At 67.0% G+C, this 46,410-nt stretch carries 41 protein-coding genes; 10 read left to right on the top strand and 31 right to left on the bottom strand.

Annotated elements, in window-relative coordinates:
• Nucleotides 1-78: 78 nt before the first annotated feature.
• A complete protein-coding gene (gene folK / locus QMX81_RS08540) occupies nucleotides 79-570 on the bottom strand; it encodes a 2-amino-4-hydroxy-6-hydroxymethyldihydropteridine diphosphokinase (RefSeq protein WP_121039855.1) in 492 nt (163 codons plus the stop codon).
• An 84-nt stretch (nucleotides 571-654) separates the two neighbouring features.
• Here folK and QMX81_RS08535 point away from each other — a divergent pair, with 84 nt between their 5' ends.
• Nucleotides 655-1,389 carry a 20S proteasome subunit A/B gene (locus tag QMX81_RS08535; protein WP_121039858.1) on the top strand — a complete coding sequence of 245 codons (735 nt, stop codon included), beginning with the start codon at nucleotides 655-657 and terminating at the stop codon, nucleotides 1,387-1,389.
• On the opposite strand, the gene QMX81_RS08530 is transcribed toward QMX81_RS08535, so the two are convergent.
• The 4 genes from QMX81_RS08530 to QMX81_RS08515 all read right to left on the bottom strand — a co-directional run bounded on the left by QMX81_RS08530 (nucleotide 1,390) and on the right by QMX81_RS08515 (nucleotide 5,724).
• Entirely contained in the window at nucleotides 1,390-2,904 is a 1,515-nt protein-coding gene (locus QMX81_RS08530) for an ATP-binding protein (protein WP_121039861.1), read from the bottom strand.
• A gap of 4 nt (nucleotides 2,905-2,908) precedes the next feature.
• Nucleotides 2,909-3,349, bottom strand: coding sequence for a response regulator (locus QMX81_RS08525; RefSeq protein ID WP_121039864.1), 441 nt, complete (start codon nucleotides 3,347-3,349; stop codon nucleotides 2,909-2,911).
• Nucleotides 3,346-5,166: an ATP-binding protein gene (locus QMX81_RS08520; RefSeq protein WP_282260553.1), complete on the bottom strand. Its 1,821-nt coding sequence runs from the start codon at nucleotides 5,164-5,166 to the stop codon at nucleotides 3,346-3,348. The genes QMX81_RS08525 and QMX81_RS08520 overlap by 4 nt, the downstream gene beginning before the upstream one ends.
• Nucleotides 5,167-5,349: 183 nt before the next feature.
• A complete protein-coding gene (locus QMX81_RS08515; protein WP_121039870.1) occupies nucleotides 5,350-5,724 on the bottom strand; it encodes a BON domain-containing protein in 375 nt (124 codons plus the stop codon).
• A 170-nt stretch (nucleotides 5,725-5,894) separates the two neighbouring features.
• On the opposite strand from QMX81_RS08515, the gene QMX81_RS08510 reads away from it, so the two are divergent.
• On the top strand, nucleotides 5,895-6,935 hold the full coding sequence (locus QMX81_RS08510) for an oxidoreductase (protein WP_282260551.1): 1,041 nt from the start codon (nucleotides 5,895-5,897) through the stop codon (nucleotides 6,933-6,935).
• A gap of 85 nt (nucleotides 6,936-7,020) precedes the next feature.
• Here the strand turns inward: QMX81_RS08510 and gnd are convergent, their stop codons facing one another.
• The 7 genes from gnd to QMX81_RS08475 form a co-directional block, all read right to left on the bottom strand.
• Nucleotides 7,021-7,923 carry a phosphogluconate dehydrogenase (NAD(+)-dependent, decarboxylating) gene (gene gnd / locus QMX81_RS08505; RefSeq protein WP_282260549.1) on the bottom strand — a complete coding sequence of 301 codons (903 nt, stop codon included), beginning with the start codon at nucleotides 7,921-7,923 and terminating at the stop codon, nucleotides 7,021-7,023.
• Between the two features lie 3 nt (nucleotides 7,924-7,926).
• Nucleotides 7,927-9,207, bottom strand: a complete 1,281-nt coding sequence (locus tag QMX81_RS08500) for a hypothetical protein (protein ID WP_282260547.1) — start codon at nucleotides 9,205-9,207, stop codon at nucleotides 7,927-7,929.
• A gap of 21 nt (nucleotides 9,208-9,228) precedes the next feature.
• Nucleotides 9,229-9,855, bottom strand: a complete 627-nt coding sequence (locus QMX81_RS08495) for a DUF2242 domain-containing protein (protein WP_282260546.1) — start codon at nucleotides 9,853-9,855, stop codon at nucleotides 9,229-9,231.
• Nucleotides 9,856-9,984: 129 nt separating this feature from the next.
• Nucleotides 9,985-12,162, bottom strand: coding sequence for a carboxy terminal-processing peptidase (locus QMX81_RS08490; protein WP_121039882.1), 2,178 nt, complete (start codon nucleotides 12,160-12,162; stop codon nucleotides 9,985-9,987).
• A 238-nt stretch (nucleotides 12,163-12,400) separates the two neighbouring features.
• Nucleotides 12,401-13,414 carry a lipoyl synthase gene (lipA, locus tag QMX81_RS08485; protein ID WP_121039885.1) on the bottom strand — a complete coding sequence of 338 codons (1,014 nt, stop codon included), beginning with the start codon at nucleotides 13,412-13,414 and terminating at the stop codon, nucleotides 12,401-12,403.
• 18 nt (nucleotides 13,415-13,432) lie between these two features.
• The gene (gene lipB, locus QMX81_RS08480; RefSeq protein WP_121039888.1) at nucleotides 13,433-14,140 is read right to left on the bottom strand and encodes a lipoyl(octanoyl) transferase LipB; all 708 of its coding nucleotides are present in this window, start codon (nucleotides 14,138-14,140) and stop codon (nucleotides 13,433-13,435) included.
• Nucleotides 14,128-14,406: a DUF493 family protein gene (locus QMX81_RS08475; RefSeq protein ID WP_121041243.1), complete on the bottom strand. Its 279-nt coding sequence runs from the start codon at nucleotides 14,404-14,406 to the stop codon at nucleotides 14,128-14,130. Before QMX81_RS08475 ends, lipB begins: the two co-directional genes overlap by 13 nt.
• A 193-nt stretch (nucleotides 14,407-14,599) precedes the next feature.
• Between QMX81_RS08475 and QMX81_RS08470 the strand changes: the two genes are divergently transcribed.
• Nucleotides 14,600-15,664: a lipid A deacylase LpxR family protein gene (locus QMX81_RS08470; RefSeq protein ID WP_282260538.1), complete on the top strand. Its 1,065-nt coding sequence runs from the start codon at nucleotides 14,600-14,602 to the stop codon at nucleotides 15,662-15,664.
• Nucleotides 15,665-15,723: 59 nt separating this feature from the next.
• Here the strand turns inward: QMX81_RS08470 and QMX81_RS08465 are convergent, their stop codons facing one another.
• The 9 genes from QMX81_RS08465 to QMX81_RS08425 all read right to left on the bottom strand — a co-directional run bounded on the left by QMX81_RS08465 (nucleotide 15,724) and on the right by QMX81_RS08425 (nucleotide 27,356).
• Nucleotides 15,724-16,941, bottom strand: coding sequence for a D-alanyl-D-alanine carboxypeptidase family protein (locus QMX81_RS08465; protein ID WP_152152282.1), 1,218 nt, complete (start codon nucleotides 16,939-16,941; stop codon nucleotides 15,724-15,726).
• A 107-nt stretch (nucleotides 16,942-17,048) separates the two neighbouring features.
• Nucleotides 17,049-18,371, bottom strand: a complete 1,323-nt coding sequence (locus QMX81_RS08460) for a septal ring lytic transglycosylase RlpA family protein (protein ID WP_121039898.1) — start codon at nucleotides 18,369-18,371, stop codon at nucleotides 17,049-17,051.
• The gene (gene mltB / locus QMX81_RS08455) at nucleotides 18,368-19,513 is read right to left on the bottom strand and encodes a lytic murein transglycosylase B (protein ID WP_282260531.1); all 1,146 of its coding nucleotides are present in this window, start codon (nucleotides 19,511-19,513) and stop codon (nucleotides 18,368-18,370) included. The genes QMX81_RS08460 and mltB overlap by 4 nt, the downstream gene beginning before the upstream one ends.
• A 601-nt stretch (nucleotides 19,514-20,114) precedes the next feature.
• Nucleotides 20,115-21,215, bottom strand: coding sequence for a rod shape-determining protein RodA (rodA, locus tag QMX81_RS08450; RefSeq protein ID WP_282260528.1), 1,101 nt, complete (start codon nucleotides 21,213-21,215; stop codon nucleotides 20,115-20,117).
• Nucleotides 21,216-21,381: 166 nt separating this feature from the next.
• On the bottom strand, nucleotides 21,382-22,494 hold the full coding sequence (gene rodA, locus QMX81_RS08445; RefSeq protein ID WP_121039906.1) for a rod shape-determining protein RodA: 1,113 nt from the start codon (nucleotides 22,492-22,494) through the stop codon (nucleotides 21,382-21,384).
• Complete coding sequence (gene mrdA, locus QMX81_RS08440) at nucleotides 22,491-24,551, bottom strand: penicillin-binding protein 2 (protein WP_121039909.1); 2,061 nt, start codon at nucleotides 24,549-24,551, stop codon at nucleotides 22,491-22,493. The genes rodA (QMX81_RS08445) and mrdA overlap by 4 nt, the downstream gene beginning before the upstream one ends.
• A gap of 1 nt (nucleotide 24,552) precedes the next feature.
• A complete protein-coding gene (gene mreD / locus QMX81_RS08435) occupies nucleotides 24,553-25,038 on the bottom strand; it encodes a rod shape-determining protein MreD (RefSeq protein ID WP_019186042.1) in 486 nt (161 codons plus the stop codon).
• Nucleotides 25,035-26,153: a rod shape-determining protein MreC gene (gene mreC, locus QMX81_RS08430; protein ID WP_282260521.1), complete on the bottom strand. Its 1,119-nt coding sequence runs from the start codon at nucleotides 26,151-26,153 to the stop codon at nucleotides 25,035-25,037. The genes mreD and mreC overlap by 4 nt, the downstream gene beginning before the upstream one ends.
• A 156-nt stretch (nucleotides 26,154-26,309) precedes the next feature.
• A complete protein-coding gene (locus QMX81_RS08425; RefSeq protein ID WP_019186044.1) occupies nucleotides 26,310-27,356 on the bottom strand; it encodes a rod shape-determining protein in 1,047 nt (348 codons plus the stop codon).
• Between the two features lie 275 nt (nucleotides 27,357-27,631).
• Between QMX81_RS08425 and QMX81_RS08420 the strand changes: the two genes are divergently transcribed.
• Complete coding sequence (locus QMX81_RS08420; RefSeq protein WP_121039915.1) at nucleotides 27,632-28,570, top strand: carbohydrate kinase family protein; 939 nt, start codon at nucleotides 27,632-27,634, stop codon at nucleotides 28,568-28,570.
• Between the two features lie 320 nt (nucleotides 28,571-28,890).
• On the opposite strand, the gene QMX81_RS08415 is transcribed toward QMX81_RS08420, so the two are convergent.
• From QMX81_RS08415 to QMX81_RS08405, 3 genes are all read right to left on the bottom strand, one after another.
• Nucleotides 28,891-29,511: an HAD family hydrolase gene (locus QMX81_RS08415; protein WP_282260517.1), complete on the bottom strand. Its 621-nt coding sequence runs from the start codon at nucleotides 29,509-29,511 to the stop codon at nucleotides 28,891-28,893.
• On the bottom strand, nucleotides 29,499-30,230 hold the full coding sequence (locus QMX81_RS08410) for a hypothetical protein (protein WP_121039921.1): 732 nt from the start codon (nucleotides 30,228-30,230) through the stop codon (nucleotides 29,499-29,501). Before QMX81_RS08410 ends, QMX81_RS08415 begins: the two co-directional genes overlap by 13 nt.
• A gap of 94 nt (nucleotides 30,231-30,324) precedes the next feature.
• Nucleotides 30,325-31,371, bottom strand: coding sequence for an MBL fold metallo-hydrolase (locus QMX81_RS08405; RefSeq protein WP_282260514.1), 1,047 nt, complete (start codon nucleotides 31,369-31,371; stop codon nucleotides 30,325-30,327).
• Nucleotides 31,372-31,503: 132 nt separating this feature from the next.
• Here QMX81_RS08405 and QMX81_RS08400 point away from each other — a divergent pair, with 132 nt between their 5' ends.
• Nucleotides 31,504-32,124: a TetR/AcrR family transcriptional regulator gene (locus QMX81_RS08400; RefSeq protein WP_282260512.1), complete on the top strand. Its 621-nt coding sequence runs from the start codon at nucleotides 31,504-31,506 to the stop codon at nucleotides 32,122-32,124.
• 138 nt (nucleotides 32,125-32,262) lie between these two features.
• Here QMX81_RS08400 and QMX81_RS08395 read toward each other — a convergent pair whose 3' ends face one another.
• From QMX81_RS08395 to ubiE, 3 genes are all read right to left on the bottom strand, one after another.
• Nucleotides 32,263-34,203, bottom strand: coding sequence for a M1 family metallopeptidase (locus tag QMX81_RS08395; protein ID WP_121039931.1), 1,941 nt, complete (start codon nucleotides 34,201-34,203; stop codon nucleotides 32,263-32,265).
• Nucleotides 34,204-34,285: 82 nt separating this feature from the next.
• Entirely contained in the window at nucleotides 34,286-35,152 is an 867-nt protein-coding gene (locus tag QMX81_RS08390) for a GGDEF domain-containing protein (RefSeq protein WP_121039934.1), read from the bottom strand.
• A 68-nt stretch (nucleotides 35,153-35,220) separates the two neighbouring features.
• Nucleotides 35,221-35,982, bottom strand: coding sequence for a bifunctional demethylmenaquinone methyltransferase/2-methoxy-6-polyprenyl-1,4-benzoquinol methylase UbiE (gene ubiE, locus QMX81_RS08385; protein WP_070471930.1), 762 nt, complete (start codon nucleotides 35,980-35,982; stop codon nucleotides 35,221-35,223).
• Nucleotides 35,983-36,061: 79 nt separating this feature from the next.
• Between ubiE and QMX81_RS08380 the strand changes: the two genes are divergently transcribed.
• The 4 genes from QMX81_RS08380 to QMX81_RS08365 all read left to right on the top strand — a co-directional run bounded on the left by QMX81_RS08380 (nucleotide 36,062) and on the right by QMX81_RS08365 (nucleotide 37,940).
• The gene (locus QMX81_RS08380; RefSeq protein ID WP_121039940.1) at nucleotides 36,062-36,514 is read left to right on the top strand and encodes a nucleoside deaminase; all 453 of its coding nucleotides are present in this window, start codon (nucleotides 36,062-36,064) and stop codon (nucleotides 36,512-36,514) included.
• A gap of 256 nt (nucleotides 36,515-36,770) precedes the next feature.
• Entirely contained in the window at nucleotides 36,771-37,049 is a 279-nt protein-coding gene (locus tag QMX81_RS08375) for a hypothetical protein (protein WP_121039943.1), read from the top strand.
• 62 nt (nucleotides 37,050-37,111) lie between these two features.
• Nucleotides 37,112-37,444, top strand: a complete 333-nt coding sequence (locus tag QMX81_RS08370) for a hypothetical protein (RefSeq protein WP_019186055.1) — start codon at nucleotides 37,112-37,114, stop codon at nucleotides 37,442-37,444.
• Between the two features lie 76 nt (nucleotides 37,445-37,520).
• A complete protein-coding gene (locus QMX81_RS08365; protein WP_121039946.1) occupies nucleotides 37,521-37,940 on the top strand; it encodes a low affinity iron permease family protein in 420 nt (139 codons plus the stop codon).
• A 42-nt stretch (nucleotides 37,941-37,982) separates the two neighbouring features.
• Here the strand turns inward: QMX81_RS08365 and QMX81_RS08360 are convergent, their stop codons facing one another.
• Genes QMX81_RS08360 through smeD form a run of 3 tightly spaced genes read right to left on the bottom strand, consistent with a single transcriptional unit; the run spans nucleotide 37,983 to nucleotide 43,713 of the window.
• Nucleotides 37,983-39,383, bottom strand: coding sequence for an efflux transporter outer membrane subunit (locus tag QMX81_RS08360; RefSeq protein WP_282260500.1), 1,401 nt, complete (start codon nucleotides 39,381-39,383; stop codon nucleotides 37,983-37,985).
• Nucleotides 39,376-42,522 carry a multidrug efflux RND transporter permease subunit SmeE gene (gene smeE / locus QMX81_RS08355; protein WP_121039953.1) on the bottom strand — a complete coding sequence of 1,049 codons (3,147 nt, stop codon included), beginning with the start codon at nucleotides 42,520-42,522 and terminating at the stop codon, nucleotides 39,376-39,378. Before smeE ends, QMX81_RS08360 begins: the two co-directional genes overlap by 8 nt.
• Nucleotides 42,523-42,534: 12 nt before the next feature.
• A complete protein-coding gene (smeD, locus tag QMX81_RS08350; protein ID WP_123730148.1) occupies nucleotides 42,535-43,713 on the bottom strand; it encodes a multidrug efflux RND transporter periplasmic adaptor subunit SmeD in 1,179 nt (392 codons plus the stop codon).
• Between the two features lie 232 nt (nucleotides 43,714-43,945).
• Here smeD and QMX81_RS08345 point away from each other — a divergent pair, with 232 nt between their 5' ends.
• On the top strand, nucleotides 43,946-44,614 hold the full coding sequence (locus tag QMX81_RS08345) for a TetR family transcriptional regulator (protein ID WP_121039959.1): 669 nt from the start codon (nucleotides 43,946-43,948) through the stop codon (nucleotides 44,612-44,614).
• Nucleotides 44,615-44,907: 293 nt separating this feature from the next.
• On the opposite strand, the gene hslU is transcribed toward QMX81_RS08345, so the two are convergent.
• A complete protein-coding gene (hslU, locus tag QMX81_RS08340) occupies nucleotides 44,908-46,281 on the bottom strand; it encodes an ATP-dependent protease ATPase subunit HslU (protein ID WP_282260493.1) in 1,374 nt (457 codons plus the stop codon).
• Nucleotides 46,282-46,410: the final 129 nt, after the last annotated feature.

The raw sequence follows: 46,410 nt of genomic DNA, 5'->3' as shown, positions 1-46,410 counted from the left end.
GCCGGCCGCTGGCCGGCTCCGCATGAACCGAGCGTGGGCGCAGTGCCGGCCAGCAGCCGGCACCCCCCGGTGCATCGATCAGCCGGGCAGCAGGTCCATCGTGTCGAACGGCTCGCCGAACTGCCGATGCGCGCGCCACAGCGCCTCCAGGGTCAGTCCGCTGACCGGATCGCGGAAGTCCGGGGCGATGTCGGCCAGCGGCTTGAGCACGAAGGCGTGCCTGAGCTCCGGGCGCGGGATGCGCAGGTGGCCGGGGCCTTCCACGATCAGGTCGCCGTAGAACACCACATCGATATCCAGGGTGCGGTCGCTGAAGCGCGGGCCGCTGCGGTCGCGGCCGTGGGCATCTTCCAGCGCGTGCAGCCAGTCATCCAGCGTCTGCAGCGGCAGCTCGGTCTCGATCGCCACGGCGTTGTTGAGGAAGTCCGGGCCGTCGAAGCCGACCGCGGCAGTGCGGTAGGCCGGCGATACCGCGATCGCGCCGAAACGCGCGCGCAGCGCCTCCACCGCGGCGTGAAGGTGCTGTTGCGGCTGCAGGTTGCTGCCCAGGCTCAGGAGCGCAGTGGTCATGGTATTCAGCGTACGTGGGGCGATTCCACACGGGGGCAACATGCCCAGCGCATAGAATCGGGGTGCACATCATAGGACACCGACATGACCTATTGCGTCGGCATCGAGGTGGACGAAGGCCTGGTCTTCGCCGCCGACACCCGCACCAACGCGTCGCTGGACGACGTGCGCGTGCACCGCAAGCTGCACGAGTTCGAGTTTGCCGGGGAAGCCGCCTTCGTCATCATGGCCGCGGGCAACCTGGCGACCACCCAGCTGCTGATCTCACGGCTGCGCCGTGATGTGGAGGAACAGCGCCCGGAAAACCTGCGCGCCTACCGGCATCTGTTCGAGGTGGCCGAGTACGTGGGCCGGGTGCTGCTCGACAGCCAGGTCAAATCCAGCACGCATGAGGCGGGCCAGGATGGCATCGTGACCCAGGCCACGCTGATCCTGGGGGGCCAGATCGGCGGCGAGCATCCGGGGCTGTACATGATCTATCCGCTCGGCAATGCGATCGCGGCCTCGCCGGAAACCCCGTTCCTGCAGATCGGCGAGTCCAAGTACGGCAAGCCGATCCTCGACCGCATCCTGCGCCCGCAGACGCGGCTGGAAGACGCTGCGCGCACCGCCATCGTCTCGCTGGATTCCACCATCCGCTCCAACCTGTCGGTCGGGCTGCCGGTGGATCTGGTGCTGATCCGCAAGGATGACCTGCGCATCACCCAGCGCATGCGCCTGGCCGGCGACAGCCCGCTGTACGCGGAAATCCACGGCAACTGGTCCTTCAAGCTCGAACAGGCCGTGGCCAGCCTCCCCCGGTTCCCCTGGGAGGCCTGATCAGGCGGTTTCCAGCGCCTCGGCGACCGAACGGAACACCTGCTGCATTTCCAGCGGCTTGCGCAGCACGTGCACATTGATGCCCGGCGGGAACACTGCCAGCGGCACGGTCACCTCGGCTTCTTCCAGCACCAGCGCCGGCCCGCGATAGCCCAACGTAGCCATCTCGCCCAGCAGGTGGCTGGCCGAGAGCAGCTTGGAACCGGCATCGGCGATCACCAGTGCCGGCATGCTCTCCTGCTGCATCCAGCGCAGCGCGGCCGCACCATCGGAAGCCAGCTGCAGGTGATAGCCCTGGCTGGACAACGCGTTGCCCAGCAGCGACAGCCGCGTCGCCTCACCGTCCACGACCAGGATGGACTGGCCGGTACCGGCGGCGATCGGCCCATCGACCGTAGCGGCGGTGTCGGCGATCTCGCGCATCGGCAGCAACAGATCGAAGCGGGTGCCGACACCCGGCTGGCTGTCGACGTGGATGCTGCCGTGTGCGCCTTCAATGATGCGCTTGCACGAAATCAGGCCCAGGCCGGTGCCGGTGGCCTTGGTGGTGAAGAAGGGATTGAACAGATGCGACAGGGTATCGGCATCCATGCCGATGCCTTCATCGGTCACCGAGATCCGCAACCAGTCCTCGCCATGCGTATCGGCGGCGGATGCCGCGCGCAGGGTCAACCGGCCGCCGTCCGGCATGGCCTGGATGGCATTCAACGCAAGGTTGAGCAGGACCTGCTGCAGCTCGGTGTAGTTGGCATCCACCGCCAGGCCGTCGGCCACCTCCAGGTGCAGGGTGACCTTGGCGGGCAGGTTGCTGCGCAGCAGCAGCTCGACCCCTTCGAACAGGTGGACCAGGCAGATGTGTTCGCTGCTGTTGCGCGAACCGCGCACGAAGGACAGCATCGATTCGGCCATCTCATGCCCGCGCCGGCCACACTCGGCGATGATGTCGGCCAGATGGTGCAGCTGCGGATCGTCGGTGCGTGCCTTCATCAGGTCCGGCATGATCAGCAGCGGCTGCAGGATGTTGCGCAGGTCGTGGCTCAGGCCGGCTGCCAGCAGCGACAGGCTTTCCAGACGCTGCGCGCGCATCAGCTCGGCTTCCACCCGCTGACGGTCGATCGCGCTGCGCGCTTCGCGCACGGCACGCGCCACCGCCGAGGGCAGGCGCGCCGGCTGGTGCTTGATGATGTAATCGTTGGCGCCCTGGTGCAGGGCGGCCACCGCGTTTTCCTCACCCATCGTGCCGGACACGAAGATGAAGGGCACCTCGGGCAACGCGGCGCGCACGATCTGCAGCGCTTCATTGCCGGAAAAGCCGGGCATGCTCAGGTCGGACAGCACGATGTCCGGCGCGGCGCGCTCGAGCGCCTCACGCAGTTCCTGCGCGCTCTCGACCCGCTCGAAGCTGGCCTCCAGGCCAGCGTCGAGCATCTGCTCGCACATCAGTTCGGCGTCTTCCGGCGAATCCTCGATCAGCAGGATCCGCAGGGCACCCAACGCAGGGCCGGTCAGCGGCATGGTCTTACTCGACCTCCGGTGCCTGGTTGATCAAACCCCAGAACTTGCCCAGGGTCTGCACCGCGCCGAAGAACTGGTCCACGTCCACCGGCTTGACCACGTAGGCGTTCACGCCCATGTCCCAGCTGCGCGCCAGATCGCTTTCCTCGCGCGAGGATGACAGGATCACCACCGGCAGCCGCTTGAGCTCCTCGGTGTTGCGGATTTCCTTGAGCACTTCCAGGCCATCCATGCGCGGCATCTTGATATCCAGCAGCAGCACGGCCGGCAGGCCTTCGTCGCGGTTGGCGAAGGCACCACGGCGCAACAGGTAATCCATCGCTTCCACGCCGTCTTCGACGTGCACGATCGGGTTGGCCAGGCGAGCCTCCTTCAATGCGTCGATGGCCATCTCGGCGTCGGCGGGGCTGTCCTCGGCAAGGAGGATGGTACGGAGAGCGGTCATGCGGCGGAGCCCTTGTTGATTGCGTCGAGCGCGGGTGGAAGAACGAAGTGGAACGTGGCGCCCTGATCGACCACCGACTCGGCCCAGATGCGGCCCCCGTGGCGGGTCAGCACCCGGCGGACACTGGCCAGGCCGATGCCCGTGCCGGGGTAGTCACTGGCCTTGTGCAGCCGTTGGAACACCCCGAACAGCTTGCCGGCGTAAGCCATGTCGAAGCCGGCGCCGTTGTCGCGCACGGTGAACAGATGGCTGCCGTCCGGCTGCAGTTTGTAGTCGACCTCGATCCGGGCCGGCTCGCGGTTGGAAGAATACTTGATCGCGTTGCCGAGCAGATTCAGCCAGACCTGCCGCATCATGTTTTCATCGGAAACAATGATCGGCAGCGGCGCGATCTTCCAGTCGATATGGTGCGGCACCCCGCTGCTCTCCGACTCGCTCTGCTGGTTGGCATCGAGCATGGCGCGGGTGTCGGCCACCAGCGACTGCATGTCCACGGCCTGCAGCCGCATCGCCGCCCGGCCCAGGCGCGAATAGACCAGCAGGTCGTCGATCAACGCGGCCATGCGCTTGGCCGAATTGGAAATCACGCCCAGGTAATGCAGGGACTTTTCGTCCGCGCCCTCGCCCAGGTGACGGGTCAACTTGTCCGAGAAGCCGGCCACGTGACGCAGCGGCGCGCGCAGATCGTGCGAGACGGAGTAGCTGAATGCTTCCAGTTCGCGGTTGACCTCGGAGACCTGCTCGACCTTCCCTTCCAGCTGGCGGTTGAGCTCTTCCACCCGCAGCTGCACGGCGCGCTGGACGGTGACATCGCTGACCGTCATCAGCACCACTTCGTCATCCTTGTCCGGCAACGGCATGCGCCGCGCGTTGATCAGCATGATGCGGACCACGTCATCGGCGGTGCGCTGTTCGTGCTCGTAGTCCCACAGCTCGCGGCCGCGCAGCAGCACATCGGTCAGGCGCTGGCGGACCACCGCATCGGCCCAGGCACCGTCGCCGATGCTGTCCAGCGGCAGTCCTTCGGGCGAGGCCTCCTCGTCCAGCCCATACAGTTCGGCGAACGCGGGGTTGTGCATCTGTACCCGCAGGCTGCGGTCGAGCAGCACGATCGGCTCGCGCACGGTATGCAGCACCGAGGCCGCGCGCTCGGCCGCGCGCAGCGAGGCACGTTCGGCAGAGAGGCGGTGGCGGATCTGCCGCTGCAACAGCCACAGCACCAGGCCAAGCAACAGCAACTGCACCACCAGCGCCGACCAGGACACGAACTCGCCCTGGCGCTGCTGTGCGGCAAACAGCGTGGAGCGCTGCTTGAGCAGCTGCTCCTCGGTGGCCTGCAGTTCTTCTACCAGGCTGCGGATCGGGTAGCGCGTGGTCAGGTCGGCCACCAGCTGGCGCTGATCGGCATCGGGCGAGGAACGGGCCAACTGTTTGGCCAGTTCCATCCGGCGCTCGAGCATGGACTGGATGCGACCGATCCGGACCAGCTGATCGGGATTGTCGCGGGTCAGCTCCGCCAACCGCGCCAGCCGCCCGGGAATGTCGTCGGCCTGGGCCAGCCGCTCACGCAGGCCGGGGGCGTCGATGCCCTTGGACATCGTCAACGCCGCGGATTCGACATCGCGGACATCGGCCTGCAACTGGTAGACCGCCACCCCGACATCCTGGGTATGGGTGACCCAGTTCATCGCATCGACGTTGTCATTGGCCAGCTTGCGCAGGGTGAGCCACGGCACCACGATGATGGCTACCGCCGCCAGGGCCAAGGCCGGCAGACGCCAGCGGTCCCAGATTTGATCACTGAACACCAGCGCCATAGTCCCTCGTCAGCTCGATGCCATCGACGACCCGGCCCAGGCGGCAGCGCCGGCCCGCGCAGCCCCATCGGCAATGGCGAAGCGTTGAATATACTCCACCCCTTTGTGAATACGGGGCAGGCGGCCTGCCAAAAAAAAAGCGCGCCCGAAGGCGCGCCCTGTTCAGCGATGTAGCGGTGGGGCTCAGCGTGCGGCGGTCGCAGCCACCTTCAGGTTGGCAGCATCGACGCGCTTGACGCCCTTGATCTGCTGGGTCACGCGTACGGCCTTGTCATGCTCGGCCTGGCTGGCCACGGTACCGGTCAGGGTGACGACGCCATTGACGGTCTCCACCTTCACTTCAGTACCCGGGACGTTCTTGCTGGTCAGCAGGTCGGTCTTGACCTTGGTGGTGATCCAGCTGTCAGTGACCGGCTCGGCCGAGTCGTGCTTGTCGGCGTGGGTCATCGCGGCATGATCGGTGGTCTTCGGCGGATCCTTGGCCATGGCAGTCGAGGTGCCCAGCACCATGCCCAGGGCCAGCGAAGCAGCAAGCAGATTACGGGTCGTGTTGGTCATGTTCGAATTCCTTTGCGGATGTGCAGCCAGTGTCCGTGCACGGCCGTGGACGGGACGTGGGCGCCGCATAACGTTGCCGTGAACCACTCAGGTTGGCGCCCGATCGTTCAGATTTCCGCCGCGCGCGCGCAGCCGTTACGCTGTCCTGCCCCGTTATGTTGGAGCGCACCATGGCCGCCACACTTCAGGTCGCCTTGATCGGCTACGGGCTGGCGGGCAGCGTGTTCCATGCGCCGTTGATCCTGCATACGCCAGGGCTTGCACTGCACAGCATCGTCAGCTCGCAGCGGGATCGCCTGCTGCGCAGCTTCACCGATGTGCGCATCTGCAATGACCCGCAGGCGGTGTTCGATGACCCGGCGGTGGATGCGGTGGTGATCGCCACGCCCAACGATGCGCATGCCCCGCTGGCGCGCGCCGCACTGGCGGCCGGCAAACATGTGCTGGTGGACAAACCGTTCGCACTGTCCGTGGCGGAGGCCGAATCGGTGGTGCAGGCCGCGCACGACGCCGACCGGGTGGTGACGGTGTTCCAGAACCGCCGCCACGATGCCGACTTCCTCACGCTCAAGCAGGTGATCGACAACGGCAGTATCGGCCGCGTCGCCGAATGCCATTCCCACTTCGACCGCTTCCGCCCACAGGTGCGCGAACGCTGGCGCGAAAGCGATGCGCCCGGCAGCGGGCTGTGGATGGATCTGGGGCCGCACCTGCTGGACCAGATGCTGCAGCTGTTCGGCGGGCCCGGCGCGATCAGTGTGGACCTGATGGCGCAGCGCGAGCACGCGCTGGGCAACGACTACTTCCATGCGGTACTGCATTACCCCCGGCATCGCGCGATCCTGCATGCCGGCTCGCTGGTGGCCGCCTCCGGCCCGCGCTTCATCGTGCATGGCGATGCCGGCAGCTATCTGAAGGACGGGCTGGACGTGCAGGAAGATCAGCTGCGGCGCGGCATTGCCCCTGGCGCCCCGGGCTGGGGACTGGATCCGCAGCACGGTCACCTGGTGCGGATCGATGCCGACGGGCACACCCGGCGCAGCACCGTGGACAACGTGCCCGGCGATTACCGGGCGTTCTATGCAGCCTTCCGCGATGCGATGCTGGGCGTGGGCGAAGCGCCGGTCAGCACTGCGCAGGCGCTGCAGCTGATGCGCCTGCTGGAGGCGGGCGCAGAGAGTGCACGCAGCGGGCGGCGGGTGACCCTTTGAGTTGGCCACGCCCGCCCACGTAGATCCCCGCCATGCGTGGATGCGGGCCGGACGATGGGGTTCGGCCGGCCCGCATCGATGGGTCTTACGTGGTCTTGATCGCGTGACCGCCGAACTCGTTGCGCATCGCCGCCAGCAGGCGGTCGCTGAAGGAGTTCTTCTCGCGCGAGCGCAGGCGTTCGAGCAGTGACAGCGTGATCACCGGGGCCGGCACATCCAGATCGATCGCCTCGGCGACGGTCCAACGGCCTTCGCCGGAGTCCTCGACATACGGTGCGATGCCGTCCAGCTGCGGGTTGCGGCCCAGTGCGTCGGCACTGAGATCGAGCAGCCACGAACGCACCACGCTGCCGTGCTGCCAGGCCTTGGCCACCTGCGCCAGATCGAGGTTGAACCCGGTCTTGTGCTGCATCAACGCGAAGCCTTCCGCATAGGCCTGCATCATCCCGTACTCGATGCCGTTGTGGACCATCTTGCAGAAGTGCCCTGCCCCGCTCGGCCCCACATGCGCCCAGCCACGGTCCTCGCCCGGCGCCAGCGTGCGGAAGATCGCCCCGATCCGTTCGACCGCCGCCGTGTCACCGCCGATCATCAGGCTGTAGCCCTCCTGCAGGCCCCACACGCCGCCGCTGGTGCCGCAGTCGATATAGGTCACCTCCTCGCCCTGCAACTGTTCGCTGCGGCGCATGGAATCCTTGTAGTACGAGTTGCCGCCGTCGATCACCACATCGCCTTCGGACAGATGCGGCGAGAGTGACGCCAGGGTCTGGTCGACCACGCCGGCCGGCACCATCAGCCACACCACGCGCGGGACCGGCAGCGCGGCGAGCGTCTCGGCGATCGAGGCACTGACCTGGAACCCACGCGCGGCCGCCGCGCTGCGGGCGGCCTCACCCGGATCGACGCCGATCACGTGGTGGCCGCCCCGGTGCAGCCGCTCGGCCATGTTCGCACCCATGCGGCCCAGCCCGATCATTGCAATATCCATGAATCACCTTTGCTCAGTTGTCGTGTTGTCTTGCAGGAACGCTGGCGGCGGGGCATCGCACTGGCGAAGGCGTGCGTCGATCCAGCGCCGATACAGCGTGGTATGCAGGTTGTGCAGCCCCAGTTCGATCGCGAACGGTGTACGCGGATTGCGATCGAGCAGGCGTGCGATGTGGTACCCGATAGGACGTATACCCCGAGGATGCACGTAAATCAGGAACCCCTGGTAGAACGGATCGTCCAGCAAGGCATCCAGTTCCTTCAGCAGCGGTTGCTGCTCGGCCGGCACCTCGCGCCGCCAGATCGGGTCGCGCTCGATCAGCAGCCGCTCGAACCGGCGCGGCCCCGGGCCCGGCATGCGCTGGGCCAGCGCCCAGATACGCCGGTTGATCTGGTCGTAATAGGCGAATCCCGCGTGCTCGCGCAGCGCGCGTGCCGCCGCATCGCTGACATCGACCACCACGAAGTTCTCGGCCTGGTTGTTGATGTCGTCCAGGTACTTGCGCTCGAACACGTGCTCGATGAAGCCGGGCGTGCCGACGAACGCCTGCCGCCCGCGCAGGGCGGTCTTCTTCGCCTTGCCGTCGGCCAGGAACTCACCGGCGTGCCGGCCGAGCAGGATGCTGTCGGTCTCGTGCAGGGTCAGGAAGGTGCCGATGGAGAGCTCATCGGCCGAGAACTCGCGATCGAACGCCGCATCGCCGTACAGCTCGCGCTGGGTCGCCAGTTGCGCGACCTGGCGGCCGACCCCGCATTCGGCCCGCACGCGCCCTTCATAGAAGGTCTGCAGTGCCGCGCTGTTGGCCTCGGCCGGCTGATAGCCGCGACCGAAGCTGCGGAAGCGCTCCCAGCCCTTGGCCTGCGCGCCGCCGGCACCGAAGCCGATCCAGCCCAGCTGCAGTGCCGAAAAGCGGAAGCCGTCGTTGTCCTGCAGCGCGGTGGTGGCGCGGCGGGTAGCGGCGCCAAGCTGGAAGGCGTACGCGCAGACCGTGGCCGGGTCATCGAACAACGTGGGCAGCCAGGCCTGCCGCTGGTCCGCCGACCACTGGCGCGGCAGCTGCACACGCAGGTCGCCGGCGCTCTGGGCCTGGCGCAGATCGGCACGTTCGCAGACCGGACCACCGTGCACCTTGGGGGCGTCGATGTCGGCTGCAGCGATCTGCCAGCCAAGCTCCTCCAGCACGCCCTGCGCACAGGACGACGCGCTCCACGCGCTGCCCGCCGGGATCAGCCCCAGCAGGACCGCAAGCGCATGGCGGCGCCAGCGCCGCGATCCTGCTGCCATGGCCTGCCTCACCCCGCCCGCTCAGCGCAGGGAGGCCGGGGTATCGCTCACCACCGTGGCAGGCGTGGCCTCCACCGCCGCAGCCGGGGCTGTCGCGGGCGCCGCGGCCGGCGTGGGCTCGGGCACGGCCGCCGCGGGCAGATACTGCTGCAGGCGTTCGAAGAAGCGGCGGTAGAAGGTGGCGTCCTGCACGGTGCTGCTGGCCACTTTCACCAGCGAGTCGTCATTGCTGCCGAACGGCAGCGACACCGAGCCCAGCGCGCCCACGCCGACGCTGGCCGAGGTCGGGCTCTTCTTGAGCGCGTAGCGGTCCTGCACGGCACTGACGAATACCAGCGCCTGGTCGCCGCGCGGCGCAGAGGAGATGCGCAGCACCAGTTGCTCGTGCTCTTCATCCTTGGGCTGGAAGTTCTTGTTGCCCTCCACTGCGTCATCGCCGGCGCGGGCGATCGCGTAGCCCTGGCTGAGCAGGGTACGGCGTGCGGCCTCGCAGGCCTGGGCAGGCGGGCCGGGCACGGTGCGCGAATAGGTATCGCCGGAGTCGAAGGACTCCCGGATCAGCGTGCTGTCAGCGGCGCGGCCGCCACAGGCGGTCAAAGCGGCGAGCCCCGCCAGCAGCGGGATCGAACGTACACGACGAAAGCGCATGGCCGCTCCTGCGGAAATCCAGCCTCCAAGGATAGACCTGTGCACGTTGGCAGGAGGTGGATACGCTCAGGCCGCCCCGAAGGGCGGCCTGTGGAGTTGTCACCGGTTCAGCTGCGGCAGCCGTGGCGGTCAGTCCGCCCAGCGGCCCACACCGGTCGACTGCGGCAGCACCTGGGCCGACAGCGGGCGGTCGGCTTCCAGCAGGTTGACCGCATCGGCCAGGATCGCGGCCGACTCGCGCAGCAGCGGATCCGGACGCTTTTCGGCCGCCTTCTCACGGGCGGCATCCTTGACGATGTCGCGCTCGTTGCCGGTCAGGCCGTCGTCATTGCTGTCATCGGCCAGCGGATCCAGATCCAGACCCAGTTCCTTGCGGATGGCCTGGCGGTCGGTGCGCTGCTTGTCCTGCTTCTCACGCTCGGCGCGGCGCTCGGCCTCGTTGAGCGAGATGTACTTCTTGGCCTTCTCCGCGCGGAACTGCTCGACATCCTCGTTCCACCACTGGAATTCCTTGTCGGCAGCGATGCGCGTGTCGTGGCGGCTTTCCAGCTTGGGCAGCAGCGGGCCGAAGTTGCCGTACTGGGTGTGCGGCACGGCGGCGATGCGGGTCCACGGCAGCGCGTTGTCGTAGGTGCTTTCGCCGTACTCGCTGGCGTCCACGCTGGCCGGGAAGGCCAGATCGGGCACCACACCCTTGTGCTGGGTGCTGCTGCCGCTGACGCGGAAGAACTGGGCAATGGTCAGCTTGACCTGGCCGAAGCGCTGGGTCTCGCCACTCGGCCAACGGTCGAGGTCGACGATGTTCTGCACGGTGCCCTTGCCGAAGGTGGTCTCACCGATCACCAGGCCACGGCCGTAATCCTGGATGGCGCCGGCGAAGATTTCCGAGGCCGAGGCCGAGCCACGGTTGATCAGCACGGCCAGCGGGCCGTCCCACGCCACCACTTCGCTGCGGTCGCTGTTGACGGTGACGCGGCCACCGGACTCGCGCACCTGGACCACCGGGCCCTGTTCGATGAACAGACCGGTCAGTTCGATCGCTTCATCCAGCGAACCACCGCCGTTGTTGCGCAGGTCCAGCACCACGCCATCGAGTTTGTCGGCCTTGAAGCCGGCCAGCAGCTTGGCCACGTCGCGGGTCGCAGAGGCGTAGTCGGCGGCGTTGCGGCGGCGGCCTTCGAAATCCTGGTAGAAGGTCGGCAGCTTGATCACGCCCACCTTGCGCTCGGGCTCCCCATCCTTGGCCGGGATGGTCAGGGTCTCGCCCTTGGCGGCCTGTTCGGCCAGACGCACCTTCTGGCGGGTCAGCACCAGGGTGTGGTGCTTGCCGTCGACGCCCTCTTCGGCCGGAATGAATTCCAGGCGCACCTGGGTATCGCTCTTGCCGCGGATCTTGGCCACCACATCATCGATGCGCCAGCCGATCACGTCTTCCAGCGGACCGGACTTGCCCTGGCCCACGCCGACGATGCGGTCGCCCGGCTTCAGCGTGCCGTTGACGGCGGCCGGACCACCGGCGATGACCTCGCGGATCACCACCATGTCGTCCTGGCGCTGCAGCTGCGCGCCGATGCCTTCCAGCGACAGCGACATCGCCTGGTTGAAGTTCTCGGCGGTGCGCGGAGTGAAGTAATCGGTGTGCGGGTCCACCGCGCTGGTGTAGGCGTTGAGGAAGAACTGGAACACGTCCTCGCCCTTGAGCTCATTGACCGACTTTTCCAGCGTGGCGTAACGCTTGTCCAGCGTCTTGCGGATCTCGGCCGGCTGCTTGCCGGCCAGCTTCAGGCGCAGCCAGTCGTTCTTGACCGACTTGCGCCACAGATCGTCCAGCTCGGCGCTGCTCGCGGCCCACGGCACGTCCTTGCGGTCGTACTCGAACTTCTCATCGGTGCTGAAATCGAAATCCGTCTTGAGCAGCTTGCGCGCATAGCCGACACGCTCACCGACGCGCTGCTTGTAGACCGCGAACACCTGGAACGCCGGCTCCAGCTCGCCGCCGCGGATGGCGGTGGCGATGTTGGCCTCGAACGGGGCGAAGCGGGTGATGTCGGCCTGGGTGAAGAACTGCTTGCTGCTGTCGAGCGACTCCAGGTAGCGCTTGAAGACGTCCTTGGAGGTCGCGGCATCGAGTGCACGCGGCCGGTAGGCGTATCGGCTGTCCGAAAGCAGTCCGTAGACCAGCTTGGAGGTGGTCACCTGGTCGGCCGTGGCCGCCGAAGGCAGCGCGGGCGAATCGGCGTAGGCGGCCAGTGCCATCGGCGCGGTGAGCGCCAGGGCCATCAGGAATGCGGGGGCTTTGAATTTCATGGACTAGCTCGTGGCACCTTGCCAAGGGAGAGACTGCGTGCATTACAGACACCACGACAGTGCCGAAAGTTGCCGCGTTTGTCACCGGGGCCTTCAGCCTACCGAGGCCGTTGGAGAAATTTGTGAATACCGGGCAGAACGGCGGGCAGGCACAGGCCTGCGGCCATCCGCGGTTCAGGGCCGCGGCCGGGGAAAGACGGGAGGGATTGGCAGAACGGGCCCCGAAGGGCCCGCTGGATCAACCGGCGACGCCGGCGTCGGCCGCCTGGCGGTCGGCGTGGTAGGACGAGCGCACCATCGGCCCGGAGGCGACGTGGCTGAAGCCCAGCGCATTGCCGTACTCCTCCAGCGCCTTGTACTCCTCGGGGGTCCAGTAACGCAGCACCGGGTGGTGATGTGCGGTCGGCTGCAGGTACTGGCCGATCGTGATCATGTCCACGTCGTGCTCGCGCAGGTCGCGCAGCGTGGCCTGCACCTGCTCCAGGGTCTCGCCGAGGCCGAGCATGATGCCGGACTTGGTGGCGATCTCCGGGTGCTGGGCCTTGAACTTCTTGAGCAGGGTCAGGGACCACTGGTAGTCCGCGCCCGGGCGCACATTGCGGTACAGATCCGGCACGGTTTCGATGTTGTGGTTGAACACATCCGGCGGGTTGGTCGCCAGGATCTCCAGCGCGCGCTCCATGCGGCCCTTGCCGCGGAAGTCCGGGGTCAGCACTTCGATCTTGGTCTTGGGCGACTTGGCACGGATGGCACCGATGCAGTCGGCGAAGTGCTGGGCACCGCCGTCGCGGAGGTCATCGCGATCCACGCTGGTCACCACCACATACTTCAGGCCCATGTCGGCCACGGTCTGGGACAGGCTGGCCGGTTCATTGGCGTCCGGCGGCTTGGGCCGGCCGTGGGCGACGTCGCAGAACGAGCAACGGCGGGTGCAGACCTCACCGAGGATCATGAAGGTCGCGGTGCCGTGGCTGAAGCACTCGTGGATGTTGGGGCAGCTGGCTTCCTCGCAGACCGTGACCAGGCGGTTCTCACGCAGCTTGGCCTTGAGGTTCTGCACGGCGTTGCCGGAGGGAATCCGCACGCGGATCCACGACGGCTTGCGCAGCACCGGCACGTCGGCGAACTGCACCGGCGAGCGGCCGATCTTGTCACCGCCGATCTGTTTGACGCCCGTCTGCAACGGGGCGGCGGACGGCGTGTCGCCCTGCACAACCTGCAGGGGAATGAGGCGAGCGGTGGTTTCAGTCATGGCCTTGGTCGGCGGCGTTCACGCCGCGTCAGTCAAATCGGGTAGTTCAGCGGCCGGCTCGAGGTCCAGGCCGAACTGGCGGGCCAGATGGCCCAGCAGCACCGGCGTGACGGCCGCCATGCCGGACGGTCCCCCCAAGTCTACCACCGAGGTCACCTGCAGCCCTTGATAGCCACAGGGGTTGATCCGGCGGAACGGTTCCAGGTCCATGGCCACATTGAAGGACAGGCCATGGAAGGTGCAGCCGCGGCGGACGCGGATGCCGAGCGCGGCCACCTTGGCCCCGCCCACGTAGACCCCGGGCGCGCCCTCCAGGCGCTCGGCGCCGATGTTCCAGTCGCCCAGGGTGTCGATGATGGCCTGTTCGATGCGGCACACGTAGTCGCGCACCCCGATGCCCAGCCGCCGCAGCTGCAGCAGCGGATAGATCACCAGCTGGCCGGGGCCGTGGTAGGTCACCTGGCCGCCGCGGTCGACATGAAGAACCGGAATATCGCCGGGAGCGAGCACGTGCTCGTCCTTGCCCGCCTGGCCCAGGGTGAACACCGGGTCGTGCTCGACCACCCACAGTTCATCGCGGGTGGCATCGGTGCGGGCATCAGTGAAGCGCTGCATGGCGTGCCAGACCGGGGCGTAGGGCTGGCGGCCGAGGTCACGCACGATGGCCGGTTGCGGCGCCCGGTCGCCCGGGGCCGCGGCAGTGGCGCAGCTGGCTACAGCGTCCACTTCACTTCCGGGTGGTCGCGCAGCGCGTTGTGGGCGGCATCGTACTGTTCGCGGTTGTCGGCCTTGAACACCAGTCGCACGGATACGTACTTGCCGTTGGACGAGTGTTTCCAGCTGACCCGTTCGGTCAGTACTTCCAGCCCGGCGAGCTCGAGCAGGCGTGGCAGTTCGCGTTCCAGGTCGTTGCCGGCCGCGCCCATGGCGCTGAGTTCGAACTGGCCGGGGAACTGGAAGCCGTGGTCGGGGTTGTCAGACTTGATCTCCATGACCGGGATTATGGGGATGCCCGCGCCCGAACCCAAGCGCTGCTTGATCGTGCGCACAGCGGTACCGAACGGCACGTGAAAAGGCCTGTATCGCCACTGATACGCAGCAGTGCGTGCGCAGCGCTGTTCACGACATCACGCTCTGACTACGCTGTATCGGCTTAAGAAAGCATAAATCCCTGTCTGGTATCCCATGTCCTTCAAGCCTTTTGCGCTACCGGCCGCACTCGCCGGTGTCCTGGCCCTGGCCGCGCCTGCTGCCCACGCCGCCCCCCAATGCGGGCCCGATGCGATGCGCGAACACCCGCCGCAGATCAATGTCCGCGTTGACAACGACCTGTTCGGTGGCAAGGACCAGGATCAGGGCTATACCAACGGGGCCCAGATCACCTTCGTGTCGCCGAATCTGGTGGATTACACCGACGATCCCTGTCTGCCGCGCCTGGCGCGCTGGGTCAACAGCCACCTGGAGCGGCTGCACCCGGGCCAGTACGAGCAGCAGAACATGATCTTCAGCCTGGCCCAGGGCATCTTCACCCCAACCGATTTCACCCGGAAGGACCTGATCGAAGACGACCGGCCGTATGCGGGCGTGCTGATCGGCAGCTTCGGGTACAACGCACGCCGCGGCGACCGGCTGCAGACGACGCAGCTGGCGGTGGGCGTGGTGGGGCCGTGGGCGCTCGGCGAGGAGGTGCAGAACGCGGTGCACGAGCTGCTGGGCGACGAGAAATTCCAGGGCTGGGACAACCAGTTGCACAACGAGCCGGTGGTCATGCTGACGCACGAGCGGATGCGCCGGTGGCCGGCCGATGCCAGCGAGAATCTGGGCGGCTGGGGCTGGGATGCGATCAGCCATTACGGCGGCGCGGTGGGCAACCTGGCCACGCACGTCAATGCCGGTGGTGAAGTGCGCTTCGGCTGGAAGCTGCCGGACGATTTCGGCAGTACGCCGCTGCGCCCCGCCGGTGAGAACACGGCCCCGACGCGCGGTGGCAAGCCGAGCGGATGGTCGTGGCATCTGTTCGCCACGACCGATGCAGCGTGGGTGATCCGCGATATCACGCTGGACGGCAATACGTTCCGCAACAGCCACAGTGTCGACAAGCGGCATGTGGTCGGCCAGGCCGGGTACGGGCTGGCGGTGATGCGTGGGCGCTGGAAGTTCGCGCTGGCGCGCTACCACAGCACGCGCGAGTTCGATGGGCAGCGCGAGGCGCCGGTGTTCGGCAGCTTCACGATCAGCCGGTCGCTGTAACGCCAGAAATGAAAAGACCGGCTTTCGCCGGTCTTTTTTCTTAGTGCGGTCGAATCGGATTACTCCGATTCCCACCACATCCAGAAGCTGTCCCACAGGCGCTTGAAGAAGCCGGCTTCTTCCACGGCGGCCACGGCCACCAGCGGGGCCTGGGCGACGACCTGGTTGTCCAGCATCACCTTCAGGGTACCGACCTGCTGGCCGGCGGTGAACGGGGCTTCGAGGGTCTTGGGCACATCGATGCTCGGCTTGAGATCGTTGTAGCGGCCACGCGGGACGCTGACCAGCATCGGCTGGGCCACGCCCAGCTGCAGCGTGGCGGTCTTGCCCTTCCACACCTTGTGCTCGGCCACGACCTTGCCCGGCTCGTACATGCGGTGGGTTTCGAAGAAGCGGAAGCCCCAGTTGAGCAGCGCCAGGCTGTCATCGGCGCGCTGCTTTTCCGAGCCGCCACCGAGGACCACCGCCACGAGACGCTGGTCGCCGCGCTGGGCCGAGCTCATCAGGCAGTAGCCGGCTTCGGAGGTATGGCCGGTCTTGATGCCGTCCACGCTCTGGTCGCGCCACAGCAGCAGGTTGCGGTTGGGCTGGGTGATGTTGCCGACGGTGAATTCCTTCACCTTGTTGTAGGCGTAGGTTTCCGGGTAGTCACGCACCATCGCGCGACCCAGCAGCGCCAGGTCGTAGGCGGTGGTGTGGTGGCCCGGGGCGCTCAGGCCATGGGCGTTGACGAAGTGGGAATCCTTCATGCCGATCTTGGCGGCATAGCTGTTCATCAGCGAGGCGAAGGCCTCTTCGCTGCCGGCCACGTGTTCGGCCAAGGCGATCGCGGCATCGTTGCCGGACTGGATCGCCATGCCCTTTTCCATGTCTTCCAGGCGCGCGGTCTGGTTGACCGGGAAGCCGCTGTAGCTGCCGTCGGTGCCGGCGCCGCCCTCGCGCCAGGCGCGTTCGCTCATCATCACCTGGTCGTCGGTACGGACCTTGCCGTTCTTGACCTCGGCGGCCACGACATACGAGGTCATCACCTTGGTGATGCTGGCCGGGGCCAGTTGTTCGTGCACGTTTTCACCGGCCAGGACCTGCCCGGTGGCGTAATCCATCAGGATCCAGGCCTTGGAGACGCTGGGCTTCGGAGCCGGCGGCGTGGCCACGGTGGCCGGTGCGGCGGCGGCGGGAGCAGGCGCCGGTGCCGGGGTCGGCAAGGGGGTCTGGGCGGAAACCATGCCCACGAACAGGGTCGTGGCCATGGCAGCGGCGGCAAAGCGGAATTTCATCGGACAGCAAGCTCCTGGAGGGGCGCCAAGGGGTGGATGAGGGATAACGGGCATTGTAGGCCCAAGGAGCGGCGGCACGCGCTGGCGTGCCGCGGGCAGCGGAAGGCTCAGTCCTTCACGATCTGCGGCGCCCCGAAGCCCAGACCGGCAATCCGGCCGGCAAGTTCCGAGGCACTGGCGTGGTCGGGGGCCGGCACGCGCAGGCGCCACAGGGTGCGCCCGCCACTGACGATGTCACTGATGCTGGCCCCGGCGATACCCGCCGAGGACAACTGGCCAAGCGCGCGGGTGGCGTTGTCGCGGCTGGCGAAGCTGGCGACCTGCAGCAGCACGCTGCCGAGCACCTGCTGGGAGAGCGTCGCACTGGGCGCCGGTGCCGGGCGCGCTGCAGGTGCGGCGGCGGGCAAGGCGGCCACCGCGACCGGGGCGCTGTTGACGCTGGCGGCCTGGGTGGTGGCAGGCTTGCCGGTCGCCACGCGCACGCCGTTGTCGCGCATCCAGTGATCGAAGTTGTCGGCGTTGCCCGGCTTGGCCGAGTCGGCCACGCGGTAGCGGTACTGCTCGCCGGCCGGCTTGGCGGCGGCGGCGGGCGTGGCCGTGGCGGCCGGCAGCTTGCCGACCAGGGCATCCATATCGCTGGCGCGGCGTGCCGCGGCAGCGCTGGCCGTGGTGGCGGCTGCCGCAGCGGCGGCGACCTCGCGGCGCTCGCGGCGGCTGGGCTTGTCGGCCAGCAGGTTGTCATCCCCCGGGGCCAGCGCGCGTACTTCAACGTTGCCGGTGCCACGCTGGGTGATGCCCAGGCGCACGGCGGCGGCATAACTGAGGTCGACCACGCGGCCATCGTGGAACGGGCCGCGATCGTTGACCCGCACGATCACCGATTCGCCGTTGTCCAGGTTGGTGACCCGGGCGAAGCTCGGCAGCGGCAGCGTCTTGTGCGCGGCGGTGAAGGCGTACATGTCGTACACCTCGCGGTTGGAGGTCAGGCGGCCGTGGAACTTGGCGCCGTAGTACGAGGCGGTGCCCTTCTCGGCATAGCCGCGGGTCTTGTCCATCACCTGGTATTGCTTGCCCAGCACCACATACGGCGATTTGTTGCCGATCGGCGAGCGCGGCAGATCGACCACGTCCGGCTCGGGGATGCAGGCCACGTTCGGGATGTAGGTGGGGGTGCTGTCATTCACGCCGGGCTTGTACAGGCCGCCGGCGCGGTAGTCACCGCGCGTGCTCGGATCTTCCGCGGCCGCCTTGTAGGGCGACCCGTCAGGACAATGCGCCGGGCGTCCGCCCTTGCCCTGCACCACCGCGCCGGACGGTTTGCTGCTGCTGGCGGTGCTGCCACCCGGTTTCTTCGGCGCACTGCTGCAGGCGGCCAGTGCCAGTATCAACAGACCCGGGATCAGCCATCTGGAGCGTGCGATCGTGTTCATGCCGGCGGCAACTCCTGTCCGGCGATGGCCTGGGACAACTGGTACACGGCCATCGCGTACATTTTCGAGAGGTTGTAGCGGGTAATGGCGTAGTAATTCTGGAAGCCCAGCCAGTACTGCTTGCCGGTGCTGCCTTCCAGCGTGATCGGGGTCGCGGTCAAGCCGGCCGCGACCGGGACGCTGGGCTGGTAACCGCGCTGGGCCAACTGGGACAAGGTCCAGGTCGGCGCCCATTCGGTCGGATTGAATTCTTCACGACCGGCCTGCAGCCTGGCCGGCACGGCAACCGGGCCACCGCGCACCCAACCGCCCTTCTTGACGAAGTAATTGGCGATCGAGGAGAAGACGTCGTCGTAGCTGTTGAACAGATCGCGACGGCCATCGCCGTTGCCATCCACCGCATAGTCCAGATAGCTGGACGGCATGAACTGGCCCATGCCCATCGCGCCGGCGTAGCTGCCCTTGATCGCAGTGATGTCGAGCTTCTCGTCGCGGGTCAGCGCGAACAGGCGCGCCAACTCGTCGCGGAAGAACAGCTCACGGCGCACTTCGCGCTCCAGCTTGGCCGGATCGCCGCTGCGCGGGTACTTGAAGGCCAGCGTGTACAGCGCATCGAGCACACGGTAATTACCGGTATTGCCGCCGTAGCTGGTTTCCACGCCGATGATCGCCACGATCACTTCGGCCGGCACGCCGGTGCGCTGCTGCACGCGCATCAGCTCTTCGCGGTGCTGGGCGAGGAATTTCTTTCCCCCCTCGATCCGCGCCTGGCTGATGAACATCGGCCGGTATTCGTTCCACGGTTTGACCCGCTCGGCCGGGCGCGACATCGCGGCGATGATCGGATCACGGATCTGTGCCTGGGCCAGGGTTGCCTGGATCTGCGCGGCGGGAATCCCGTAGCGGGCGGCGGTGTCACGCACGAAGTTGGCGCGGGCCACCTCGAAGGGCACTGGGGTCAGATCGACCGGGGCAGCATTGGCACCGGCGGCTTCGGGGGCGGCTTCGGCGGGCCCCTTGTTGCCGGCGGCCGGCGTAACCGGGACACCCGAGGCCTGCGGCGTCGGTGAAGGAGTCTGCGGCTGGGTCGCACAAGCGACCAAACCGAGCGTGAGCATGCAGGCCAGGGAGCGTCGAATCATCGCGGCAGGTTAGCAGGTCATGGATGAATTAAAACCCCTAAGGCCATGAATCTCAACGGATTGCCTGAGTTTCTTTGCGACCGTTAAGCCCGCGTGTAGAGAGGCCCTGCCTCCCCTGCCCATTCATGGTCTGACGAAGGTGCCGTCGCCGTCTCGAACGCGCGGCGATGCGGCAAGGCGCATGGCTGGCTCACCGCAGCCGCCCGGCGAAGGGCCATCGAGCAACGCACGTCTCACTTTTGAGAAAGACGCAGAACGCACAAGAGGTCCGCCGGTTGCGTCCCCATCCCCGCAGACGCAACCGGCCAAACCGGACCCGATCGGCAGCGGCGCGGCGCGCATCTCCCCAGCGCGTGCCTCGCCCCTCTGCCTGTTGGGTCAACTACTCCCCGCCAGACTCCCCCTCCGCGATGCTTGGCTCAGCGCGTCGTTGTTGGCGGGCCGCCATTGTGCAGGCCGTTTACGACAAGTCCATTGATCGAGATCAAGTCACTTCATATCTGTGCGCCACTTCTCACTTTTATCTCCGCGCGTTGACAACGTTTGCACCTGAAACCGTTTTCGTGTGCTTGGGGTGCGCAATCGCGGCCGCACCGGCAACTCACGTCGCGTGCACCGGCTGATGCTGGCGCGCCGCCATCACCAGCCCGAAGCTGGCCAGCAGTGAGACCGCCGAGGTGCCGCCATAACTGATCAGCGGCATCGGCACGCCGACCACCGGCAACAGGCCGGAGATCATGCCGCCGTTGACCAGCACATAGACGAAGAACACCAGGCCGGTGGTGCCCACCAGCAGGCGCGAGTAACCACAACGCGACTGGCTGGCGATCCACAGGCAGCGCGCAGTGACGAACAGGAACAGGCTGAGCACCGCCGCCACGCCGACCCAGCCGAACTCCTCGGCCAGCACCGAGAAGGCGAAATCCGTGGTGTATTCGGGCAGGAAATCCAGCGTGGCCTGGGTGCCCTGCCCCCAGCCTTTGCCATGCAGGCCGCCCGAGCCGATCGCGATCTTGGACTGGATGATGTTCCAGCCGGTGCCCAGCGGATCGTTCTCCGGATACAGGAAGGTCAGCACGCGATCCTTCTGGTATTGCCGCAGCAGGCCGAACCAGGCCAGCGGCGCGGCCACCGACAACCCCCCCAGCGCGACGGCCATCCACCACCAGCGCAGGCCGGCCAGCAACAGCGCGAATACCCCGCTGGCGGTCACCAGCGTGGCCGTGCCCAGGTTGGGCTGCAGCAGGATCAGCACCGCCGGGCCGCCGATCAGCAACGCGGCGGTCAGCACCGCGCGCGGCCGTGGTGGCAACGGCTGCTTGTGCAGGTACCAGGCCATCATCATCGGCAGGCTGAGCTTGAGCAGCTCGGAAGGTTGCAGGTAGAACACGCCCAGGTTCAACCAGCGCTGGCCGTACTTGCCGGTGCCGACCACATACACGGCCAGCAGTGGCAGCAAGGACAAGGTGTAGATCCAGGGCGACCACGCGCGCAGCGTCACCACCGGCAGCCGCGACAGTCCCCACAGCGCGGCAAGCCCGGCGCCGTAGCGCATCGCCTGCGCATGCACGGGCCCGTCCACGCTGTGCAGGACGGCCAGGCCGGCCACCATCAGCAGGCACAGCGCGCCCACCAGGGGCAGATCCAGGGTGCGGAAAAAGAAATGGAACACGGCGCGTGCGCGCTGCAGTAGTTCGACCATGCGGACGACTCCTGTGGATGACGCGACGCACAGCAGGAGGCGACACGGCGAACAGAAAGCGGACCCGCTAGGCGGGCCGGCGCGAGCGCAGGACCGTAACACGCGCGGGCGAGGCAATCCTTAGCCGATACGTACCGCCGGGCCACGGCGCACGCATCGCGTGCGCTCAGCCGTAGCCGCCGTGTACCGGATTGTGGCGACGCACCGCCATCACCAGCCCGAAGCCGGCCAACAGCGAGACCGCCGAGGTACCGCCGTAACTGATCAACGGCATCGGCACGCCGACCACCGGCAGCAGGCCGGAAATCATGCCGCCGTTGACCAGCACGTAGACGAAGAACGCCAGCCCGGTCGCGCCGGCTAGCAGCCGCGAATAGGTATCGCGCGACTGCGAGGCGATCCACAGGCAACGCCCGATCACCACCAGGTACAGTGCCAGCACAATCGCCACGCCGATCCACCCGAACTCCTCGCTGAGCACGGAGAAGGCGAAGTCGGTGGTCTGCTCGGGAATGAAGTTCAGGTGCGACTGCGAGCCCTGCCCCCAGCCCTTGCCATCGAAGCCACCCGAGCCGATCGCGATCTTGGACTGGATGATGTTCCAGCCCGCGCCGAGCGCGTCGCTTTCCGGATCCATGAACATCATGATGCGGTCCTTCTGGTACGGCCGCAGCAGCCAGAACCAGGCCACCGGCGCGGCCGCGGCCACACCGCCGACCGCCACGCCTACCCACCACCAGGGCAGGCCGGCCAGCAGCAGCACGAACGCGCCGCTGGCAGCGATCAGCACACCGGTGCCGAAATCCGGCTGCAGCATCACCAGCCCGGTCGGCACGCCGATGATCACCGCACTGGTCAGCACGGTGGAGAAGCGCGGCGGCAGCGGCATGCGATGCAGATACCAGGCCACCATCATCGGCAGGCTGACCTTGAGCAGCTCGGCCGGCTGCAGGTAGAACACTTTCAGATCCAGCCACTGGCGGCCGTACTTGCCGGTGCCCAGCACGAACACGGCCAGCAACGGGATCATCGAGACTGCGTAGATCAGCGGCGTGGCCGAACGGATGCGCAGGATCGAGATCCGCGAAATCGCCCACATCGCGCCCAGGCCAACCGCGAAGCGCGCCCCCTGGGCGAACACCAGGCCGTCGCCTCCGGCGCTCTTGAGTACGGCCAGGCCCATCAGCATCAGCGCGGCCAGGGCCAGGCACAGCACCCAGTCCAGCGAGCTGCTGAAGCGGACGGCCATGTCGACCGCCCAGCGCAGGAAGACCTTCATCGTGGCCGCTCCGGTGCGGTCGGGGGTGGAGTGGCACTGGGGACGGGTGCAGCGGGGTCCGGCGCGGGCGCAGGCGCAGGCAGGCCCACCACCACCGGCATCAACTCCAGCGCAGCCACGGCGGCATCGCCCGCCTCGCGCACGGCGCCATCGCCGCCATCGAAGGCGGTGATGCCGATCGCGGTGGTACCGCGCTCGCTGTCCAGCGGCTCCAGGCCGTCGGGCATCTTGCCCAGCAGCCAGGCATCGAAAATCTTGCGTGCGATCGGTGCAGCGGCCGAGCCACCGTAACCGCCGCCTTCGACCGCGATCGCCACGGCGATCACCGGATGGTCGGCCGGCGCGAAACCCACGAACAGCGCGCGATGGCGCAGATGCAGCGGCAGGCTGCGCGGATTGACCGCCGCCGTACCGCGCCGGCTGATCACCTGTGCGGTACCGGTCTTGCCCGCCATCACGTACGGCGCGCCCGCGGCTGCCCGCGCGCCGCTGCCGCCCGGCTGCATGGTGCCCATCATGCCCTCGCGCACCGCCTGCAGATTGCCCGGCGTAGGGCTGATCGGCTTGCTCTCGCCCGGCGGCGTCGCCGTCCAGTCGGCATCGAAACCGGCGCGCTGCTGCATCACCAGGTGCGGCTGGCGCAGCTGGCCATCGGCGATGCCCGCCACGCCATGCACCAGCTGCAGCGGGGTGACCTTCCAGTCGCCCTGGCCGATGCTGACATTGACCGTATCACCGGGATACCAGCGCTCTTTGCGTGCCTTGAACTTGGCCGCCGGCGAGGGCAGGATGCCGCCGATCTCGCCGGTCAGATCGATGCCGGTCGGTGCGCCGAACCCGTAGTAGCCCATGTAGTGGTCGAAGCGATCGATGCCCAGATCCAGCGCCAGCCTGTAGTAGTACGTGTTGACCGACTGGGTGATCGACTTGCGCAGATCGGTCCAGCCATGGCCGCCACGGTTGGCATCGCCCCAGCCGCGCGAGGTGCCCGGCAGATAGAACATGCCGGTGGACAGGATCTTGTCTTCGGGCTTGCGCACGCCACTGTCCAGGCCGGCCAGGCCGATCAGCGGCTTGATCGTCGAACCCGGCGCGACGCCACCCAGGACCAGGCGGTTGAACTGCGGCCGCGAGGGATTGTCGTTGAGCGCCTTGAAATCGGCATGCGAGATGCCGTTGACGAACAGGTTGGGGTCGTAGGACGGCAGGCTGACCATCGCCAGCACTTCGCCGGTGCGCGGGTCCATCGCCACCGCCGCACCTTCGAACTCGCCGAAGGCGGCGACCATCGCGCGCTGCAGATCGGCATCGATGGACAGCCGCAGATCGCTGCCCGACTGCGCCGCGACCCGGCCGATGGTGCGGATCGCGCGGCCCTGCACGTTGGTTTCGACCTGCTCGTAGCCGACCTTGCCGCGCAGCTGCTGCTCGTAATAGCGCTCCAGCCCGGACTTGCCGATATGGGTCAGCGCGGCATTGCCCTCGCCCAGCATCTCCAGATCCTTGTCATCGACCCGGCCGACGTAGCCGATGATGTGCGCGAACAGATCGCCGTACGGGTAGCGACGGGTCAGGTACGGCTCCAGCTCCACGCCGGGGAAGCGCCAGCGGTCCACCGCGAAGCGCGCCATCTCCTCATCGGTGACACGCAGCTTCAGTGTGACCGGCAGGAAACTGCGACGTGCCTTGCGCGACTTGTTGAAGGTCTCGATGTCTTCCGGGCTCAGCGCGAGGATCTTGGACAGGCCCGCCAGCGTGGCGTCCATGTCCTTGACCTTGTCCGGGGTGATATCCAGGCGGAACGCCGGCACGTTTTCGGCCAGCAGCCGGCCGTTGCGGTCGTAGATCATCCCGCGCCCCGGCACCACCGGCCGCGGCTTGATCCGGTTGGCCTCCGAGCGCGTGGCGTAGATGTCGTGGTCCATCACCTGCAGCTTGAAGTACCACCCTCCCAGGCCGAACAGGCATACCAGTACACCGAGGAAGCCCAGCGCGGCACGGCGCCGGAACTGTTCTGCCTCGGCATGCGGATTCTTGGCCTGGCGGCGCATGTACATGTCAGCGCCCGCGTCGCCCGAAACGCAGCGCATCCAGCAGCACGAACACCAGCGGCCACAGCGCCATGCCCAGCAGCGGGGCCCACCAGTACGACCACGGCAGGGTCGGCTCGCCGACCACGATGTGCACCACCGCGCTGACGATGCGGTCGTTGAACAGCAGGCCGCCGATCGCCAGAATCTGCTGGGACATCGGGAAGAAGCGGATCCGCGCGCGGAAGCGCTGCAGGATGAAGGTCAGGATCACCAGCCGCAGCGCCTGCTCGCCGAGCACGCCGCCGTAGAGCAGATCGGCGATCACGCCGCTGGCGAAGGCGATGCCCAGCCCGACCCGATCCGGTGTTTCGATCACCCAGTAGGCCAGCACCAGTGCCAGCCAGTAAGGACGCAGCGGCTGCAGCAGCGCCGGAAGCGGCAACAGGCCCAGCAGCAGCGCCACGACCAGACTCACCGGCAGCACCCAGGGTTTGTCGCGCAGGCGGCTCATCGTTGTTCCTCCGGCGGCGCGGCGCCGGTTTCAGGCGCGGGCGCAGGCGAGGCTGCGGGGCGACGCGGAGTCACCGGTACCGGCGCGGATGGACCGGGCCGGTTGGCCTGCGGTGCATTGGCGGGCGCCGTCGCAGGTGCCGTGGAGGCCGGGGATGAACCCGCCGGGGTGGCACTGGCCGGCGCTGCGGTGCCTGCCGGCGCGCCGGCCTGCAGCGGCAGCGCGGCCGGGCCGCCGGCTTCGCCCGCATCACGGCGCAGGTTCGGCGGAATGCGGATCGCCTCGCCCGGGCGCAGCAGCAGCACATCGCGGCCACGGTCGAGCTGGGCGGCCGGCTTCAGCACACCGACCAGGAAGGCGTGGGTGTCATCCGGGCGCAGCGCGGTGATGCTGCCGACCGGGAAGCCGGCCGGGAAGCGCCCGCCCAACCCCGAGGTGACGATCTCATCGCCCACTTCCACCCCGGCACTGAGCGGAATGTCGCGCAGTTCCAGGGTGTCGCCGCGGCCGTAGACGATCAGGCGCACGCCGTTGCGGGCCACGGTGACGGGCACGGCATGGTCGGGATCGGTGAGCAGCAGGACGGTCGCGCTGTTGCCGGTGGTGGCGATCACCTGGCCCATCAGGCCACCGGCATCGATCACCGCCTGGCCGACATGCACGCCATCGCGGGTGCCGGCCGCCAGCACCAGGCGCTGGCGCACCGGGTCCAGGTCGATATCCAGGATCGGCGCGAGCTGCACATCCAGGCCACTGCGCTCGGCCACGTTGAGCAGTTCGCGCAGCTGGGCGTTGTCCAGCGCGGCGGTCTGCAGGCGGGTCAGGCGCGCATTGGCGATCAGCAACTGGTTGCGCAGCTCGCGGTTCTCGGTGACGAGCTGGCCGTGGCTGGCCGCGTTGTCCTTGACCTGGGTGCCGAGCCGTCCCGGCAGACCGGCCAATGCCCATACCGGCTGCACCAGCACGTTGGCCTGCGCGCGCAGGCGCGACAGCCAGCCGGCCTGGTCATCAAGCACGATCAGGGTGATGGCCAACGCCAGGTAAGCGAGCAGGCGCAGCGGACTGGCGGCATCGCCCTGGCGGGAGGCTACGGGAGGACCGGCGTAAGGCGGCACAGGCGTCGACTGGAAATAGTGTGGATGAAGCGCGCGGAACAAGAGCGCAGCGGGAACAGCATGCGACAACGCCCCGGCGAGGTGACGCCCGGCAAGCGAAGCTTGCTGGAGGCATCACGCCGCAGAGGCGCGTCTACGATACACGGCCGGTACGGCTTACTCCGGCGCAAAGAACTCGTTGCCGTGCATGTCCACCAGCTCCAGCGCACGACCACCACCGCGGGCCACGCAGGTCAGCGGGTCATCGGCCACCTGCACGTGCAGGCCGGTCTCCTCGGAGATCAGGCGGTCCATGTCACGCAGCAGGGCGCCACCACCGGTCAGCACGATGCCGCGCTCGGCGACGTCGGCGCACAGTTCCGGCGGGGTCTGCTCCAGCGCCAGCTTGACCGCGCTGACGATGCCCGAGAGCGGCTCATGCAGGGCTTCAAGCACTTCGTTGGAGTTGATCTTGATCATCTTCGGCACGCCCTCGGCGAGGTTGCGGCCGGAGATTTCCATCTCGATCACTTCCGCCTGCGGGTAGGCGCAGCCCAGCTCGACCTTGATCCGCTCGGCGGTCGCTTCACCGATCAGCATGCCGTGGTTGCGGCGCACGTAGTTGGTGATCGATTCGTCGAAGCGGTCGCCGCCGATACGCACGGAGGCCGAGTAGACGATGCCGTTGAGCGAGATCACCGCCACTTCGGTGGTGCCGCCGCCGATGTCGATGACCATCGAGCCGCGCGCTTCGGTGACCGGCATGCCGGCGCCGATCGCAGCGGCCATGGGCTCTTCGATCAGGAACACATCACGCGCACCGGCCTCCTCGGCCGATTCCTTGATCGCGCGGCGCTCGACCTGGGTCGAGCCGGCCGGCACGCAGACCAGCACGCGCGGGCTCGGGCGCAGGAAGCGCGACTTGTGGACCTTCTTGATGAAGTGCTTGAGCATCGCCTCGGTGTAGGTGAAGTCGGCGATGACGCCATCCTTCATCGGGCGGATGGTGGTGATATGGCCCGGGGTACGGCCGAGCATCTGCTTGGCCTCGGCGCCCACGGCAGCCACGGAACGGGTACCACCGATGGCACGGTCCTGGCGCACGGCCACGACCGACGGCTCGTTCAGCACGATCCCCTGCCCACGCACGTAGATGAGGGTGTTGGCCGTGCCCAGGTCGATGGACAGGTCATTGGAGAACATGCCACGCAGTTTCTTGAACATCTGGGAGTTGATCCTGAGGGGTGTCGCGCCCAACGCGGGATGGCGAAAAAATGGGCAGAATTCGAGGCCGACAAGCCTAGCAATCCCCCTGTGCGCGAGCAAGGACAAATCTGGCCGAAAGCCAGCCTTCACGGCCATTCAGGCCAATCCGGACAGCCCGGGTTCTGGCCCAAAGCCGCCCTACCCGTTAACCTTTGCGCCGCAGGGCGCCGCAGGGCGCCGTTTCGTTGCCCGCCCAACGGGCCTCAAACCCCCTTCCGCATAGGCCTTACTCGATGTCCGCTTTGATCTGTGGTTCTCTTGCCTTCGACACCATCATGGTGTTCCCGGACCAGTTCAAGAATCACATCCTGCCGGACAAGGTGCACATCCTGAATGTGTCGTTCCTGGTGCCGCGCATGCGTCGTGAATTCGGCGGTTGCGCCGGCAACATCGCCTACAACCTGTACCTGCTGGGTGGCGAGCCGATCCCGATGGGCACGGTGGGTTCGGATTTCGGCCCGTACCGCGAGTACTTCCAGGGCCTGGGCATCGACCTGAGCCGGGTCAAGGTGATCGATGAACTGTTCACCCCGCAGGCGTTCATCACCACCGATCACGACAACAACCAGATCACCGCCTTCCACCCGGGCGCGATGATGCGGTCCTACGAGAACCACGTGAAAGACGTGCCGGGCGTGACCCTGGGCCTGGTCGGCCCGGATGGGCGCGAGGGCATGATCCAGAACTCGCAGGAATTCTTCGAGGCCGGCGTGCCGTTCATCTTCGACCCGGGCCAGGCCATGCCGCTGTTCAACGGCCCGGAGCTGCGCACCTTCATCGAGCAGGCCGACTACGTCGTCGTCAACGACTACGAATCCAACCTGCTGCAGGAGCGCACCGGCTGGGATGAAAAAGCGATCGTGAGCCGGGTCAAGGCCTACATCACCACCCGTGGCCCCAAGGGCGCGGTCATCCACACCCCGGAAAAGACCTATGACATCCCGCCGGCGCACGAGCGCCGCGTGGTCGATCCGACCGGCTGTGGCGATGCGTTCCGCGCCGGCCTGATCTACGGCATCGAGAAGGGCTACGACTGGCTGACCATCGGCCGCATGGGCAACCTGATGGGCGCGCTGAAGGTCGAGCACCCGGGCACCCAGAACCAGCGCTTCACGTTCGATGAGTTCAATGAGCAGTTCAAGCAGCAGTTTGGTTACGCGTTAACCGCGTAACCAAACTGCCCGCGCATTCCACCTGATCCCCGCGCCGCTGGCGCGCCCCCTTGAGACGACTGCGCCTGTGGCGCAACCGTCCCGCGCATTCCACCTGATCCCCGCGCCTTCGGCGCGCCCCCTTGAGACGACTGCGCCCGTGGCGCAACCGTCCCGCGCATTCCACCTGATCCCCGCGCCGCTGGCGCGCCCCCTTGAACATCAAGGGGGCTCTCCACCAGAGAGGACTTTAGGGGTGATGAGGGTAGAGCCAGGCCATGCCTGGCTGCTTTCGAGCTCCATCGCCGGTAGACCGTGCGGCAAGCCGGTGTCCGCTGCAGTCAGGCCGAAACCCGGCTCTCTTCCCATGTCGCCAGCACCTGCCCGCAATCGGCCAGGTGCCAGCAGGCCATGCCCGGCCAAGGGTTGTCCGGGGTGTTGACCAGCAACGTGCGGGTGCCGGCGGCACGGCCGCATTCCAGGTCGAAGCGATGGTCGCCGACCATCACCATCTGGGCGGGAACGGCCTGCCAGCGCGCAACGAAGTACTGCAGCCCGGCCGGTGATGGCTTGGGCTCGGCTTCGTCACGGCCGATGATGTCATCGGTGGCGAACACGCCCCCGACACCGATCGCCTGCAGGGTCACCTCGGCGAGTTCGCGCGCATTGCGGGTCAGGATGCCCAGCCGGCAGCCTGTGGCGTGCAGGGTGCGTACCAGGGCCACCGCGCCGGGGGCGGCCTGTGCCTGCTCGGCCAGCGTACGTTCGTGTGCGAGCAGCCACGCATGCTTGGCCGCGGCCTCCTCGGCCGGCAGCGCGGCCAGATGGGTGAGGATGTCATCGTCCGGTGGAATCGCGAGGTCACGCTTGATGCGCTGGAAATCGTGCACCGCCACGGTCAGCGTGCCGTCCAGGTCAAACACCCAGTGACGGATCGCCGGCAGGCCCCTCACTGCCACCACGACGGCATGCGGCTGGCATCCACACCACCGGTTTCGAACACGGCCGTGCGCGTGCCACCGGCCTTGACCGGGAACTCGATGCTGATCACCTTGGCCTTGCGCGCCAGGTTCCACAGCGCTTTCTGGTCGGTGATGAACATCGCGATCGCTTCATCGGTATCCGGGCGCCAGGCGGCCATGGAGACCGGCTTGCCATCGTCGACGGTCACCTTGACCTGGCACTTCGGGCAGCGGAAATCGCCGGCCTGCAGCACGAGGTACGCATGGCGCTTCCATTCGGGATGATCGCGGAACACCAGCTGCACCGGCTTGGCACCGCTGCCATCCACGTCCACGCGCTCCTTGCTGTAGATCTGCGCCGAGGACTGGATGCCCTTGGTGCCGACCGGGATCTGGTTGTACTGCCACAGGGCCTGCAGACGGCGCGTTTCGCGCGCGGCCTCGGCCTTGGCCTTGACCTCGGCGTAGCCCGGTTCGATCCGGGCGGCGACGTCGGTGTCCTTGTACTGGTCCAGCAGCGAGCCACCGTGGATGCGGGCACGTTCCCAATCCTGCGCGGCGACCGCCATGTCGTACTGCTTGGCTACGCCTTCGGCCTTTTCTTCCTGCTGCGCCTTGGCGGCGGCCGCAGCGGCCTGCTGCGCCTGGCGCTCGGCTTCGGGGTTGCTGCACGCTGCCAGCGCAAAGGCGCAGGCCGCTACCAGGATCAGTCGCTTCATTGGGTGCTCCGTGTTGGACGATGGCGCGCAAGGCGCCTGCGCCTACTTTATCGCCAAGCGGCGCACGCCGGTGTGGCACCGATGGGCAGCGATTTCACTCCGTGCTCGGCTGTCCTTCGCGCCACCAGTGGGTGGACGGTGCCGGTGCGCGGATATCCAGACGTTCGCCCATGTGCGGCGCGGTCAGGGGCACGCCCTGTTCCTGCGCCAGCGTGGTGATGCGCTCGAACGGTTCCGTCCATGGGTGCAGGGCCAGATCGAAGGTGCCGTTGTGGATCGGCATCATCACCTTGCCGCGCACGTCCAGGTGCGCCTGCAGGCTCTGTTCGGGCTGCATGTGCACGTCCGGCCAATCCTCGCCGTAGGCCCCGGTTTCGATCATGGTCAGATCGAACGGGCCATAGCGCTCACCGATCCGGGCGAAGCCGTCGAAATAGCCGGTGTCACCGCTGAAGAAAAGCCGGGTACGCCCGGTGTCGATCACCCACGAGGCCCACAGCGTCCGGTTGCCGTCGGCCAGGGTGCGGCCGGAGAAGTGCTGGGCCGGCGTCGCCACGATCTTCAGGCCTTCCACGCGGGTGTCCTGCCACCAGTCCAGCTGCACGACCTTCGCCGCCGGCACGCCCCACGCGATCAGGCGGTCGCCCACGCCGAGGGCGGTGACGAAGTGCTGCACCTTGGGCGCCAGCGCCTGGATCGCGTCGTGATCGAGGTGGTCGTAATGGTCATGCGACACGATCACGCCGGTGATCGGCGGCAGTTCGTCGATGGTGAGCGGGGGCGCATGGAAGCGCTTGGGGCCCATGAACGACATCGGCGAGGCACGCTCGGAGAACACCGGGTCGGTCAGCCAGAAGTGGCCGTCCAGCTTCATCAGCATCGTCGAATGCCCCAACCGCCACAGGCTGTCGTCCGGTGCCTCGAGCAGGGCCTGGCGGGTCAGCGCCTGCACCGGGATCGGCGCCAGCGGGCTGGCATCGGCCGGCTTGTTGAACAGGAAACGCCACATCACCCCGACGGTGCGGAAGAAGCCGAGGTCGGTCTTGCCGGTGGGGTTGTGGAAGCGGCCGTCGCCGAATTGCGGCGACTGGTCATAGGCGGCCGCCGGGCGGGCACCGCAGGTCAACAGGCCAATGGACATGGCGATCAACACCGTCAGAAGGAGGAGGACACGAGGCAGGCGACGTTTCATGCGGGGCTTGCCCTGGAAAGTACACCGGCGAGTTTACTTGCCTTTTCCGAAAAGTAAACTGAACGGTGTAAAATAATCCGCATGACCGCCCCCGACCGCCCCAGCCGCCTCACCGACCGTAAACGCGAGGCCATCCTCCGCGCCGCGGTGGCCGAGTTCCGCGAATTCGGTTTCGCCGGCACCAGCATGGATCGCATCGCGGCCACGGCCGAGGTGTCCAAGCGCACCGTGTACAACCACTTCGCCAGCAAGGACGAGTTGTTCACCGCGATCCTGTGGCAGCTGTTCGAAGCCAGCCAGGCGCTGGATGTCGTGCCCTACGATCCGGCGCAGTCCCTGCGCGAGCAGCTGCTGGTCTTCGCGCAGCGGAAGATGCGCCTGCTCGACGACCCCGGCTTCATCGATCTCTCCCGGGTCGCGATGGCCGAACTGGTCCATGCCCCCGAGCGCGCGCGCGCGATGATGGACAAGCTGGCCGAGAAGGAAGAAGGCCTGACCGGCTGGATCCGCGCGGCCCAGGCCGATGGCCGGCTGCGCACGGACATGCCGCCGGCCGAGGCTGCGCACCAGTTGCAGGCGATGCTCAAGGCCTTTGCGTTCTGGCCGCAGATCACCTTCGGCCAGCCACCGCTGGCGCCGGCGCAGCAGCAGCAGGTGATGCACGATTGCGTGGACATGTTCCTGGCGGTGCGCGCGGTGTGACATAGGCTTCCACGCAAAGAAGCATGCCTTATCCAGTCGCGGAGGCGAGTTGGTCGGGCTCGGCTCGCGGTACGCAGGCAGGCATAAAAAAACGGCGGGTTTCCCCGCCGTTTTTCGTTCAACCGATGCGTCGGGCGATTACGGCTTGGCCGTGCCCGCCTCGGCCTTGTCCAGCATGTCCTGCACCGAGCCCGTGGTGATCGGGTGGTAGCCCGGCTTGGCCTTGGCGAAGGCCGCCTTGGCGAAGGCCAGGCCTTCCGGTGTCTTCACCAGTTCGGCGTAGATCGGCATGATCAGCTTGCGACGGCCAACGCGCTCGATGAACGCGCCGGCGGCGTCGTTCGCTTCGCTGTAGCCGCTGCGGATCGTCAACGGATACCAGCGCATCGCGATCTCGCCGTTGGCGGTACCGGTGAAGTGGTAGGCCTTGTCCAGCGCGGCCAGCTTCTCCACCGGCAGGGTCTTGCCCAGGCCGTCGATGAAGTGCACCCATTCCTGGGTGCCCCACTCGCCGGTGATCTGTGCGTTGGGCAGCGTGTTGCTGCCCTGCCAGGCGATGCGGGCGGTATCGACGATGGAGAAGTTGCGCGAGCGGGCCTTGGTCGCGAACGTCGGAATGCCCGGCTCGTCCAGCCATGCCTTCAGCTCGGCGTCGCTGACGGCGCCGGGCTTCTTGGACAGCAGGTTCTTCTTCAGGTACTCGACGAACTGGTCGGTGTTCGCGCTCTGGAAAGCATGGTCATCGAACCAGCCCCGCAGGAACGGATCGAAGGTCTCGCGGCCGAAGCGCTGTTCCAGGAACTGCAGGAACCATGCGCCCTTGACGTAGGCGACCTGGCTCAATGCCTCGTCCGGGTCACGCTCGCTCAGCGGCGGCAGGGCGAGGGCCTGGTCGGCCGCGCTCATGTCCTTCACTTCGGCGAGCAGATCGTTCTGGTCGATCTCGCGCTCCATCTCGGCCATTTCCTGGCCGTACAGCGCCTCGGTGATGCGGCCCTGCACGTAGGTGGTGAAGCCCTCGTTGAGCCAGATGTCCTTCCAGCTGGCGTTGGTCACCAGGTTGCCCGACCAGCTGTGCGCCAGTTCGTGGGCAACCAGGGAGACCAGCGACTTGTCGCCGACGATCACGGTCGGGGTAGCGAAGGTCAGGCGCGGGTTTTCCATGCCACCGAACGGGAACGACGGCGGCAGCACCAGCATGTCGTAGCGGCCCCAACGGTATTCGCCGTAGAGCTTCTCGGCAGCGCCGATCATTTTCTCGGTGTCTTCGAACTCCTTGGCGGCCTTGCCGACCATGGTCGGTTCGGCCCACACGCCGGAGCGGCCGGAGATCGGCTCGAACACCAGGTCGCCGGCGGCGATGGCCAGCAGGTAGGACGGGATCGGCTGCGGCATCTTGAAGGTGTAATCACCATCACGCGCGGCCTTGGGATCGTTGTCGGCGCTCATCAGCACCATCACGTCCGGGCGCGAGACCACGTGCGCGCTGTAGGTGAAGCGCACGCTCGGGGTGTCCTGCAGCGGCACCCAGGAACGGGCGTGGATCGCCTGCGACTGGCTGAACATGAAGGGCAGCTTCTTGCCCTCGGTCATCGACGGCTCCAGCCACTGCAGGCCCGAGGCGGTCGGTGCGGTGTGATAGGTGATCACGACCTTGGCCGGCTGATCCGGGGTCTCGATGCTCAGCTTGCTGCCGAACACCTTGTCGGCCGGCGCCAGCACGAACGGCAGCGGGGCAGCCTTGCCGTCGGCGGCGATCGCCTCGACCTTCTCCACCGTGAGCTCGCGGGTGTCCAGCACCAGCTGCTTGGCGGCCTTGTCCTTCCACTCCAGCGTGTAGGTCGCGGTGCCGCCGATCTGCTTGCTGTCGAAATCCAGCTTCAGGTCCAGCGCGATGTCCTTGACGACGACCTTGTCCGGCTCGGCGTACGAGCTTTCATCGTGGCTGCGGCTGTCGGCTTTCATGGCAGTGCTCGCCGGGGCGGTGGCAGTGGGATCGACGGTCGGAGCCGCCGGTTCTTTGGAACAGCCGGACGCCAGGGCGACGGCCAGGGGAATCAACAGGAACGGAGATCGCATGAACGGGACCGATCAGGGTGAAACGACCAGTTTACCCCCTGTCCCCGGCGCCCGCGCAGGCCATGCGTGCCGGTTCGCGCATTCAGTCCTCGGCGCGCAGCAGGCGCCCGCCTCCGGCGTACTTGGCCCGGTACATCGCCGCATCGGCGCGCCGGTAGGCCTCGCGCAGGTCATCGCCGGGGCGATACCCGGCCGCGCCGGCGCTGGCGCGTACCGGCGGGTCACCGGCACGCGCGGGCGCGGCCAGCTGCGCCAGCCAGCGCGTCACCCGCTCGCCGGCCTCGTTGCCATCGGCGTGCACGGCCAGCAGGAACTCATCACCGCCCCAGCGCCCGATCCAGTCGGGGCCGCGCAGCCACTGTCGCGCGGTCTCCACCAGCCGCACCAGCACCTGGTCGCCGGCCAGATGGCCGTGGGCGTCGTTGATCGGCTTGAGGTTGTCCAGATCGACAACGAACAGGGTCAGCGGACGGGCCTTCTCGCTGGCCCAGGCGGCGGACTCAGCCAGCGCCTGCTCGCAGCCGCGCCGGTTCAGGGCCTGGGTGAGCGGATCGAGCAGCACACTGCGGCGCAGATCACGCAGGCCGGCGTCCACGCCATGCAGATTGCGGTTGATGCTGCGCAGCAGCCGGCCGATCTCATCGTGGCCCAGATCGGGCAGATGCGGCAGGCGCTGCTCGTCGTAGTAGGCCTCCAGTGCATCGGCGGCCTGGCGCAGCGGCGCCATCAGGCGGTACAGCGCCATCATCGCGATCGCCGTGCCGAGCAGCGTGGCCAGCAGCACCACCCCGACCACGGTCCACATCATCCCGCGCTCATAGTGGCCGGTGGCGGCCATCCACAGCAGCAGGACCAGCAGCGGAACGTGCAGGCCAAGGAACACCACCGCCATCAGCTTGGCGGTGAACGAGCGGGGAAACACACGGGCAAGCCCGCGGTACAGACGCATGGCAGGCCCTCTTCGACAGCCTGCGTGCAGTGTGGCCGAGCTCCCTCAGCGGGAACCGGACCGCTGTCTCAAAGTTTGTAGCCGGAGTGAATCGAAACGATGCCACCGGTCAGGTTCTTGTAATGGCAGCGCTCGAAACCGGCCTCGGCCATCATGGTCTTGAGCTGCTCCTGCGGCGGATGCTTGCGGATGCTCTCGGCCAGGTACTGGTAGCTGTCGCCATCCCGCGCGAACAGCTGGCCTAGCTTGGGCAGGATCTTGAACGAGTGGAAATCGTAGATCGGCTTGAACCAGTCGGCGGTGACTTCGGAGAACTCCAGCACGCGCGCCTGGCCACCCACCTTGAGCACGCGATGCATCTCGCGCAGGCCGGCTTCCTTGTCGGTGACGTTGCGCAGGCCGAAGGCGATCGTGACCAGATCGAAGCTCGCATCCGGGAACGGCAGCGCCTCGGCGTTGCATTGCACGTAGTTCAGGCCTGCAACCAGGCCACGGTTGGTCAGCCGGTCACGGCCGACGGAGAGCATGCCGGCGTTGATATCGCCCAGCACCACTTCACCCTCATCACCCACCCGCTCCTTGATCAGCGCGGCGATATCGCCGGTGCCGCCGGCCAGATCCAGCACGCGGTCGCCCGGCTTCACCTGCGCGGTGGCGACGTAGTAGCGCTTCCACGCCCGGTGGATGCCCAGGCTCATCAGATCGTTCATCAGGTCGTAGCTGCGCGCGACCGAGGTGAACACTTCGCCCACCAGCTTCTGCTTGTCCTTGGCAGCGACATCGCGGAAGCCGAAATGGGTGGTGCCAGTCTTGTAGGGGGATTCGCTCATGGGGACGATTATCGCACCGCCGGCGCCGTTGCGGCAGGCCGCCCACTATCATGGGGGCCTTCACGTTCCTGGATTGCGCATGATCACCACCCCCGACTACGCCGCCCTGCTCGAAACCGCCATCGCCGAAGCCCGCCAGGGCCTGGCCGAAGGCGGCATCCCGATCGGGGCCGCGCTGTACCACAACGATGGCCGCCTGCTCGGCTGCGGCCACAACCGCCGCGTCCAGGAAGGCGACCCCTCGGTGCACGGCGAAACCGATGCCTTCCGCAAGGCCGGCCGCCAGCGCCGCTACCAGGACACCATCATGGTCACCACCCTGGCCCCGTGCTGGTACTGCAGCGGGCTGGTGCGCCAGTTCAACATCGGCACCGTGGTGGTGGGCGAGTCGGTCACCTTCCAGGGCGGCATCGCGTGGCTGCGCGAGAACGGGGTCAAGGTGATCGACATGCAGAGCCAGGCATGCATCGACCTGCTTGGCGGCTTCATCAGCGCCCATCCCGAGGTCTGGAACGAAGACATCGGCGAGTAAGAAACGCCACCGTTCCGCGCGGATCCGCCCGGAACCCGCCCGCGTGATGCCGATACGCAGCGCGCGGGCGCTGCAACGTTCTGAATGCTTCAGTGAGCGAGGCGGGTCGCAACGCCCTGTGCCACGGATGTATGCGTGCGACACCCTCACGTGCCGCACACCGCCGTGGGACATCGCCAACACGCCGCACTAACAACCGCGCTGCATGAACGCCTTAAGGTGGTTGCACAGGGGGCACCATCGTCGAGGAGACGTCATGCATGCCCAAACCCGCCGCACCTCCTCCGTCGAACCTGCGTTGATGGACGCGTGGGAAAGACTGCAGGTGCACTACGCACGCCACCACAACGCCGCGCCTTTCTGGGATGCCTACCAGGCGATCCAGGATGAGTTGACGCGGTCCCATCCGCATCATCGCGTCGCGGTCTGCAACCGGCTGGCGACCCTGGCCGAACGCCTGGGCGTGGTCCACCACGCGCAGCTGCTGGGCGAGCCACGGGGCGAACGCCGCCACACCGGCTCCACATCGCCATGACATCACATGCACCGCGCCCTACGCCATCATCCAGATTCCCTTCTTCCCATATTGAAGTGACCATGTCCTCCGCCCAGATCTCCATCCCTGCCGTCATCGATGTCGACGCCGAAGTCAGCTACTGGCGCCAGCGTCACGCCGACGGCAACCTCGGGACGGGCTCATTCGGCCATTACGTGCCGTGGATCAAATTCGCCTGCGATTCGCTGATCACGCAACCGCGTGCCAGCGATGAGCAGCGCGATGAAATGTTCCAGACCCACTACGCGCTGCAGATCATGCCGCGCCTGTCCGAAGAACAGGCTCGCCAGTTCGTCGACCAGTGCTGGGAACACGTCTACCATGCCGGCCGCCAGGACCTGTCCTCGCGCCCGCGGCTGCATGCCCGCGTCTGACCCGCGCCGGCTGCACAGCGCCTGCACGGCGCCCCTCCAATGATGCAGACACCTCGGCTCCCACCTGTCGTGCCTCATGAAACTGCGCAGTCTCTTCAACCTTGTCGCCAAGAAGGCGTCCTATGCGGCGGGAACGCCGTGGACCTTCCTGGCGGCGGTAACGATCGTGGTCGTCTGGGCCCTGAGCGGGCCGATCTTCACGTTCAACGACACCTGGCAGCTGGTGATCAACACCGGTACCACCATCATCACCTTCCTGATGGTGTTCCTGATCCAGCACAGCCAGAACGCGGATACCGCTGCGATCCAGATCAAGCTCGATGAGTTGATCCGCGCGACGAAAGAGGCCAACAACGAACTGCTCGATCTGGAAGAGCTGGACGAAGAACGCCTGGAAGAAATCCGCCGCGAGTACGAACGGATGGCCCGCGAAGCCGGCAGCGCACTGGATCGCGCGCGCCGCTGCCACGGCGATGGCCGGGCAGACGATCCCTGAGCGGCACGGGTGCGGCAACGTGGCCGCACCCGCGTGGATCATTCACCCGCGCTCGTGCCAACCGCCGCCGAGCACCTTGTACAACGCCACCTGGTTGGATTGCTGGGCCAGCTGCGTGCTGACCAGCGACTGCCGTGCGGTGTACGCGGTACGGCGTGCATCCAGCAGGGTCAGGAAGCTGTCCAGGCCGGCGTCATAGCGTGCCTGCGACAACTGCTGCGCCTGCTCCGCGGCAGCCACCAGCGCCTGCTGCGACGACAACTGCGCATCCAGACTCTCGTTGAGCGCCAAGGCATCGGCCGCCTCGCGGAAACCGACCTGGATCGCCTTCTCGTACTGCGCCAGCGCGATATCGCGGTCCGCCGTGGCCATGCCCAGATTGGCGCGCAGCTTACCGCCCTGGAAGATCGGCAGGGTGAGCTTGGGAATGAAGCTCCACACGCGTGTGCCGCTGTCGAACAGACCCGACAGCTCCGACGAGGCCGACCCGATGCTGCCGGTCAGGCTGATCGACGGGAAGAACGCCGCGCGCGCCGCACCGATGTTGGCGTTGGCCGAGAGCAACACGTGCTCGGCGGCCATCACGTCCGGCCGCTGCAGCAGCACATCGCCCGGCATCCCGGCCGGCAGCGGCCGCACGCTGGCGACCTCGGTCACCTCCGCCTGCGGCAGCAGCGCGGCATCGACCGGCCCACCGGCCAGCAGCACCAGTGCATTGCGGTCCTGCGCGACCTGCCCGGCAAAGCGCGCCACATCGGTGCGCGCGGTTTCCACCAGGGTGCGGGTCTGGCTCAGTTCCAGCGCCGAGGCGCCGCCGAGCTGGCGGCGGGCCTCGGTCAGGCGCAGCGAGTCCTCATAGGTCGCCAGCGTCGCTTGGGCGATCCGCAGCTGCTCGCTGTCCGCGCCCAAGGTCAGCCACGCATTGGCCACCTCGGCCACCAGCGACAGCTGCGCACTGCGGCGGTTGGCCGCTTCGGCGAAGTACTGCTGCAGCGCCGCCTGGCTGAGGTTGCGCACGCGGCCGAACAGATCCAGTTCGAACTCGACCACGCCGAGGTTGGCACTGAACTGCTCGGTCACCGGGGCATCGCCGCCACTGCGGGTCATCTGCCCCTGCACACCGACCGCCGGCACGCGGTCAGCGCGCTGGATGCGGTACTGCGCCCGGGCACGCTCGACATTGAGCACGGCCACGCGCAGGTCGCGGTTGTTCTCCAGGGATTGAGTGATCACCGTCTGCAGGCGCGGATCGACGAAGAAATCGCGCCAGCCGATGTCGGCCACCTCCATCGGTGCGGTGGTCTCCGCCCCCGCGGTGGCCGTGGCCGGCCACTGCGCGGGAATCGCCGGAGCGACTTCGGTGCTGCGCGGCTCCAGCGTCGAGCAACCGGACACCACCAGGCTCACGGCCAGCGCCAGGCTGGCCATCATGGGCTTACGCATCGGAACCTCCGGCGTTCTTGCCGTACTTCTTACGATTGAACACGCGCTGCACCACCACGAAGAACAGCGGGATGAAGAACACACCCAGCACCGTGCCGACCAGCATGCCGCCCAGCACGCCGGTACCGATGGCCTGCTGTGCGCCGGAACCGGCACCGGAGGCGATCGCCAGCGGCAGCACGCCCAGGCCGAAGGCCAGCGAGGTCATGATGATCGGGCGCAGACGGTCACGCACGGCGTGCATCGTCGCCTCGATCAGGCCCGCGCCCTTCTCCAGGTTTTCCTTGGCGAACTCCACGATCAGGATCGCGTTTTTACTGGTCAGACCCACCGTGGTCAGCATCGCCACCTGGAAGTAGATGTCGCGCTCCATGCCACGCATGGTGTTGGCCAGCACTGCGCCGAGGATGCCCAGCGGCGCCACCAGCAGCACCGAGGTCGGTACGCTCCAGCTTTCATACAGCGCGGCCAGGCACAGGAACACGATCAGCAGCGACAGCGTGTACAGCAGCGGCGTCTGCGAACCGGCCTGGCGTTCCTGGTAGGACAGCGCGGTCCACTCGATGTCGAAACCGGCCGGCAATTGCTTGGCGAGCTTCTCCACTTCGTTCATCGCATCGCCCGAGGCCACCCCTTGCGCCGGCTCGCCCTGGATTTCCATCGCGGACACGCCGTTGTAGCGCTCCAGGCGCGGCGAACCATAGTCCCAGCGCTGGCTGGCGAAGGCCGAGAACGGCACCATCTCACCGGCGGTGTTCTTGACCGACCACAGGTTGAAGTCTTCCGGGTTCATGCGGAACGGCGCATCGGACTGCACGTACACGCGCTTGACCCGGCCACGGTCGATGAAATCATCGATGTAGCTGCTGCCCCACGCCGCCGCCAGCGTGGTGTTGACCGCCTCCAGCGACAGGCCCAGTGCACTCGCCTTGCCGACGTCGATGTCGATGCGCAGCTGCGGGGTGTCTTCCTGGCCGTTGGGGCGCACGTTGGCCAGCAGCTTGCTTTGCCCAGCCATGCCTAGCAGCTGGTTGCGTGCGTCCAGCAGCGCCTGGTGACCGGCACCGCTGGTGTCCTTCAGGAAGAAGGTGTAGCCCGACCCGATGCCCAGTTCCGGCATTGCCGGCGGCGGGAAGGCGAAGATGAAGGCATCCTTGATTCCGCCCAGCGCCGCCATCGCCCGCCCGGTGATCGGCATCGCGCCCTGGTCGGCATCACGGTCCTTCCAGTCCTTGAGCTTGACGAAGGCCATGCCCGCGTTCTGGCCCATGCCGGCGAAGCTGAAGCCCTGCACCGAGAAGATCGACTCGATCGCGTCGGCCTCGTTCTCCATGAAGTGCTTTTCGAGCTTGTCGATCGATTCCAGCGTACGTTCCTGGGTGGCACCGACCGGGGTCTGCACCAGCGCCATCAGGATGCCCTGGTCTTCATTGGGCAGGAACGAGCTGGGCAGGCGCATGAACAGCAGGCCCATCACCAGGGCGAGCGCAGCAAACACACCCATGAAGCGCCACGGACGGCCGAGGATGCCGCGCACGCCACGCTGATACTTCGCGCTGGAGCTGTCGAAGCCACGGTTGAAGGCGTTGAAGAAGCGACCCGACCAGCCCTTGTGGGCCACGTGGTGCTCGCCCTTCTTGAGCGGCTTGAGCATGGTGGCGCACAGCGCCGGGGTCAGCACGATCGCAACCAGCACCGACAGCGCCATCGCCGAGACGATGGTGGCCGAGAACTGGCGGTAGATGACGCCGGTGGCGCCGCTCATGAAGGCCATCGGCACGAACACCGCCGACAGCACCAGGCCGATGCCGACCAGTGCGCCGGTGATCTGGGTCATCGATTTGCGTGTCGCTTCCAGCGGTGACAGGCCCTCTTCGGACATGATCCGCTCGACGTTCTCCACCACCACGATCGCGTCATCGACCAGCAGGCCGATCGCCAGCACCATCGCGAACATGGTCAGCATGTTCACCGAGAAGCCCAGCGCGGCCAGGATGCCGAACGTGCCCAGCAGCACCACCGGCACCGCGATCGTCGGGATCAGGGTCGCGCGGAAGTTCTGCAGGAACAGGTACATCACCAGGAACACCAGCACGATCGCTTCGATCAGGGTCTTGATCACGCCCTTGATCGAGACCTGCACGAACGGCGTGGTGTCATACGGCACCACCGCCTTCAGGCCGGCCGGGAAGTTCGGGGCCATTTCATCCAGGGTGGCCCGCACACCGTTGGCGGTGGCCAGCGCGTTGGCGCCGGTGGCCAGGGTGATCGCGATACCCGAGGAAGGCTTGCCGTTGTAGCGGGTGACGAAGTCGTACGATTCCGCGCCCAGCTCCACGCGGGCCACGTCGGCCAGGCGCAGTTCGGCACCATCCTGCGCGCTGCGCACGATGATGTTGCGGAACTGCTCCGGGGTCTGCAGGCGGTCCTGCGCGTTGATGGTCGCGTTGAGCTGCTGGCCCTTGATCGACGGCGCGCCGCCGAGCTGGCCGATGGCGACCTGCGCGTTCTGCGCGGTGATCGCCGCGATCACTTCGGCAGTGGACAGCTTGTAGGTGTGCAGCTTGTTGGGGTCCAGCCAGATGCGCATGGCGTACTTGCCACCGAACACCTGGATGTTGCCCACGCCCGGCACACGGCTCAGCGGATCGACGATGTTGGAGCCGACGTAATCGGAGATGTCGTTGGCATCCATGCTGCCATCTTCAGAGACGAAGCCGAGCACCTGCAGGAAGCCGCTGCTCGATTTGGCCACGTTGATGCCCTGGCGCTGCACTTCCTGCGGCAGCAGTGGCATGGCCAGCTGCAGCTTGTTCTGCACCTGCACCTGGGCGATGTCCGGGTCGGTGCCGCTCTGGAAGGTCAGCGTGATCGTGGCCTGGCCATTGGAGGAGCTGTTGGAGGAGAAGTAGATCAGGCCATCCAGGCCCTTCATGTTCTGCTCGATGATCTGCGTCACCGAATCCTCGACCACCTTGGCCGATGCACCCGGATAATTGGCGCTGATCTCGACGGCCGGCGGTGCCACTTCCGGGTACATCGACACCGGCAGCTTGAGCACCGCCAGGCCACCGGCGAGCATGATGATGATCGCAATCACCCACGCGAAGATGGGGCGATCAATGAAAAAACGTGCCATGGAATTCTCCGGTTACTGCTGGGCGGCGGGAGCCGCCGGCGCGGCGGCCGGCTTGGCCGGGGCCGCGCCCATTTCGGTGGCCTGCACGGGCATGCCCGGCTGGATCTTCTGCAGGCCTTCGACGATGACCTTGTCACCCGCCTTCAGCCCGTCTTCCACCAGCCACTTGTCGCCGAGCGAACGGCTGACCTTGACCTGCCGCACTTCGACCTTGTCGTCCTTGCCGACCACCATGGCGCTGGTATCGCCCTTGGGATCGCGGGCGATGCCCTGCATCGGCACCAGGATCGCGTTGTCGCGCACGCCGCTGCCGACCTGGGCACGCACGTACATGCCCGGCATCAGCACCTGGTCCGGGTTCTCGACCTTGACCCGCAGCGCGTAGCTGCCGGTGGTCGGGTCCACGCTGACTTCGGAGAATTCCAGCGTGCCCTTGTGGTCGAACTCGGTGCCGTCATCGAGCAGGATCGTCACCGGCAGGGTCTGGTTGTCCTGCAGGCGGCCGCTGGCCAGCTCGCGGCGCAGCTGCAGCAGCTCGCTGGCGGACTGGGTCAGATCGACATAGATCGGGTTCAACTGCTGCACGGTGGCCAGTGCTTCGGCCTGGCCGGCGCTGACCAGTGCGCCCTGGGTGACGGACGACTTGCCGATGCGGCCGCTGATCGGCGCGGTGATGCGGGCATAGCCCAGCGTCACGTTGGCGGCGTCCAGCGAGGCACGCGCGGCGCCCACATCGGCCTCGGCCTGCTTGAGCGCGGCGATCGCGTTCTCGTTGTCCTGGGTGCTGACCGCCTCGACCTTGGCCAGCTCGCCGATGCGCTTGGCGCTCAGGCGTGCGGCATTGGCGGTGGCTTCGGCGCGGGCCAGCTGGGCACGGGCGCTGTTGGCCTGGGCGCGATAGCTGGCGTCATCGAGCTGATACAGCGGCTGGCCCGCAGTGACCAGGCCGCCTTCGGTGAACAGCCGCTTGGCCACGATGCCATTGACCTGCGGGCGCACTTCGGCGACCAGGAAGGCATTGGTGCGGCCCGGCAGTTCGCGGGTCAGGCCGACCTGCTCGGCCTTGAGGGTGGCCACGGTCACCTGGCCGGGGCCGCCCTGCGGACCCTCCTGCTCACCACCGCCACAGGCGGACACGGTCAGGGCGATCGCGAGGGACAGCGCGAGAAGACGGTACGGGGTTCTGGACATGGCGGTAGGGGCTCGCAGACGGAAAAAGGGCGCGCCTGCAGCCCAACTTCCGATAAAAGCGAAGAATGACGACAAACAGGCAGCAAATGACGGCAAGTATCCGAAACGAGACCCGCCGGCGCGCGCAGGCAGTCCTCGCTGAGGATCAGTGGGGCGCAAATATACATACATGCATGTTTGTTTGTAAAGCGGTACAATTCAGGCCGGTTTCATCCAGCAACTGCACAGCGCAATGGCCAGAAAAACCAAAGAAGAGGCGCAGGCCACCCGCGAGGGCATCCTCGATGCGGCCCAGGTCTGTTTCCATGAATACGGGGTCGCCGGCACCAGCCTGGCGATGATCGGCGCGCGCGCCGGATTCACCCGCGGCGCGGTGTACTGGCACTTCAAGAACAAGGCCGAAGTGCTGACCGCGATGATCGACCGTGAGCGCGTGCCGTTCATCGAGCGGATGCGTCGCACCACCTCGGCCAAGCGCAGCACGCCGATCCTGGACCTGCGCTCGGCGCTGCTGGTCTCCTTCCGGGAGCTGGCCGAAGACGAACGCCTGCGCAACATGATGGAAATCATGCTGCGCAACGATCTGTCTGTGGAAAGCCAGGCAATGCAGGCGCTGCAGCTGGAGGCATCGCGTGAGGAGCTGGGCATTTTCGCGGCCGCGTTCCAGCGCGCGCGGGAGTTGGGACAGCTGCGCGAGGGGGTGGACGTGGACACGGTGGCGCGCATCGTGAGCACCAGCCTGACCGGGGTGCTGTATAGCGCAATGCTGGAACCGGAGCTGTTCGAGATCCAGCGCGATGGCGCGCAGACGCTGGATGCGATCCTCAGCGCATTCGTGCAGCCGGGTGTATTCACCCCGGGCGCCCCGCCGACCGCCCTGCCAACCGACGACGACGCCTGAGGCGAAGGACGGGTTGGTCGAGCGCTGGGGCGCGATGCCCTTGCCGGCGAATGTCCTCCGGCGCCGGCCTGCGGCCGCCCCCTCCCCCTTGAGTTCGCCCACAAGGGCATCGCGCCCCAACGTGTACAGACCACTGGCGCCCAAAGAAAGGCCGCCTTTCCCGCGCGCGGACCACACGCGGACCCCGTAGCGGCCGGCAGCCCCAAACGGAGACAGCGTTTGACAGAAGAAGCAAAAAAAACGGCGACACCGAAGTGCCGCCGTTCTTCCTACCACCCGATCGTTGCGTGCCGTTACAGGATGTAGCGGCTCAAGTCCGGATCCTGTACCAGCTCACCCAGGTGCGCGTCGACGTAGGCCTGGTCGATGCTGATGGTCTCACCATCGCGGTCCGGGGCTTCATAGCTCAGCGTATCCAGCAGGCGCTCCAGCACCGTGTGCAGGCGGCGCGCGCCGATGTTTTCCTGGCGCTCGTTCACCTGGAAGGCGATCTCGGCCAAGCGGTCCACCGCGTCGATCGTGAACTTCATCGAGACGCCTTCAGTCTGCAGCAGCGCTTCGTACTGCTTGGTCAGCGCGGCCCTCGGCTCGGTCAGGATGCGCACGAAGTCCTGCTTGCTCAGCGCGCCCAGCTCCACGCGGATCGGGAAACGACCCTGCAGTTCCGGGATCAGATCGCTGGGTTTGGCCAGGTGGAACGCACCGGAGGCGATGAACAGGATGTGGTCGGTCTTGATCGTGCCGTACTTGGTGGACACGTTGGAGCCTTCCACCAGCGGCAGCAGATCGCGCTGCACGCCTTCGCGCGAGACATCGCCCCCCCCGACGTTGTCGCCGCGCTTGGCGACCTTGTCGATCTCATCGATGAACACGATGCCGTGCTGCTCGCAGGCTTCGATCGCCGCGCTGCGGATGTCGTCTTCGTTGACCAGCTTGCCGGCCTCTTCCTCGATCAGCAGCGGGCGCGCGGCCTTGATCGACAGCGTACGCTTCTGCGCCTTCGCGCCGCCCATGCTGGAGAACATCTGGCGCAGCTGCTGGCCCATTTCTTCCATGCCCGGCGGGGTCATGATGTCCATGCTGACATTGGCCGACACTTCCAGTTCGATCTCGCGCTCGTCCAGCTCACCGTTGCGCAGCATGCGGCGGAACTTGATGCGGGTCTCGTTGTCCTGCGCGGACGGCTCATTGCGCGCGGCTTCGGCATCGAAGCCGATACCGGTGCTGCGGCGCGGCAGCAGCGCATCGAGGATGCGGTCTTCGGCGCGCTCTTCGGCCTGGGTGCGCACGCGCACCTTGGCCTGCTCGCGATACAGCTTGACCGCGGTATCGGCCAGGTCGCGGATGATCTGCTCCACGTCCTTGCCGACGTAGCCGACCTCGGTGAAGCGGGTCGCCTCGACCTTGACGAACGGCGCATTGGCCAGCGTGGCCAGGCGACGTGCGATCTCGGTCTTGCCGACGCCGGTCGGGCCGATCATCAGGATGTTCTTGGGCATGACTTCGTTGCGCAGTTCGGCCGGCAGCTGCATGCGGCGCCAGCGGTTGCGCAGCGCGATGGCGACCGCGCGCTTGGCATCGTGCTGGCCAACGATGTGCCGGTCCAGTTCCTGCACGATCTCGCGCGGGGTCATGGTGGCGGAAGAAACTTCAATCTTGTGCGGCATGGGTGTGCTCACGAGGATATGGGGTGGAATGACGTATCACCGGCCTGCCTGGCAGCGACGTAACGCTGATGTGGAGCCACGCCATGCGTGGCTGACCGGATACCGCCGCCACCCAAGGCCTGGCTCTAC

This window comes from Stenotrophomonas sp. PS02301, from assembly GCF_029959485.1.
In the GTDB taxonomy this organism is placed as follows: Bacteria; Pseudomonadota; Gammaproteobacteria; order Xanthomonadales; family Xanthomonadaceae; genus Stenotrophomonas; species Stenotrophomonas maltophilia_Z.
Note: the sequence above shows the minus strand (reverse complement) of the source record. Positions and strands in the feature narration are given on the sequence as shown.

Bases quoted from the DNA above. Each gene is read 5' to 3' on its own strand.
- QMX81_RS08425 (WP_019186044.1), bottom strand. From the start codon at position 27,356: ATGTTCAAGAAACTGCGTGGCATGTTCTCCAATGACCTGTCCATCGAC.
- ubiE (WP_070471930.1), bottom strand. From the start codon at position 35,982: ATGAGCGAATCCCCCTACAAGACTGGCACCACCCATTTCGGCTTCCGC.
- QMX81_RS08420 (WP_121039915.1), top strand. From the start codon at position 27,632: ATGTCCGCTTTGATCTGTGGTTCTCTTGCCTTCGACACCATCATGGTG.
- smeE (WP_121039953.1), bottom strand. From the start codon at position 42,522: ATGGCACGTTTTTTCATTGATCGCCCCATCTTCGCGTGGGTGATTGCG.
- QMX81_RS08395 (WP_121039931.1), bottom strand. From the start codon at position 34,203: ATGCGATCTCCGTTCCTGTTGATTCCCCTGGCCGTCGCCCTGGCGTCC.
- rodA (WP_282260528.1), bottom strand. From the start codon at position 21,215: ATGGTCGAACTACTGCAGCGCGCACGCGCCGTGTTCCATTTCTTTTTC.
- QMX81_RS08400 (WP_282260512.1), top strand. From the start codon at position 31,504: ATGACCGCCCCCGACCGCCCCAGCCGCCTCACCGACCGTAAACGCGAG.
- mltB (WP_282260531.1), bottom strand. From the start codon at position 19,513: ATGATTCGACGCTCCCTGGCCTGCATGCTCACGCTCGGTTTGGTCGCT.
- QMX81_RS08475 (WP_121041243.1), bottom strand. From the start codon at position 14,406: ATGGAGATCAAGTCTGACAACCCCGACCACGGCTTCCAGTTCCCCGGC.
- lipA (WP_121039885.1), bottom strand. From the start codon at position 13,414: ATGACTGAAACCACCGCTCGCCTCATTCCCCTGCAGGTTGTGCAGGGC.
- QMX81_RS08520 (WP_282260553.1), bottom strand. From the start codon at position 5,166: ATGGCGCTGGTGTTCAGTGATCAAATCTGGGACCGCTGGCGTCTGCCG.
- QMX81_RS08495 (WP_282260546.1), bottom strand. From the start codon at position 9,855: ATGCGCTTTCGTCGTGTACGTTCGATCCCGCTGCTGGCGGGGCTCGCC.
- QMX81_RS08515 (WP_121039870.1), bottom strand. From the start codon at position 5,724: ATGACCAACACGACCCGTAATCTGCTTGCTGCTTCGCTGGCCCTGGGC.
- QMX81_RS08530 (WP_121039861.1), bottom strand. From the start codon at position 2,904: ATGCCGCTGACCGGCCCTGCGTTGGGTGCCCTGCGGATCCTGCTGATC.
- mreD (WP_019186042.1), bottom strand. From the start codon at position 25,038: ATGAGCCGCCTGCGCGACAAACCCTGGGTGCTGCCGGTGAGTCTGGTC.
- QMX81_RS08500 (WP_282260547.1), bottom strand. From the start codon at position 9,207: ATGGCAGCAGGATCGCGGCGCTGGCGCCGCCATGCGCTTGCGGTCCTG.
- QMX81_RS08490 (WP_121039882.1), bottom strand. From the start codon at position 12,162: ATGAAATTCAAAGCCCCCGCATTCCTGATGGCCCTGGCGCTCACCGCG.
- folK (WP_121039855.1), bottom strand. From the start codon at position 570: ATGACCACTGCGCTCCTGAGCCTGGGCAGCAACCTGCAGCCGCAACAG.
- hslU (WP_282260493.1), bottom strand. From the start codon at position 46,281: ATGCCGCACAAGATTGAAGTTTCTTCCGCCACCATGACCCCGCGCGAG.
- mrdA (WP_121039909.1), bottom strand. From the start codon at position 24,551: ATGTACATGCGCCGCCAGGCCAAGAATCCGCATGCCGAGGCAGAACAG.
- QMX81_RS08535 (WP_121039858.1), top strand. From the start codon at position 655: ATGACCTATTGCGTCGGCATCGAGGTGGACGAAGGCCTGGTCTTCGCC.
- QMX81_RS08405 (WP_282260514.1), bottom strand. From the start codon at position 31,371: ATGTCCATTGGCCTGTTGACCTGCGGTGCCCGCCCGGCGGCCGCCTAT.
- QMX81_RS08465 (WP_152152282.1), bottom strand. From the start codon at position 16,941: ATGAAATTCCGCTTTGCCGCCGCTGCCATGGCCACGACCCTGTTCGTG.
- rodA (WP_121039906.1), bottom strand. From the start codon at position 22,494: ATGAAGGTCTTCCTGCGCTGGGCGGTCGACATGGCCGTCCGCTTCAGC.
- QMX81_RS08410 (WP_121039921.1), bottom strand. From the start codon at position 30,230: ATGAAGCGACTGATCCTGGTAGCGGCCTGCGCCTTTGCGCTGGCAGCG.
- QMX81_RS08345 (WP_121039959.1), top strand. From the start codon at position 43,946: ATGGCCAGAAAAACCAAAGAAGAGGCGCAGGCCACCCGCGAGGGCATC.
- QMX81_RS08390 (WP_121039934.1), bottom strand. From the start codon at position 35,152: ATGCGTCTGTACCGCGGGCTTGCCCGTGTGTTTCCCCGCTCGTTCACC.
- QMX81_RS08460 (WP_121039898.1), bottom strand. From the start codon at position 18,371: ATGAACACGATCGCACGCTCCAGATGGCTGATCCCGGGTCTGTTGATA.
- QMX81_RS08510 (WP_282260551.1), top strand. From the start codon at position 5,895: ATGGCCGCCACACTTCAGGTCGCCTTGATCGGCTACGGGCTGGCGGGC.
- smeD (WP_123730148.1), bottom strand. From the start codon at position 43,713: ATGTCCAGAACCCCGTACCGTCTTCTCGCGCTGTCCCTCGCGATCGCC.
- QMX81_RS08375 (WP_121039943.1), top strand. From the start codon at position 36,771: ATGCATGCCCAAACCCGCCGCACCTCCTCCGTCGAACCTGCGTTGATG.
- QMX81_RS08525 (WP_121039864.1), bottom strand. From the start codon at position 3,349: ATGACCGCTCTCCGTACCATCCTCCTTGCCGAGGACAGCCCCGCCGAC.
- QMX81_RS08380 (WP_121039940.1), top strand. From the start codon at position 36,062: ATGATCACCACCCCCGACTACGCCGCCCTGCTCGAAACCGCCATCGCC.
- gnd (WP_282260549.1), bottom strand. From the start codon at position 7,923: ATGGATATTGCAATGATCGGGCTGGGCCGCATGGGTGCGAACATGGCC.
- QMX81_RS08470 (WP_282260538.1), top strand. From the start codon at position 14,600: ATGTCCTTCAAGCCTTTTGCGCTACCGGCCGCACTCGCCGGTGTCCTG.
- QMX81_RS08360 (WP_282260500.1), bottom strand. From the start codon at position 39,383: ATGCGTAAGCCCATGATGGCCAGCCTGGCGCTGGCCGTGAGCCTGGTG.
- QMX81_RS08370 (WP_019186055.1), top strand. From the start codon at position 37,112: ATGTCCTCCGCCCAGATCTCCATCCCTGCCGTCATCGATGTCGACGCC.
- QMX81_RS08365 (WP_121039946.1), top strand. From the start codon at position 37,521: ATGAAACTGCGCAGTCTCTTCAACCTTGTCGCCAAGAAGGCGTCCTAT.